General features: G+C 49.1%; 49 protein-coding genes (1 of these 49 running past the window's edge). 28 read left to right on the forward strand and 21 right to left on the reverse strand.

The genetic code is table 11. From position 1 onward, the window contains the following. The first annotated feature begins 402 nt into the window (after window positions 1-402). From C5O22_RS04355 to C5O22_RS04385, 7 genes are all read left to right on the forward strand, one after another. The gene (locus C5O22_RS04355; RefSeq protein ID WP_165910401.1) at window positions 403-1407 is read left to right on the forward strand and encodes a sugar ABC transporter substrate-binding protein; all 1005 of its coding nucleotides are present in this window, start codon (window positions 403-405) and stop codon (window positions 1405-1407) included. A 4-nt stretch (window positions 1408-1411) separates the two neighbouring features. After that, window positions 1412-2878, forward strand: a complete 1467-nt coding sequence (locus C5O22_RS04360) for a sensor histidine kinase (RefSeq protein ID WP_132779980.1) — start codon at window positions 1412-1414, stop codon at window positions 2876-2878. Beyond that, window positions 2875-4449 (forward strand): response regulator, encoded by a 1575-nt coding sequence (locus C5O22_RS04365; RefSeq protein ID WP_132779981.1) that lies wholly within the window; start codon window positions 2875-2877, stop codon window positions 4447-4449. The genes C5O22_RS04360 and C5O22_RS04365 overlap by 4 nt, the downstream gene beginning before the upstream one ends. Then, the gene (locus C5O22_RS04370; protein WP_132779982.1) at window positions 4439-5494 is read left to right on the forward strand and encodes a substrate-binding domain-containing protein; all 1056 of its coding nucleotides are present in this window, start codon (window positions 4439-4441) and stop codon (window positions 5492-5494) included. The genes C5O22_RS04365 and C5O22_RS04370 overlap by 11 nt, the downstream gene beginning before the upstream one ends. Window positions 5495-5817: 323 nt before the next feature. Next, the gene (locus C5O22_RS04375; protein WP_132779983.1) at window positions 5818-6927 is read left to right on the forward strand and encodes a sugar ABC transporter substrate-binding protein; all 1110 of its coding nucleotides are present in this window, start codon (window positions 5818-5820) and stop codon (window positions 6925-6927) included. Between the two features lie 201 nt (window positions 6928-7128). Next, complete coding sequence (locus C5O22_RS04380) at window positions 7129-8655, forward strand: sugar ABC transporter ATP-binding protein (protein WP_132779984.1); 1527 nt, start codon at window positions 7129-7131, stop codon at window positions 8653-8655. A 10-nt stretch (window positions 8656-8665) separates the two neighbouring features. Then, entirely contained in the window at window positions 8666-9850 is a 1185-nt protein-coding gene (locus C5O22_RS04385; RefSeq protein ID WP_132779985.1) for a sugar ABC transporter permease, read from the forward strand. A 154-nt stretch (window positions 9851-10004) separates the two neighbouring features. Here the strand turns inward: C5O22_RS04385 and C5O22_RS04390 are convergent, their stop codons facing one another. From C5O22_RS04390 to ptsP, 4 genes are all read right to left on the reverse strand, one after another. After that, on the reverse strand, window positions 10005-11294 hold the full coding sequence (locus C5O22_RS04390; protein WP_132779986.1) for a small ribosomal subunit Rsm22 family protein: 1290 nt from the start codon (window positions 11292-11294) through the stop codon (window positions 10005-10007). Next, window positions 11251-11613 carry a MerR family transcriptional regulator gene (locus tag C5O22_RS04395; RefSeq protein ID WP_132779987.1) on the reverse strand — a complete coding sequence of 121 codons (363 nt, stop codon included), beginning with the start codon at window positions 11611-11613 and terminating at the stop codon, window positions 11251-11253. Before C5O22_RS04395 ends, C5O22_RS04390 begins: the two co-directional genes overlap by 44 nt. Window positions 11614-11621: 8 nt before the next feature. Beyond that, complete coding sequence (der, locus tag C5O22_RS04400; protein WP_132779988.1) at window positions 11622-12992, reverse strand: ribosome biogenesis GTPase Der; 1371 nt, start codon at window positions 12990-12992, stop codon at window positions 11622-11624. Window positions 12993-13116: 124 nt separating this feature from the next. Beyond that, window positions 13117-14859: a phosphoenolpyruvate--protein phosphotransferase gene (ptsP, locus tag C5O22_RS04405; RefSeq protein ID WP_132779989.1), complete on the reverse strand. Its 1743-nt coding sequence runs from the start codon at window positions 14857-14859 to the stop codon at window positions 13117-13119. Between the two features lie 44 nt (window positions 14860-14903). On the opposite strand from ptsP, the gene C5O22_RS04410 reads away from it, so the two are divergent. After that, complete coding sequence (locus C5O22_RS04410; protein WP_243692864.1) at window positions 14904-15125, forward strand: hypothetical protein; 222 nt, start codon at window positions 14904-14906, stop codon at window positions 15123-15125. Continuing rightward, entirely contained in the window at window positions 15122-17692 is a 2571-nt protein-coding gene (locus C5O22_RS04415; protein WP_132779990.1) for a B12-binding domain-containing radical SAM protein, read from the forward strand. Before C5O22_RS04410 ends, C5O22_RS04415 begins: the two co-directional genes overlap by 4 nt. Here C5O22_RS04415 and C5O22_RS04420 read toward each other — a convergent pair. Continuing rightward, window positions 17689-19053, reverse strand: coding sequence for an MATE family efflux transporter (locus tag C5O22_RS04420; RefSeq protein ID WP_243692865.1), 1365 nt, complete (start codon window positions 19051-19053; stop codon window positions 17689-17691). The genes C5O22_RS04415 and C5O22_RS04420 overlap by 4 nt on opposite strands. Window positions 19054-19262: 209 nt before the next feature. On the opposite strand from C5O22_RS04420, the gene sufC reads away from it, so the two are divergent. From sufC to htpG, 6 genes are all read left to right on the forward strand, one after another. Then, window positions 19263-20051, forward strand: a complete 789-nt coding sequence (gene sufC / locus C5O22_RS04425) for a Fe-S cluster assembly ATPase SufC (RefSeq protein WP_132779992.1) — start codon at window positions 19263-19265, stop codon at window positions 20049-20051. Next, window positions 20032-21441 (forward strand): Fe-S cluster assembly protein SufB, encoded by a 1410-nt coding sequence (gene sufB, locus C5O22_RS04430; protein ID WP_132779993.1) that lies wholly within the window; start codon window positions 20032-20034, stop codon window positions 21439-21441. The genes sufC and sufB overlap by 20 nt, the downstream gene beginning before the upstream one ends. After that, a complete protein-coding gene (locus C5O22_RS04435; protein ID WP_132779994.1) occupies window positions 21438-22283 on the forward strand; it encodes a SufD family Fe-S cluster assembly protein in 846 nt (281 codons plus the stop codon). The genes sufB and C5O22_RS04435 overlap by 4 nt, the downstream gene beginning before the upstream one ends. Further along, window positions 22280-23713, forward strand: a complete 1434-nt coding sequence (locus tag C5O22_RS04440; protein WP_132779995.1) for an aminotransferase class V-fold PLP-dependent enzyme — start codon at window positions 22280-22282, stop codon at window positions 23711-23713. The genes C5O22_RS04435 and C5O22_RS04440 overlap by 4 nt, the downstream gene beginning before the upstream one ends. A 12-nt stretch (window positions 23714-23725) precedes the next feature. After that, window positions 23726-24154, forward strand: coding sequence for a Fe-S cluster assembly sulfur transfer protein SufU (sufU, locus tag C5O22_RS04445; protein ID WP_132779996.1), 429 nt, complete (start codon window positions 23726-23728; stop codon window positions 24152-24154). 201 nt (window positions 24155-24355) lie between these two features. Beyond that, window positions 24356-26215, forward strand: coding sequence for a molecular chaperone HtpG (gene htpG, locus C5O22_RS04450; protein ID WP_132779997.1), 1860 nt, complete (start codon window positions 24356-24358; stop codon window positions 26213-26215). A 260-nt stretch (window positions 26216-26475) separates the two neighbouring features. Here htpG and C5O22_RS04455 read toward each other — a convergent pair whose 3' ends face one another. Genes C5O22_RS04455 through C5O22_RS04475 form a run of 5 tightly spaced genes read right to left on the reverse strand, consistent with a single transcriptional unit; the run spans window position 26476 to window position 30581 of the window. Then, window positions 26476-27372 (reverse strand): DNA-methyltransferase, encoded by an 897-nt coding sequence (locus C5O22_RS04455; protein WP_132779998.1) that lies wholly within the window; start codon window positions 27370-27372, stop codon window positions 26476-26478. 12 nt (window positions 27373-27384) lie between these two features. Next, a complete protein-coding gene (locus C5O22_RS04460) occupies window positions 27385-28251 on the reverse strand; it encodes a hypothetical protein (protein WP_132779999.1) in 867 nt (288 codons plus the stop codon). 12 nt (window positions 28252-28263) lie between these two features. Next, complete coding sequence (locus C5O22_RS04465) at window positions 28264-28653, reverse strand: DUF2721 domain-containing protein (protein ID WP_132780000.1); 390 nt, start codon at window positions 28651-28653, stop codon at window positions 28264-28266. A gap of 3 nt (window positions 28654-28656) precedes the next feature. Continuing rightward, window positions 28657-29058 (reverse strand): response regulator, encoded by a 402-nt coding sequence (locus C5O22_RS04470; RefSeq protein ID WP_132780001.1) that lies wholly within the window; start codon window positions 29056-29058, stop codon window positions 28657-28659. Beyond that, on the reverse strand, window positions 29055-30581 hold the full coding sequence (locus C5O22_RS04475) for a 2TM domain-containing protein (RefSeq protein WP_132780002.1): 1527 nt from the start codon (window positions 30579-30581) through the stop codon (window positions 29055-29057). The genes C5O22_RS04470 and C5O22_RS04475 overlap by 4 nt, the downstream gene beginning before the upstream one ends. A gap of 240 nt (window positions 30582-30821) precedes the next feature. Between C5O22_RS04475 and radA the strand changes: the two genes are divergently transcribed. Next, complete coding sequence (gene radA, locus C5O22_RS04480) at window positions 30822-32213, forward strand: DNA repair protein RadA (protein WP_132780003.1); 1392 nt, start codon at window positions 30822-30824, stop codon at window positions 32211-32213. Between the two features lie 292 nt (window positions 32214-32505). Then, a complete protein-coding gene (locus C5O22_RS04485; RefSeq protein ID WP_132780004.1) occupies window positions 32506-32793 on the forward strand; it encodes an RNA-binding regulator in 288 nt (95 codons plus the stop codon). 172 nt (window positions 32794-32965) lie between these two features. Here C5O22_RS04485 and C5O22_RS04490 read toward each other — a convergent pair whose 3' ends face one another. Continuing rightward, window positions 32966-33376: a hypothetical protein gene (locus C5O22_RS04490; RefSeq protein WP_132780005.1), complete on the reverse strand. Its 411-nt coding sequence runs from the start codon at window positions 33374-33376 to the stop codon at window positions 32966-32968. A 54-nt stretch (window positions 33377-33430) separates the two neighbouring features. On the opposite strand from C5O22_RS04490, the gene C5O22_RS04495 reads away from it, so the two are divergent. Then, the gene (locus C5O22_RS04495; protein ID WP_132780006.1) at window positions 33431-33877 is read left to right on the forward strand and encodes a PTS sugar transporter subunit IIA; all 447 of its coding nucleotides are present in this window, start codon (window positions 33431-33433) and stop codon (window positions 33875-33877) included. Between the two features lie 254 nt (window positions 33878-34131). Here the strand turns inward: C5O22_RS04495 and C5O22_RS04500 are convergent, their stop codons facing one another. Next, a complete protein-coding gene (locus tag C5O22_RS04500) occupies window positions 34132-35307 on the reverse strand; it encodes a hypothetical protein (RefSeq protein ID WP_132780007.1) in 1176 nt (391 codons plus the stop codon). A gap of 39 nt (window positions 35308-35346) precedes the next feature. Further along, the gene (locus C5O22_RS04505; protein ID WP_132780008.1) at window positions 35347-36234 is read right to left on the reverse strand and encodes a hypothetical protein; all 888 of its coding nucleotides are present in this window, start codon (window positions 36232-36234) and stop codon (window positions 35347-35349) included. 77 nt (window positions 36235-36311) lie between these two features. Here C5O22_RS04505 and C5O22_RS04510 point away from each other — a divergent pair, with 77 nt between their 5' ends. Continuing rightward, window positions 36312-38180, forward strand: a complete 1869-nt coding sequence (locus tag C5O22_RS04510; protein ID WP_243692866.1) for a glycoside hydrolase family 5 protein — start codon at window positions 36312-36314, stop codon at window positions 38178-38180. On the opposite strand, the gene C5O22_RS04515 is transcribed toward C5O22_RS04510, so the two are convergent. From C5O22_RS04515 to C5O22_RS04530, 4 genes are all read right to left on the reverse strand, one after another. Next, a complete protein-coding gene (locus tag C5O22_RS04515) occupies window positions 38177-38950 on the reverse strand; it encodes a transglycosylase SLT domain-containing protein (protein ID WP_132780009.1) in 774 nt (257 codons plus the stop codon). The two genes, C5O22_RS04510 and C5O22_RS04515, sit on opposite strands and share 4 nt — an antisense overlap. Window positions 38951-39164: 214 nt before the next feature. Further along, window positions 39165-40337, reverse strand: coding sequence for a phosphoglycerate dehydrogenase (locus C5O22_RS04520; RefSeq protein WP_132780010.1), 1173 nt, complete (start codon window positions 40335-40337; stop codon window positions 39165-39167). Between the two features lies 1 nt (window position 40338). Further along, window positions 40339-41433: a 3-phosphoserine/phosphohydroxythreonine transaminase gene (gene serC / locus C5O22_RS04525; RefSeq protein WP_132780011.1), complete on the reverse strand. Its 1095-nt coding sequence runs from the start codon at window positions 41431-41433 to the stop codon at window positions 40339-40341. A 36-nt stretch (window positions 41434-41469) separates the two neighbouring features. Continuing rightward, complete coding sequence (locus C5O22_RS04530) at window positions 41470-42117, reverse strand: redox-sensing transcriptional repressor Rex (RefSeq protein ID WP_132780012.1); 648 nt, start codon at window positions 42115-42117, stop codon at window positions 41470-41472. A 96-nt stretch (window positions 42118-42213) separates the two neighbouring features. Between C5O22_RS04530 and hprK the strand changes: the two genes are divergently transcribed. The 9 genes from hprK to C5O22_RS04575 all read left to right on the forward strand — a co-directional run bounded on the left by hprK (window position 42214) and on the right by C5O22_RS04575 (window position 52101). Then, a complete protein-coding gene (hprK, locus tag C5O22_RS04535) occupies window positions 42214-43203 on the forward strand; it encodes an HPr(Ser) kinase/phosphatase (protein WP_132780013.1) in 990 nt (329 codons plus the stop codon). Window positions 43204-43236: 33 nt separating this feature from the next. Further along, window positions 43237-43503, forward strand: coding sequence for an HPr family phosphocarrier protein (locus tag C5O22_RS04540; RefSeq protein WP_132780014.1), 267 nt, complete (start codon window positions 43237-43239; stop codon window positions 43501-43503). Window positions 43504-43521: 18 nt separating this feature from the next. Then, on the forward strand, window positions 43522-45273 hold the full coding sequence (locus C5O22_RS04545; protein WP_132780015.1) for a sensor histidine kinase: 1752 nt from the start codon (window positions 43522-43524) through the stop codon (window positions 45271-45273). Next, a complete protein-coding gene (locus C5O22_RS04550) occupies window positions 45270-46661 on the forward strand; it encodes a sigma-54-dependent transcriptional regulator (protein ID WP_132780016.1) in 1392 nt (463 codons plus the stop codon). The genes C5O22_RS04545 and C5O22_RS04550 overlap by 4 nt, the downstream gene beginning before the upstream one ends. Beyond that, a complete protein-coding gene (gene lexA, locus C5O22_RS04555; RefSeq protein WP_132780017.1) occupies window positions 46658-47266 on the forward strand; it encodes a transcriptional repressor LexA in 609 nt (202 codons plus the stop codon). The genes C5O22_RS04550 and lexA overlap by 4 nt, the downstream gene beginning before the upstream one ends. 17 nt (window positions 47267-47283) lie before the next feature. Then, window positions 47284-48243: a DNA polymerase III subunit delta gene (holA, locus tag C5O22_RS04560; protein WP_132780018.1), complete on the forward strand. Its 960-nt coding sequence runs from the start codon at window positions 47284-47286 to the stop codon at window positions 48241-48243. Between the two features lie 28 nt (window positions 48244-48271). Continuing rightward, window positions 48272-50293: an FAD-dependent oxidoreductase gene (locus tag C5O22_RS04565; RefSeq protein ID WP_132780019.1), complete on the forward strand. Its 2022-nt coding sequence runs from the start codon at window positions 48272-48274 to the stop codon at window positions 50291-50293. An 11-nt stretch (window positions 50294-50304) separates the two neighbouring features. Beyond that, on the forward strand, window positions 50305-51276 hold the full coding sequence (locus C5O22_RS04570) for a polyprenyl synthetase family protein (RefSeq protein ID WP_132780020.1): 972 nt from the start codon (window positions 50305-50307) through the stop codon (window positions 51274-51276). Between the two features lie 237 nt (window positions 51277-51513). Then, window positions 51514-52101 (forward strand): manganese efflux pump MntP, encoded by a 588-nt coding sequence (locus C5O22_RS04575; RefSeq protein WP_132780021.1) that lies wholly within the window; start codon window positions 51514-51516, stop codon window positions 52099-52101. Window positions 52102-52321: 220 nt separating this feature from the next. Here C5O22_RS04575 and C5O22_RS04580 read toward each other — a convergent pair whose 3' ends face one another. The 4 genes from C5O22_RS04580 to C5O22_RS04595 all read right to left on the reverse strand — a co-directional run. Beyond that, window positions 52322-53680, reverse strand: a complete 1359-nt coding sequence (locus tag C5O22_RS04580; RefSeq protein WP_132780022.1) for a class I SAM-dependent rRNA methyltransferase — start codon at window positions 53678-53680, stop codon at window positions 52322-52324. Window positions 53681-53691: 11 nt separating this feature from the next. Next, complete coding sequence (gene ppk1, locus C5O22_RS04585) at window positions 53692-55863, reverse strand: polyphosphate kinase 1 (protein ID WP_132780023.1); 2172 nt, start codon at window positions 55861-55863, stop codon at window positions 53692-53694. An 86-nt stretch (window positions 55864-55949) separates the two neighbouring features. Continuing rightward, window positions 55950-57491: a Ppx/GppA phosphatase family protein gene (locus tag C5O22_RS04590; RefSeq protein ID WP_132780024.1), complete on the reverse strand. Its 1542-nt coding sequence runs from the start codon at window positions 57489-57491 to the stop codon at window positions 55950-55952. Between the two features lie 119 nt (window positions 57492-57610). After that, window positions 57611-57671, reverse strand: the final stretch of a protein-coding gene (locus C5O22_RS04595; RefSeq protein WP_132780153.1) for an MGH1-like glycoside hydrolase domain-containing protein. The gene runs 1361 nt beyond the window's last position; 61 of the gene's 1422 nt are visible here — the last part of the coding sequence; its start codon lies beyond the right edge, outside the window — the gene reads right to left on this strand; the stop codon is at window positions 57611-57613.

Consider the following 57671-nt stretch of genomic DNA (forward strand, 5'->3'; position numbering starts at 1 on the left):
CGAGTTTTTAGAGGTGCCTTTAAATAAGTCAGCATGACAATCTAGTCACTGCTTGTTAATGATTTACCAAACAACTATGGTATGTAAACAGACACAGTAACCTTCGCCGCCTTAGCCTTAGGTCATCTCATATCATAGCTAATTTAGGTGACTGCCATTCTGGCAGAGCACACCCAATCAGCACTCTTTGCCACACCTACATTCGAAATTGTAATTTCAGTCTATCCGGCTGTCAACCTTGGATTTAAAAATTTGTGTTCTGTAAACAGACATGGTACCCCGGGGCCTATCTCTATCCGTTGGATGATGGGTTGCCCTGGGGAGGCCACGTATTTTTACATACCATGCCAAGGGAAAAAGCACCGATGACAACTACCAGAGGGGATGATACAATACCTTGATATGCGCCATGATCGACTGAGCCTTCTCGTGGTACTCCTTTTTGGAGTGCTCCTTATAGGGGCAAGCCTTTTGAATATCTATTTTATCAGTACCAGCCGGGAAGAACTTACCAAAACGATTTTGTTAAACCCTTCTTCGGTAAAAAAGTACGATCACCTTATCATTGGGATCCTTCCCCAACCGAGCGATCCGTTTATCGCAAACCTGTATAAGGGGATCCAGAGCACCGCAGAAAAATATCACCAGGCGCTCCAGTTTTTCACCTACGACATGGGTTCCACCGTATCTACCGTGCCCCTAAGCCCTGAGGCCTATCGCTATTTTGAGATTGCCCTCAGGGTAAAGCCCGAGGGGATCATAATGTTTTTCCCCGCCGGAATGAACATTGGAGATTTTATTAACCAGGCCAGAGCAAAGGATATTCCCTTTGTTGGCGTGGCCATGGATGTGCCCCCTCTCCCAGAAGCCCGATTCATAACCAGCGATTCGGCCTCCCATGGAAAAGCCGCCACAATCCAGGCGCTCCAGACTCTGGGAACTCACGCCCGCCTCGGTATTATCCTCCCCTCCCGTTCCAGCGAGATTATCCAGGAGGACCCCTTCTTGCGGGGCGCCCTGGAGGCCATTCAAGAAACGGGCTATGGCCGTATCATCGCCACCGAACGAGAAGAAGAAAACATTCTGGCAGGAGAAGGAGCGGCCTCCCGCCTTTTGCAGGATCACCCGGAAATTAACGCGATCCTCTGTACCAGCGCTCGCAGCACCATCGGGGCCGCCCAGGTCCTTATCGATCGGGGGCTGGTGGGCAAAATCCTTATCATCGGCGCCGATGAAAACGAAGAAATAACCCGGCTCCTGGAAAAAGGAGTTGTGGCGGTAACCCTGGTTCGAGATGCCTTCCGGATGGGCACCCTTGCCATAGAAACCCTTACCTCTATAAAAAAGGGCACGTATCAAGGGGAAATCCTCCGGGTTACCACTAACATAAAGCGGCACGGGAACTAGCGCTATGAAGCACCATTTTCGCAACCGAATCGTTTCCAACTCTATAGTGATTATTTTTGTGCTTGGACTGGTAACCCTTTATACCACGTTTTCCACCATGGAATTGGTAAAGAGCGTGCAAATCCTTTTTAGCAAAAATGTGCTCCTTAAAACGATAGATGAGGACCTTAAAAAAACCCAACAACATCTCACTGAGTACTTACAGGCCAAGAATTCCGAGTCTCTGAAGGAATACATTAAAACCAGTTCCCGTCTTTTAGAATTCCAGAACCAATTAAACCGGGACATCCGGGAGGATCGCCTCCTCTTACTGGAACGGGACCTCCTTTTACTTATAGAAAACTATCTCACCTACAGTGAACAGGCGGTTCAAGCAAAACGGGGCCGGGACGTTACCACCTACGTAGCCGCCTACGAAGAGGCAAAGCGAAGCGAAAACAGCATCACCTTTATTCTTGAAAAATTGAATGGCCTGTATCTTGAACGGGCCCTGCAATCATTTTCGAAATACGAACAAAACATGGGGCTCATTGTTTCCCTCAACCTCCTGCTCATTTTCATTTCCTTTATTTTGAGCACCACCTTTACGCTCCGATATTCGCATATCATCACCGAACCGCTGGAAAAACTTTCCGGCGCGGTGGAAGCCATCAGCCGGGGAGCATACGATATAGAAATAGATACCTATACGGGGGATGATGAGATTGGCACCCTCAATCAGGCCTTTCGCAATATGCAACGAAGTATTTTAGAGGCCTTTGCAGAATTACGGAACAAGGCAGAATTGGAACGCCAGCTCTTTGAACAACAGATGCAGGTTCTGGACTATCAACATAAATTGAAAGATGCGGAACTGCTGGCCCTTCAATCTCAGATAAACCCCCATTTCTTGTACAATACCCTTTCGGCAGGGTGGCAACTTGCCCTTTCTCAAGAGGATGAAATTACCGCGGAGTTCCTGGAAAAACTGGCCGACTTTATTCGATATGCTTTAAAGCCCACAAACCGTATGGTTCTGGTTTCAGAAGAAGTAGATTGCGCCCAAAAATACATCTGGCTTTTAAAACTTCGATTTAAAGACCGCTACCTTTTTGACATACAGGTTGATGAAGCAGCCCTGGCCCGAGAAAGCCCCGCCATGATTTTACAACCCCTTATTGAAAATGCCATTGCTCACGGGCTCCATGATGTAGAACAGGGAGGGACCGTTTTCATTCGGGTATGGACAGAACAACACCTGTTACAATACGAAGTACGTGATACGGGGAAAGGAATGGACCAGACAACCATCGAAAAAGCCCTGGCGGCCGCACAAGCGGAGGGAGTGCTTTCCTATGACCATATTGGGCTGCATAATGTCATTCGGCGGCTCCATCTATACACCGGAGGTAAAGAGAACATCACCATAGAAAGCGCCCCCGAAAAGGGCACCCGTATCGTAATCTCTATTCCCCAGGAGACACTGCCATGAGACGGGTTCTTATTGTAGATGACGAAAGTCCTATTATTAGTGCGCTGGAACTTCTCATAAAACGCTACTTTTCTCAGGAATACCTGGTGGTAGGGGATGCCCACAATGGACGGGAGGCCATAGAGAAGGCCCGGGAACTGAATCCCGATATTATTCTTATCGATGTTCAGATGCCCGGCATCAATGGTCTTGAGGCGATTCGCAGTATTTCCCAAAGCGGTGGAACCAAAGCCTTTGTGCTGATTACCGCCTATGAACGTTTTGATATTGCCCGAGAGGCCCTCCGGCTCGGCGTATGCGATTACGTACTGAAACCTATTTCCCGGGAACGCCTTGAAATAGCCCTTCGGTCAGCAAGCTTATTCCTTGAGCGGCTCAGTTTAATAGAAGAAAAGGAGCTTGCCTTTCTGGAACGGGAACAACAGTTTGCCGAGTATGTGCGAGAAGCCTTCTTTAATCATCTTCTGGAAGGACATTTGAGTCCTCAGGACCTTAAGGCCTTTCTTTCTGTATTCCACCTATCGTGTACTCATGGGGCAGTGGGAATTCTGTACTTTCTTCCTGCTATTTCTCATAGCACAGGAGAACTGTACATCCAGGCTTCCCATACTATTCAGTATAAAACAACCGCTATCCTGGGCCCCCTGGTCCATCAGCGATACGCTCCTTTTTTCATTCCCCTTCCGAATAGCAACGAAACACCCCTACAGTCATTGGTAGAACCTATCAAAAAAGAATTGGCAGGTCCCCTTGCCACCGGGGAAATTCAGATGCTTATCGGCTCTCCGGGTCCTCTTGCCGAGGTGGATCGCCTGTGGCAAAGGGTGTGGAACGAATTTTTACAAAGTCCTCAAGGACCCTCTTCCTCCGATGAGTATACGGGCGAAAGCAAACCAGATGAATTGTGGCCCTGGGTATTGGACCACGAATACTATGAAGCTATCAGCCACCACTACTGGACGGTTGCCCAAAAACAGTTTGAGGAAATTATCATCAATCTTCAAAAATATCACACTATGAGTCCCCTGGGATTGTATCGATTGGTAAGTCTCTTAACCTATGGGATTACCGAGGCTATTCAAGAAGGGACCATTCCGCGGGAACGGGGGCACGCCCTCCTTTCTTTAGAAGGTCTTTTTTCTCTCTATCAGAAGGGGCTCTTTCAGGAACTAGGCACCTGGTGTCATACCCAATTCCAAAAACTTCTTCAAGAAGTTCATGTACGTCGGGAATATTCACCGACGGTTCGGAAAATCCTTCAATACTTAGAAGAGCACTATCAGGAACCGATCAGCCTTGAATCGGTAGCTGACCTCATGGATCTTTCACCCGTCACCGTATCCCGCATGCTCTCCGAAGAAGTAGGTCAGGGCTTTGCCCGAACCTTAATAGAAATTCGCCTTAAACGGGCGAAGGAACTCTTGCAAGAAGGGGACCTTTCAATAAAAGAAATCAGTCAGGCCTGTGGATATCAGGACCCCAATTATTTTGCTCGACTCTTTAAGAATTACACCGGTATGACTCCCCGAGAGTACGGGGAAACAAAAAGGGAGGAAGCACATGGGACCTAAAAAGGTGCGGGGATTTTTGTTTTTTTGTTGTATAGTCACTTGCGGGGTCGGTCTTTTAACAACGTGCCAGCGCTCCGACGCTTCTAGAGAGAACCGAAAGCCCCGGATTGGTCTTGCCCTGGATTCCCTCGTGGTAGAACGATGGCGCCGCGACATGGATAGTTTTGTCCGGGCAGCCCAGGATTTAAACGCCGAAGTACTCCTGCGGGTAGCAAACCAGGACGCAAGCACCCAAATCCAACAGGTAAAAGAGCTCGCCCAATCGGGCATCGACGTACTGGTACTCATTCCGAACGATGCGGAAAAACTGTCGGAGGTAGTAAAGCAGGTAAAACGAAAAAGAATTCCGGTCATTAGCTATGATCGACTCGTGCACAATGCCAACGTAGATCTCTACATCTCTTTTGATAACGAACGGGTTGGCTCCCTTATGGCAGAAAGCGCCGTGGCGGTAGCGCCACGGGGGAACTACGTTATTATCAATGGAGCTGTCACGGATAACAATTCGTACATGATTAACCGGGGCTTTCATAGCGTCCTTGACCCTCGCATTGCTACAGGAGAAATCCGTCTTGTGGCAGAGATCTGGCCCAACGATTGGATTAGCGATGAGGTAAAACCCCGCTTTGAACAGCTTTTAGCCGAATTAAAAGATACTCCCCTCGATGTGGTCCTCTGTGGGAATGACATGCTCGCCGAAACAGTTATTTCTCTTTTATCCGAGAACCGCCGCATCCCCTATACAAAGGTTTTTGGGCAGGATGCGGAACTATCGGCCTGTCAGCGGATCGCCGAGGGAAGTCAATATGGAACCATCTACAAGCCTATTGAACCCCTGGCCCTGCGGGCCGCGGCCTTTGCGGTGATGCTTGCTAAAAAAGAGCCCATTACCACGGAACTAAAAATCTCTGATGGTACCTATCAGGTCCCCTATTTTAGACTGGAACCTATCATGGTTACCCGAGAACGCCTGGCGGAAACGGTGATCAAAGACGGTTTCCATCGCTACGAAGAGGTTTTTCGTAACGTGCTAAAGGTGAAGTAGACAGGATAGACCTCCATAACACCTTTCCTTGATAAAAAGGGAACCAGGGGAAGCTTCTCAATAAAAAAGCCCATGAGGGCGAATTCAAAAGACGTTTATACTGCCCTTCATGGCCACCCATCTGGATTTTTTTAACCATCCTTTTGTATCGATTTGTGCTATTTTATAGAAAAAGAACAATGATTAAATCTTTCCTTTTTTAAGCTACATCTTTCCTGATTACAAAATAAAAAACCTATTGGAAAATCCTATTCTGGTAAGGGTTCCGTACTCTTGCCCCATGGTTTTTTGCCATGGGAAAAAGTTCTTATTAGGAGGAAGCAATGAAACTCGTCCGTGGATTGTTCATTGCACTACTTTCTGTAGCGGTTATCGGCGGTGTATTTGCCAGTGGACAGGGCGAAGCCGGTAAAACCCAGGTAGGGATTGTTCTTCCCACCAAGGATGAGCCCCGCTGGATCCAGGATCAGACCCGCTTTATGGACGCCCTTAAGGCCGCTGGATTTAGTGCAAAGGTTCTCTTTAGCCAGGGAGATTCGGCAAAAGAAAAGGCCAACGTGGAAGCCCTTATCAGCGAAGGGATTAAAGTACTCATCATTTGCCCCCATGACGGAACCGCTGCTGCTGCCGCCGCCGAAGCGGCTGCTAAGGCTGGGGTAAAGGTTATCTCCTACGACCGACTTATCCGCGATACCACCGCGGTGGATTACTACGTCACCTTTGATAGTTTCCAGGTTGGCGCCGCCTGGGGTAAGTACCTGAATCAGCAGGTTCCTGCCGGTTCCAAGGGGAACAACCTCTATATTTATACTGGTGCGGCCTCTGATAACAACGCCTTCATCTTCTTTGAAGGAGCCTGGAGCGAACTGCAGCCCAAGATCGCCGATGGAACCTACATCGTCCGCAATTCCGATAAAGCGGTAGCTCTGAAGGACAAGGCAAAGCTCACCCGGGACGAAATGGCCCAGATCATTGGACAGACCACAACCAACTGGAACTTTAACGATGCGAAAAGCAAGGCCGAAGCTAACCTTACCGCCGTCGGTCCTGAAGCGAAGGGAACCGTATATATCTGCGCGCCCAACGACGGAACCGCCCGGGCCATAGCCGATGCCTTTGCAGCTGATAAGGCCGTTACCAAGTACTACATCACCGGTCAGGATGCGGAAATCGCTTCTATCCAGTACATCATCGATGGGAAGCAATCCATGACGGTGCTTAAGGATGTTCGCACCCTTGTAAAAGATGCTATTAACGCGGCAGTAGCTTACATGAAGGGCCAGACTCCTCCCGTTACTGCGTACTACAACAACGGCAAGAAGGATGTCCCTGCAAAGCCGACCGCAATCATTACGGTAACCAAGGAAAACGTAAAGAAAGAAATTGTGGATTCCGGGTACTGGCCGGCTGACAAGTTCACAGGGCTTAAATAATTCTATAAGCGGTAGGCACCGGTCTTAAAAAAGGCGAGCGGAGGAGAACAATACTCCCCGCTCAGCCTTTTCATAGGGCTCCCAAAATATGGGAGCCGCTGAGACTGGCAGAACACAATCTTTCATCGAAAAAAGTGAGGGAAGGGACCTGGTAAGGCCCCTTCTTGTGTTTTACATTTTATATAAAGCAGGTAGAAGCCCATGAGCGGATACATACTGGAAATGAAAAATATCGTGAAAACCTTCCCTGGGGTCCGGGCGTTAAGTGATGTCACGTTCTCGGTCAAACAAGGAGAAATTCATTGTTTGGTCGGAGAAAATGGGGCAGGAAAATCGACGCTGATGAAAATTCTAAGTGGCGTATATCCCCACTCAGAATTTCAGGGCCAGATCTTTTTTGAAGGAAGGGAAGTAAAATTCAATCACATTCACGATAGTGAAGAAGCGGGAATCGGTATCATTTATCAGGAGCTCGCCCTGGTGCCCGAAATGATGGTGTACGAGAACGTCATGCTGGGCCATGAAAAAACCCGGGGGCTGACCATCGATATGTACGAAATGATCCGCGAAACAGAGGAACTCCTGAAACGGGTACATCTTAAAGTATCCCCTACGACTAAAATAAAGGACCTCGGCATTGGCAAACAACAACTTGTGGAAATTGCAAAAGCCCTGAGCCGCAACGTGAAACTCCTGATCCTTGACGAACCCACCGCAGCTCTTAACGAAGATGACTGCGAAAACCTCCTGAACATAATCCGGGAACTCAAGAGTCAGGGGGTGACCTGTATCATGATTTCCCACAAATTAAAAGAAGTACTCAGCATAGCCGATACCATTACGGTTTTACGGGATGGACGAACCATCTGCACCCTGGACCGACACAAGGATACCGTAAACGAACAGGTGCTTATTAAACACATGGTCGGTCGTTCCATTGAAAACATCTATCCACCCCGAGAACGATCCTACACCGACGAAAAGGTTCTGGAGGTTCGGCACTGGAACGCCTTTGATCCCAAATTAGGACGTCCCGTTTTAAGGGATGTAAATTTTTATGTTCGAAAGGGAGAAGTGGTGGGTCTGGCAGGCCTGGTGGGATCTGGACGGACCGAATTAGCCCGAAGTCTCTTTGGAAATCCTGATGGCTACATTATTGAAGGAGAACTCATTTTTAAAGGGAAAAAAGAACGGTTTACCCACCCTCAACAGGCTATAAAAGCAGGCCTTGCATACGCAAGCGAAGACCGTAAGAAGAATGGGCTCGTCCTTATTCAACCGATTCGCTCTAACATCACCATGGCAAACTTGGACGGAGTTGCATCTCGCCAGGGGGTGGTTATTGACGAAAAAGAAATCCAGGTGGCCAACGAGTACGTAAAAAACCTCACGATTAAAACTCCCAGTATTCAACAGCTTGTCTTGAATCTTTCGGGAGGGAATCAGCAAAAAGTCTCCGTGGCAAAATGGCTCTTTGTAAATCCCAGTTTACTTATTCTTGATGAACCTACGCGAGGGATCGATGTGGGAGCCAAGTACGAAATCTACACCATCATCAATAAATTAGTTAGCCAGGGTATGAGCATTTTGATGATATCCAGCGAGTTACCCGAGGTACTCGGCATGAGCGATCGGGTTTACGTCGTAGCAAATGGGCACATAACAGGGGAACTTTCTCGGGAAGAGGCTACCCAGGAAAAAGTCATGGAACTGGCAACCCAGTACTAGGAGGAACAGGATGGCATATAAAGAATTACGACTCATGATTAAAAACAATATCCGAAACTATTCAATGTACATTGCATTCGTAGTCATTGCGGTAATATTTAATATTTTAAGTCGAGGGAACTTTCTTTCTTCCAGGAATATTGCAAATTTACTCAATCAGACAGGATACATCGCGGTTCTTGCTGTAGGGATGACGTTGATTATCGTAATCCGTCATATCGATCTTTCGGTAGGATTCCTTGCGGGATTTCTGGGAGCCGTAGCAGCGGTCCTCCTTACCCAGGCCCATTTCCCTGTATGGCTTACCATTATTCTCGTGCTCATTCTGGGAGCTGGCGCAGGACTCCTTACGGGGACACCAGTGGCTATCCTTGGTATTCCTGCTTTCGTGTCCTCCCTCGCAGGTTGGCTTATCTACCGGGGTGCCCTCATGCTCACCACCGCCGCAACGGGAACTATCATTATCCCCAATGAATCCTTTAATGCACTGGGAACTGGCTACATTCCAGAGCTATTTCCTTCGGAAACGTTCTTGCCAGGGATTCATAAAACGACCCTTCTTATCGGATTTATTGTCGCTATCTTTGCGGTATATTCGATGATAGCCAACCGACGACGAAAAAAGGCATACAATTTCGAAGTTATTCCCCCTTCCGCATTTGTCTTCCAGATTATTTTTGTATTGGCCATTCTGGCTTATATCACCTGGATTCTCAGCGGTTACAACGGTCTTTCCTGGACCTTTGTCATAATGATGCTGGTGGTCTTTGTCTATGACTTCATGACCCGCAAAACCATATTAGGGCGTCATATCTTTGCGGTTGGAGGCAATCCAGAGGCGGCAGAGCTGTCAGGGATTAATGTAAAACGGATTACCCTTTTTGTGTTTGCCTCCATGGGATTTCTAGCAGCCCTCTCGGGGATTCTTTTTACGGCCCGGCTCAAATCGGCTACCCCCCAGGCGGGAACCCTCTTTGAAATGGACGCCATTTCAGCCTGTTACATCGGAGGGGTTTCTGCAGCCGGAGGGGTTGGTTCTATTACGGGGTCCCTGGTAGGAGCCCTGGTGTACATGTCCCTCATGAATGGAATGAACCTCCTGGGTACCGACATTTCCCTTCAATATATTATCCGAGGTATTGTCCTCGTAGGAGCCGTCATATTCGATGTGGTATCCCGCAAGCGGAGATCCTAGGTACGAGATTTTATTTAAGAAGGGCATACTAGAAGGGGTTACCCATATTAGGAATACCAGCAATTGGTGAGAAAAAATGAAAGCACAAGGGCCCCGGGAGGGGCCCTTGTCATAAAAACGAGCACAAAAATAAGAGCAGCCCTTACAAAGTGCCTCACGGGCCTTTTGCAGCATCCAGGGACACTACCGGTGCCCCTGTTTTTTGATCCCTCTCTTTTTTCATCATGGCCGGGGAAGCATCCAGGCGGTTCCCCGAAGTATAGGCGGCCATCGATGCCGGAGTGCCTCTGACTAACACGAGGCCACAGGAAGCACAACCGTAGCGCCCCAAAAGACCGGGCCCCAGAGAAAAGGCATCGGAGATCACCCGGATGGGTAAAGAAGAGGAGGAAAAAGAGCGGAGGGGGAAACCTTTCTTCCCGCCTCCCTGCAAATCCCGAGAAGAGTGGGGGCTCTCTTTCAACGTATTAGGGACGTTGCTTGCTTCGTTAAGGGCTATCTGACTGGCGAGGTCCACAGGCCCTGCGAAGATAAAGCTCATGGTGGCCCGTTCCTTTGGGATATGGGCCTTCCTGGACAGATCCTTGAGAGCGGTAGGAACTTCCGCGGTATCAAAGGCAAAGTGACACCACTTCTGGCGAGGGGGCCCGGGCATAGGGCAATCTTCCCTATGGAGACATGGTGCAAGGATAGACCGCCCCCTCTGAATAAAGTTTTCCCGCAACAAACTACAGAAATGGCCTGACCGGGGAATGCCCGGCTCCACCACAAGGATACTCCCATTTCTGGCACAAAGCCCATGGAGCCGCCGACTTTCTCTCTGCGCCAATACCGGGGCATCCTCGGCTTTTTTCCAGAACAATTCGTTGTACACATTTATCGCACAGACTAACGCCGGGGTAGGCCCCTTCAGTGGCACATCCAATCCACCTTTTATCGTATGAATGTGCCAGGGAAGGACCGCCACATCAGAGGTGCCATCCTGGGGCCCTAAGGTGGCGTGGACCAATGCGGTAAAAACTTTTTTCCCCGCCTCCATAATAGAGGGGGTATGATCAATACACTTGATATGAAGGGACATGGTTCGCAGTTCCGGCCGGGCAATCCATAATGCCAGGGTAAACGTAAGGGGCCCCGCCCCATAATCGATGATGGTATCTTCTTCCTGGAAAGAAAGAGGAAGGGCAGACAGTAATTTAACCAAGCGGAACACATTCCAGGGCAAAAAATATCGGAGATAGGCCGATTGGAGGTGGGGCCTTCCTAAATACCCGCCCTCTCGCTCCGAACGATCCCGGGTTAGCAAGGCAGAAAGTTCTGCCACATGGCGGGGAAGTTCTTCTTTGAACCTGGCCGGCAAAGGAAGAGCCTTCTCAATAACACGAAGCAGAAGATCCAAATCATGGTTCTGTTGTGCTGTCAGTGGGGGAAAGAGGTTCATCATCGTCCTTTGTCCACTTATGGACCATCATAAAAATTTGTAACAGTTCTGAACGGATCTCATCCACCTGGGCCAAAAGGTCCTGGGTTGGGCCAGAAAGTTCTCGCAATAATTCTTCTCGGGCCCCTTCGATAGTATATCGCTTTTGGTACAAAAGGTGCTTAAGCCGTAAAAGGATCCGCACATCCCGGGAAGAATAGATCCGCCGGCCGTTGATATCCTTTCGGGGTTGAATCAGGGGAATTTCCCGTTCCCAGTAACGAAGCACATGGGCCTTTACCTGAAGAATTTTTTCCACATCCCCAATAGAATAGGAGGCCATGACACCCCTTATCCCCGATCTCGCTGGGTCCATTCTTTTCTGCTGGGCCGCAGTTCTATCTGAATGGGAATCATGGAATATCCTAAATCCTTGCGGATTTTATTCTGCAGATAGGTTTGATAGGCAGCGCTAACCACCTGGGGGCGGGAAACAAAAAATACAAATTTCACCGGATTTGCAGAGGTCTGCACCGCATAGCGAATCTTAAAGTGGGTTTTGGGACCCACCGGGGGCGGATATTCCTCGAGCCAGCGCTGAAGGGCCTGATTAAGGGCCCCCGTTTCCACTGTTTTGTGGAGCTGGCCATACATCCGCAGGGCCGTCTCCAGGAGTTTATCGATCCCTGTCCCTTCCTTCGCACTGATAGGCACAATAGGGGCATAGCTCATCTGGCCAAAGAAAAAGTGGATCCTATCCACCGTAGCCTCAAAGGCGTTTTTTACCTTCGGCATGGTATCCCACTTATTAAGCACAAAAATGATTCCCCGCCCCCGCTCATGGGCTAAAGCGGCGATCTTTTTATCCTGGTCAGTCAGTCCTTCCTGGGCATCAATCAGTAAGAAAACAATATCCGCCTCATCCAGAGCTTTAATCGCCCGTTTAACCGAATAGTATTCTATATCTTCCTTTATTCGATTCTTTTTTCTAATCCCCGCCGTATCTAACACCACAAAATGATGATTCTTATAGGAAAATTCTCCTTCCACCACATCCCGGGTAGTACCCGGAATATCGCTAACAATAGAAGCTTCAGTCCCCGTAAGCCGATTAGAAAGGGTGGATTTCCCCGTGTTAGGCTTCCCTACAATGGCTATTTTGATTTGCCGCAAGCCGGCTGCGTCTTCCACGGTGACCCGCGAAAAATCCAGATGCTTTACGATAGCCTCTTCCAGCTCTCGGATGTGGTCCCCATGTTCCGCTGATACGAGGTAGAGTTCCTTAAAACCATAGGAAAGAAGGTTCCACGCCTCGCTGGCCCGGCGCCCCCCTTCGGTTTTATTTACCGCCACAATCATCTTGTTCCAATAGGGCCGTAGATGCTCAATGAATTCTTCGTCTTCGGTAGTAATTTCCCCGGCTTCCATCACAAGAACAATGAGATCCGCCCGCTGTACCATTTCCAGGGTTTTCTGAACCACCAGGTCTTCCAGCACCTCCCGTTCCAATTTGAACCCACCCGTATCCACAAGTCGGAGGGGACAACCAGCAATAAAGGTTTGCACTTCCACAGGATCCCGGGTAACCCCCGGCGTTGGGTCCGTGATAGCCCGCCGTTGCTTTAAAAGACGATTAAAAAGGGTCGATTTTCCCACATTGGGACGCCCCACTAATACCACGGTGGGGACATTGGTATAGCGCACGGTTACATCGAACTCCATAGTTTCCTCAATATCTTCTAGAATGGTTTTGCGTTATATTCGTTTTTTCTTACTCTTTTGGATTACGCTTTTAGACTATAATGTCGGTCAGGGGTTTTCAACCAGCCCAAATCACTACATACCATCAGGAAAGATTGGGAAAATGCTCTTTCATCCAATCGTTTACCAGACGATTCACCTCTACATAGGAAGAACAGGCAAGGGCTTGAGTCGCCAAGGTTTCGCAGTCCCTTTTAGTCGTTCCCCGGATTATCTGTTTTACCAGGGGAATCGACGAGCCGGACATACTAAATTCATCTAACCCAAGACCCAACAGGAGCGCCGTAGCCCGCACATTCCCCGCTAATTCGCCACACATGGCCGCGGGGATCCCCGCCTGATGGGCCGCATCGATGGTCTGTTTAATAAACCGAAGCACCGCAGGATGAAAGGGCTGGGCAAGATAGGCCACCCGTTCATTCCCCCGATCTGCCGCAAGGGAATACTGTACCAGGTCATTCGTCCCAATCGAAAAAAAGGCCGCCCGCCGGGCCAGGATATCGGCGGTCATAGCCGCAGAGGGAATTTCTATCATGGCGCCAATTTGAATGTCCTCTGAGTAGGGGGCCCCCTTCTTCTGGCATTCCCTTTTTGCCTCTTCCACCACCTCAAGGGCGGTTTCAAATTCCTCTATACCCGAAATCATGGGAAACATGATCCTGAGGTTCCCATGGACACTACAACGTAATAGGGCCCGCAGTTGATTCTTAAAAAGTTCCCGATGGGCAAGACAGAAACGAATAGCCCGCCAGCCCAGGAGGGGATTCTTTTCTTCTGTTGATTGCAGGTCCGGAATTATCTTGTCTCCGCCCACATCAAGGGTCCGGATGGTGACAGGCTTCCCCTCCATTGTCTCCACTACTTTGATATAGGCGTGGTACTGTTCTTCTTCATCCGCCGATTGTCCCGGGGTAAGGAACAAGAACTCCGAACGATAGAGTCCAATTCCCTCTGCCCCATAGCGGTGCACCAACTCGGCCTCTTCCGGCACTTCGATATTCACCTTAAGGCTTACCCGATGACCATCCTTCGTCTCAGCTGGCAAATCCCGCAATTGCTGTAATTCTTCAGAGATTTTCTTTAGCTGGAGGGTAACCTTTTTGTACCGCTCCAGCATGTGCACACCAGGACTTACCAGCACCTTCCCCGCGGTCCCATCGACGATAAGGAGTTCCCCATCGTTTATTTCTCTTGTCGCTGTAGAAAGGCCAAGCACCGCGGGGATTTCAAAGGCCCGGGCAAGAATCGCCGTATGAGACGTATTGCCGCCCATGTCCATCACAATGCCTTTTACCCACCGCTTGTTCATGGTAAGGGCATCGGAGGGGAGAAGGTTATGGGTCACCAATATCACCTCTTCCTGGATATCCGAAAGACTGAGCTTTTTTATGGAAAGAAGTTGATGCAACAATCGACGGGAAACATCATAAATGTCTACCGCCCGTTCTTTAAGATAGGGATCGGTGGAGGCGGATAATTTCTGTGTAAGCTCCCGGGAAATTTCCCAGAGCACCCATTCTATGTTGAACTGACTTGCGTGCAATCGATGCTGAATTTGTTCCTGCAAATCTTCATCTGCCAGCATCAAAAGATGGGCTTCAAAGATTTTTGCCTGATCTTCTCCCATCTCTCGCTGGGCCCGATCACGAAGTTCCCGAACTTCCACCTCCGCGGCGATCACCGCTTCTCGAAACCGATTCCACTCGGCGTCCAGTTCGTCCTTCGAAAGAAAATACCGGGGGATCTGAGAAAATACATCATCTACATATAAAAAGGCCTTCCCTATGGCCACACCCTGCGAAGCGGGGATTCCCGTAAGTTCTTTCATTATATTGAAGCATACCGCAAAGGATAGTAAACTGTCAAACGACTATGATTGATCCGATGCAGGAAGGGGCTAGTGGATCCCCCCAGAGAGGAGAACGGGCCCCCAATTGTCTTAAATGTGTACATTTCCGCGTCTCCTGGGATCCCGCATTTCCTCGCAGTTGTACGGTGTTCGGTATTAAAAGCCGCAATCTTCCTTCTATGGAAGTGTTCCTTGCCACCGGCCATCATTGTCCCTCTTTTGAACTCAAGGCAGGGCTCAAGTGATACTGCTTATTCAGCCACCCTTTGTGCAATTAAACACCCCCTATCCTTCTCTGTACTACCTGCGCTCTTTTCTACAAAACGAAGGGGAGGAAGTGATTGTTGAGGATCACTCTATAGAACTTTTCCTTGAGATTTTTAGCTCCCGGGGGCTTACCAGGATTTTTCAAGATGCCCGTTCCTTATTAGAACAGCCCGATTTTTCTCATGCCCCACTCCTCAAAGATACCCCCATCCTTGAGACCGCCCGATCGTTCCTGTCTCAGAAAGAACGATGGATTAATGTGATCGATGATCTTATCGCGTTTTTGCAGGGGAACCGGAGCGAATTCGCCCATCGGCTTACCCTTGCCAATGGGACCCTCCCCTGGGGACCACGAACAGCCGCCTTTATTGCAGACCGGGAAGGGACGGTGTTACCCGACGAAGCGAAGCACGTGGCAAGTCAGATGCTGGCAGATCTGGCAGATTTCATTCAGGTAGTCCTGGACCCTTCTTTTTCTCTTGTTAAGTATGGGGATCAACTTACGGCCAGCATCCGTTCCTTTCAGGAAGTAGAGAAAGGGCTTTCAGGATATATAATTCGCTCTTTTTACGAGCCTTTTTTACAACGACGATGGACCGCCCTTGCAAGACCCGAATTGTTGGGTCTTACGATTCCCTTCCCGGGCTGTCTTGTGGGAGCCCTCTCCTGCGCCCGCTCAGCAAAGGCCTATTTTGGGAAGGACCTTCCCGTCGTGGCCGGCGGAGGTTATGTAAACACCGAACTTCGCCACATCCAGGCGGCCCGCTTCTTTGAGTATATCGATTTTCTCTGCTTTGACCGGGGATACGGGGCACTCACCCAGGTACTCTCCCGGGTTCGGCAAAAAAAGAGACATGAACAAGTTCCCCCTCTTCTCTATAAAACCATGTATTGTGATACAGAAAAAAAGATTCTTTCTGGTTTAAAGGAGTCCTCTTTTGTGGCGGTCCCAGGAAGAACGGGTGGTACGGACGGCCCACAGGGCCCCAGCGGCACCGAGGGCTCGCAAAACCACCCTTCCTCTGGTGAAGTTTCCCATCTCGAAAAAACAAAGACCGCCCTTTGTTTCCCCGATTATGGGGGAATAGATTTTTCCCGGTACATCACTCCGGTAGATGATACTAACCCGATGCACCGTCTCTGGACAGAGGGCAAGTGGCTTAAGGCCTATCTGGCCCACGGCTGCTACTGGCATGCCTGTGGCTTCTGCGATGTACAGCTCGATTATATTCGAAGCTACCAGCCGGTGAACATCGAAGCGTTTTTCCAGCATTTCCTGAAACAGGCCCATAAAACCGGCATTCGGGGCATTCACCTGGTAGACGAAGCGGCCCCGGTCTCTGCGTTAATCCGCCTGGCAGAGCTGAACCTGGCCGCAGGGAGCCCCCTCTTTTTTTGGGGGAATATCCGTTTCGAAAGGGATTTTACCCGGGATGTGGCGGCCCTTCTTGCCGCAGGAGGTCTCGTAGGGGTCTCCGGAGGGATAGAAGTGGCCACCGAGCGGGGCTTTAAGCGGATGGGGAAGGGCATCACCCTCAAAGAGGTGGTTGCGTCCTGTGCAGCTTTTAAAGAATCGGGCATTTTAACCCATGCCTATCTAATCTACGGGTACTGGGACCAGGAAGATCAGGACATCATCGATTCGGCAGAATTGCTCCGGCAACTCTTTGCGGAGGGGCTCTTAGACTCGGCCTTCTGGCATAAATTCGTGCTTACCCGCCATTCCCGTTTTTATCGGGAAAAATGCCAGGGCAGACATCCTGATTTAGTACTCCGGGAAGGGCCAACTCCATCCGACTATTTTGCGGATAACGATATTCCCTTCGAAGGGGAAGAACGATTCAACAGGTACACCATCCCCCTGGATACCATGCTCCATGACTGGATGAAGGGGAAAACAGATATACCGGTGACCCGGTATTTTTCGTTTAAGGTTCCCCGCCCACAGGTGGAACCAGAGCGGGTACCCGGCTTACTACAGGAATATCTTACAAAAGAAGAAGCAAAAAATCGCTGGTCTCCTGCGGGCACCCATGCTTCTCAAGCAAAGGGTTCCTTCCAGGACCTTGAAGTTGTTGCGGCCCTACAAAAACAGAGCCCGCCGGGGGCACCCCAATTTTCTCAGGCCAGGGCTGGGGAAGCCCAGCCCAACTCCTCCGTCGCTGCCAGTTCCGGCCCTGCGCAGGAGGCCAGAGAATGGGGCCTTTTTCTGGGAAGCGAGCCCCTTCTTTTCGCCGACCCATCGGGCGGCCCGCAGGAACTTCGGTGGTGGTACCGCTATCAAGCATACCACCTCCGTCTTTCTCCCCGGGACGGACGGAAAAATCCTGGAAGCCAAAAAGACACCCCCCTGGCAACACTTCACAGCCTTCTTTCCCGCGCCCACACCCCCCGGACCATATCCAGGAAAGAACTACTTCAGCACCTGACTTCCCTCGCCGAACCTTCGGAGCTATCCCGCATATATCGAACCTTAAGGGAAGGGGGCCTTATCTTCTACCCGGCTCCCAAGGAAGCGCCCGAGAACATTCCAGAAGACCGCTAGGTAAGCCGTTTTTCCATCCACCGCTTACTCTTCCAGCGTCCCAGCATTACCAGGCCCCGGAGGGTTTCATCGGTTCCGATAGCAAGCCATACCGCCACAAGGCCTAATCCTGCTTTGTACCCAAAAAGATAGGCCCCTAACACCATGATGCACCACATAGAGAATATGCCGTACCCCACGGGGAAACGGACGTCCCCTGCTCCTTTAAGCGCAGAGATAGTAATAAGGTTGATAGAACGGCCAAATTCAATGTAGTACGAATACAGTAACAGCGTACTTGTGGTGGCTAAAATCGCCGGGTCGTGGGTGAAAATGGTGATTATCGGCTTTTTTACAAACTGGAGAAGGGTAATAATCCCCATCGCAATAACCGTACCTATCAGTTGATAGCGATACAGACGGTTATAGGCCTCTTCAAACTTCTTAGCACCTACCAGGTATCCTACCTTTATTTGAACCCCCGCGCCAATTGACATAGGAAGGATAAACACAAACCGGACGATAGTCTGGGCATATACCACCGACGAAACAGCGGCCGTACCAAAGGTGGTTATCAGGGCCATAATCACAATCTGGGCCACATTATAGGAAAGAGATTCCCCCGCCGAAGGGAGCCCTATTTGAATAATCGTCTTGAATATAGAAGAGGGAATATTTCTCCAGTGGGAAAGACGGAACCGTACTTCTGGATACTGTCTAATTCTCCAGGCAAGAATACCACAGGCTGCTATCTGGGAGATAACCGATGAAGCGGCAACGCCGGTTACCCCTAAAATGGGCAAGCCAAAGGGCCCATACAGGGAGATGGCATTCCCAATCACATTGATACCATTTGCAATAAAGGTGACCACCATGGTATCCCGGGTATAGCCATAGGCCCGAAGGACCGTTCCCTGCAACATGTTAAAGGCCACAAAAAAAGACCCAAAACCGCCAAATATTTTTAAGTACGTAATGGCATAGGACCGTACTGCAGGCTCCGCTTTGTACAGAGAAAGGAGAGGTCCCGCTCCCACCAAAATAAGAATCAACAATCCCCCGGCCAGGGCGCCCACTAACAGAATACTTCCCTGAATCACCTGGCTTGCTTCGGTGTGACGTTTAGCCCCCAGGTACTGGGCCAGAACAATACTGGTCCCAATACATACAATGTTAAACAGAAGCTGAATAAAAAAGATGTACTGATTGACAATTCCTACCCCCGCCACCGCTTCCTGGGAGTAGCCGCTGAGCATAAAAATATCGATGGAAGAAATAAAAATCCTAAATAGATTTTCTAGAACAATGGGCACCGTTAACGCAAACAGAGAAAGGGAAGCCCTTTCCTGGGCACCGGCTCGACGAATAAAGCTTAATTTCATTTGTTGTATTTTATCAAAAAAGCCCATCTCAAAGCTATATCTTTTCTGGCAAGGTCCCTTTTTTATTTTCCTGTCTCCTCTATTTTTCTCCTCTATTTTCTCGCCGGGCCCCGTCCCCAACATACCAATATATGACCGATTTTTATTTCCCCACCTTGTCGAAATCACCAAATATGACTATTATTGTCATATATAACGAGAGAGGACACATGAATACACTGGTTATAGAAAACCTGCATGCAAGTATCGAAGGCAAGGAGATACTCAAGGGGGTCTCCCTTAGCCTGGGAGCAGGAGAAGTGGTGGCCCTTATGGGTCCTAACGGGAACGGCAAAAGCACCCTGGGTAACGTGCTCATGGGGGACCCTCGCTACGAAATTTCAGAGGGCACCATCGTTTTTGATGGGAAAGACCTTCTTTCTCTACCAGCCTATGAACGGGCTCGCCTAGGACTTTTCATGGCCTTTCAGTACCCCGTAGAGCTACCGGGGATTCGGGTATCCCAGTTCCTTTTCCGCATCGCCGAACTGCGACGGAATCCCCCATCAGGGTATGCCGCCTTTTACCGGGAACTTAAGGAATACCTGGAAATTCTCCATATGGATCCTGCCTTTCTAGACCGTTCGGTAAACGAAGGATTCTCAGGAGGTGAAAAAAAACGGCTCGAAATTCTCCAATTGTTAGTGATTCAACCCCGCTGCGCTATTTTTGATGAGGTTGATTCGGGACTTGATGTGGATGCCCTGCGCCTCGTAGCCCAGGGAATAAACCGCATGCGGGGCTCCCATTTTTCGGCCCTGATCATTACCCACTACCGTCGTTTGTTGGATCTCATTCCGATAGACCGGGTGTACATCATGGAACAGGGACGTATTACCCGGAGCGGAGACTTTAGTCTGGTGGAAGCCCTGGAACGGGAAGGCTTTGGGGCTTTCAAAGAGCAAGATCCCGCGGCTCCTCGGGCACAGGAAGGAATCTATGCAGCACGAAGTACTTAAAGAAATTGGCCAGGGGTATACAGAACGCTTTGGGTTTTCCATGCCCGAACGGTCCGTATTCACTACCGGCAAGGGCCTTACGGAAGAAACGGTGCGGGCCATCAGCGCTTCTAAAAACGAACCAGCCTGGATGCTTACCTTTCGGCTAAAAGCCCTGGAATACTTCCAGAGTAAACCCCTTCCCGCCTGGGGGCCAGACCTGTCGGCCATCAATTTTGATGAGATTACCTATTACACAAAACCTACCGAAACGCCGGGGACCTCCTGGGAAGAGCTCCCACCGGAAATAAAAGAAACCTATGACCGGCTTGGGCTCCCGGAGGCAGAACAAAAGTGGCTTGCCGGTGTGGGAGCCCAGTACGATTCGGAAATGGTGTACCACAACATCCGGGAAGATCTAAAAAAACGGGGGGTTATCTTTACCGATGTGGAGACCGCAGTAAAGGAACATCCAGAACTGGTCCAGCGATATTTTGCCACCGTGGTGCCCCCCAACGATAACAAGTTTGCCGCCCTTAACAGCGCCGTTTGGTCCGGGGGTTCCTTTGTGTATGTTCCACCGGGGGTTCAGCTGGAAATCCCTTTGCAGGCCTACTTTAGGGTAAACACCCAATCCTTCGGCCAATTTGAGCGAACCCTGATTATCGCCGATGAAGGTTCCTTTGTTCATTATATTGAAGGGTGCACCGCACCGGTATTCTCAAAGGATAGCCTCCACGCGGCGGTGGTAGAAATCATCGCCCTGAAGGGAGCCCGGATTCGCTATTCTACCGTGCAAAACTGGTCCACCAACATGTACAACCTGGTTACCAAGCGGGCCGTAGTGTACGACGGTGGTCTTATGGAATGGGTTGATGGCAACATTGGCTCCAAGGTGACCATGAAATATCCCGCCATTTTTCTGAAAGGGCCGGGAGCCCGGGGCGAAGTTCTTTCTATCGCCTTTGCCGGAACAGGACAGCACCAGGACACGGGGGCTAAAATAATTCACCTGGCCGATGATACGTCCAGTGTGGTTACCTCCAAATCCATATCCCGGGGAGGGGGAATTTCCAGCTATCGGGGGCTTGTGATGGCAAAGCCGGGACTCAAAAACATTAAAACCAAGGTGGAATGCGACGCCCTTATTCTGGACGGCAATTCCGTATCAAATACCTATCCTCGCATCGATATCCGAAGTAGCGGGGCAACCATAGAACATGAAGCCCGGGTTTCCCGGATCAGTGAAGACCAACTGTTCTACCTTATGAGTCGGGGAATCGATGAGAAAGAAGCGGCCGCCATGATCGTTAACGGCTTTGTGGCGCCCCTCGTAAAGGAACTTCCCATGGAATACGCCGTCGAACTAAACCGCCTTATCGAACTGGAAATGGAGGGCTCCGTCGGATGAACACATCAACAATACCACAGCAAAGGACCGTCTCTCTGGAAAATCCTGCCCCGGCGGATGTGATTCACGTTCAGGCGTACCAGGAACAGGAAATCCTGTTACCCCCGCAGGGAGGGGAGGTTCCGACCCATCGGGAGATCCATCTCCACAAAGGGGCCCGTCTCAGGGTGCTTTCCCTCGGGATACCCCCGCAGAATATTGTATCGGTGCAGGAGACCCCTGCCTCGGGAGCCCATCCCCATATATTTCACCATTTTGTATTAGAAGAGGATTCCCAGCTTTTTTTAACCGAGGTGGTTTTTCACAGCCTCTTCAGTCAGCATCAGACTGTCATAGAACTTCAAGGTCCAGGGAGCAAAGTCGATGTGGTAGGCATATACGGAGGATGGGGAATAGCAGAGCAACATCATTCTTACATTGTGCACCATCACGTTCCCCACACAACCAGCACCAGCCACTTTCGGTCCGTTGTGACAGGGACCGCCCATCTTGTATTTCAAGATCGAATTCACATTGCCCCAGGGGCCCCTAAATCGGATGGTATTCTCTCTATCCGTAATCTTATTTTGAACGATGGGGCCCACGCAGAGGCTTACCCAGAACTTGAAATAGAAAACAACGATGTGTCCTGCAGTCATGGGGCCACCACTGGCGGCATTGATCCCCACCAGGCCTACTATCTCCAGAGCCGGGGTATTTCGCCAGAAGAAAGCCGGGCCTTTTTAGTACTGGCCCACATGGCCCCCGCTTTTCCACGTCTCCCTGAGCTCTACCAGGAACAGATTCGGCGCCTTGTTCTGGAACACCTTGCCTACCCGAAAGAAGGAGGGACCCCCCAATGAAACAGCCCTTCGTTGCCCCTAAAGGAACGCCCCTATCTTCCGACTTCCAAGGGGGCCCCGCACCGATCCTCTCTTCTCCGTCGATAGCTCTTCCTCAAAAAGATGGTATTTCCTTTGCGGCATCATCCGTTCCCCAAACAGAAAATACAATTCCCTCCTCTGTGTCCCCTTCTCCCCCCTCAGAGGATAGTTCCCTCACCGCCCTATCTCAGGAAGCCCATCGGCTTCGGCAGGAGTTTCCCCTCTTACGGGCCAATCCTCAGTTAGCGTACCTGGATAATGCGGCCACCACCCAGAAACCTCAGGTTGTCCTGGAGGCGGAAACGGCCTTTTACTCCGAAGCCTGTGCGAATGTCCATCGGGCCATTTACAGCCTCGGAGAAGCCGCAACCGAGCAGTATGAGGCAGCCCGGCGTCGCGTGGCGGCTTTTATCGGTGTCCGACCGGAAGAAGTGATCTTTACCCGGGGCACCACCGAAGGGTTTAACCTCCTGGCCCACAGTCTTGGGGAACTCCTTGCCCCCGGCGATGAAATCATCCTCTCAGAAATGGAACATCACGCCAATATAGTGCCCTGGCAGCTTCTAGCTCAACGACGGGGAGTGGTGCTCCGTTTCATCCCCCTGACCGATGAGGGGCTCTTAGATCTTGCAGCCTACGAGAAGCTCCTTTCCCCCAGAACCCGCCTGGTATCGGTGACCCTGGTGTCCAACGTCCTTGGCACCATAAATCCGGTATCCCGCATAGGAGAATTGGCCCATGAGGCAGGGGCCCTCCTGGCGGTAGATGCAGCCCAGGCGGCGCCTATCATGAAACTGGATGTGCCAACCCTGGGGGCGGATTTTCTTGCCTTTTCGGGCCACAAAATGTACGGTCCCTTCGGCATCGGGGTCCTCTATGGGCGACAGGAACTTTTAGAGAAGCTCCCTCCCTTTTTAGGAGGCGGCGACATGATTCGGGAAGTCCGGCTCGATGGGTTCACACCCGCAGAGCCCCCGTACAAGTTTGAAGCGGGGACTCCCCCCATCAGTCAGGCCGTTGCCCTGGCGACAGCAATAGAGTGGCTTGACCGGCACGGCCCTGATCGGTTCGGCCATTACGAGGCCCTCCTCGGCAAACGGCTCTACGAAGGGTTACGAACTATTCCGGGGGTTCGCATCCTGGGCCCCGACTATTCTACCCTCCACCGGTCCTCCTTTAAACGGGCAGGAATTGTAAGCTTTACCCTGGAAGGCATCCACGCCCACGATCTTTCGGCCTATCTGGATACAAAGGGGTTTGCCCTGCGGGCGGGGCATCACTGCGCCCATCCCCTGGCCCGGCGGTTTGGGGTTGTCTCAAGCCTCCGGGCAAGTTTTGGAGCCTATAACACCATCGAAGAAGTAGATGCCCTTCTTGAAGCCCTCGAGGCAGCCCGGGAAGAATTGTAAGGGAGCATTGCTATGAACGATCCTCAACTCTACGAAACTATAATCCGCAGCCATTACAAGCATCCCACAAAAAGAAAGCCCCTGGAAGGCGTGCCCTACGTGGAAAACCCTTCCTGTGGCGATAAGGTCCGCATTGCCCTTTCGGTAACTCCCGAAGGACTCATCCAGGAAGCCTTTTTTGATGGAACGGGCTGTTCCATTTCCATGAGTTCGGCGGATATCCTTGCCCAACTCCTGGAAGGGAAATCCCTTCAAGAGGCCCACTCCCTTATCACTACCTTTCTGGGAGTTCTCCGGGGAGAGGCGCCTCTTGAAAGCCTGGAAGACATGGGAGATGCGGTAGCCTTTTCCGGGGTGGCGCGATTACCCGTGCGAGTTAAATGTGCGGCCCTGGCCTGGCGGGCCGCTCTGGAACAGGTGGAACAGTTAGAAAAGCAATAGAGAATATGAACAGGGGCCACGGAACGGTTCTGCGCGGTTGTGCCTTCCAGAAAAGGGGTGCCCTTTAGTGTAACCTGAGAAAAACAGCCCCTTTCTATTCTGGAGTTTTCCCTTGCCACCCTTCTCATTTCTTAGTATTTTTTTACTGATAAACAGCCATAGTCATTTTTTACCTCATGGTACAAAGGAGCAGCTACGCCCATGTCACAACATCAATTTCAAACCGAAGTAAGTCAATTACTCCACCTTATTATTCACTCCCTCTATTCTAATCGGGAAATATTCCTGCGGGAACTCGTCTCTAACGCTTCCGATGCCCTGGACAAGCTTAAGTATCTTACCGTCGCCAACGATGCGTATAAGGGTATTGTCTTTGATCCCCGCATAGATATTTCCTTTAGCAAACAGGAAAAGACCCTTACAGTCTCTGATAACGGTATTGGGATGAATGAAACCGACCTGATTGAATCCCTGGGGACCATCGCTCGGTCGGGGACCCGGGCTTTTCTGGAACAGCTTTCTGCGGAGGCCCGCAAGGATTCAAACCTTATCGGCCAGTTTGGGGTGGGTTTCTATTCGGCCTTCATGGTGGCCGATCGCATCGAAGTAATCACCCGGAAAGCCGGGGAAGAGGCCGCCTGGAAGTGGTCCAGCGATGGAAAAGAAACCTACACCATCGAACCAGCCCAGCGGGATTCCCAGGGGACCACGGTCATCCTCCATCTCAATGAAGAAGGCCTGGAGTTTGCCAACCGATGGACCATCGAAGAGATTATCAAAAAATATTCTAACCATGTGGCCTTCCCCATCTATCTTACCTACGAAGAAAAAGAATACGACAAGGATGGTAAAGAAAAGGGGAGCAAAGCCAAAACAGAACGGATTAATGCGGCCACAGCCATTTGGCGCCAATCAAAAAACGAACTTAAAGAAGAGGATTACCATGAATTCTACAAACAAATAGCCCACGATTCGGATGATCCTCTCTTCTATGTGCATACTAAAGCCGAAGGAACCCTGGAATACATCACCCTCTTCTATGTACCCAAAAAGGCCCCCTTCGACATGTACCATGCGGACTACAAGCCGGGGGTTAAATTGTATGTAAAACGGGTCTTTATCACCGACGACGACAAGGAACTTTTGCCCACCTGGCTCCGCTTTATTCGAGGGATTATCGATTCAGAGGACCTGCCCCTCAATGTCAGCCGGGAGATACTCCAGCAAAACCGGATCCTTCAAAACATCCGCAATGCTTCCGTTAAGAAACTGCTGGCCGAATTTAAGGCTCTGGCGGACAATAACAAAGAAAAGTGGGAAACCTTTATTTCCCAGTACAACCGGCCCCTCAAAGAAGGGCTGTACCAGGACTACAGTAACCGGGAGGCCCTCCTCGAACTGGTTCGCTTTAAGAGCAGTGCCGTGGAAGGGTGGACCAGTCTGGCCGACTATGTTTCCCGCATGAAGAGCGACCAGAAGGCTATCTATTACATCACGGGGGGAGATGAGAAAACCCTTAAGGCCTCGCCGCTCCTCGAAGCCTATCGGGCCAAGGGCATCGAAGTTCTTATCATGGATGATGAAATTGACGACATCGTCATCCCCGCCGTTGGTCGATACAAGGACTACGACCTTAAAGCGGTAAACCGGGCCGGTGCAGACGAAGAACTGGGCACCGAAAAAGACAAGGACCAGGAGAAGGCCTTAAAACCGGTACTCGAAAAGATTAAGAAAGCCCTCGGATCCCAGGTAAAAGACGTAAAACTTTCCCGCCGGCTTCAGGAATCCCCTTCCTGTATTGTGGCAGATGAGCACGATCCGAGCATTCAGTTTGCCCAGCTTCTTAAGGCCATGGGACAGACAGAAATACCCGATATTCAACCTATTCTGGAAGTTAATGGGAACCATCCGCTGGTACAGAGCCTTAAAGACCGGGACGATGAGGAATACATCGCCGATGTTGCCACGGTTCTGCTCGATCAGGCCCTTCTCGTGGAAGGGGTTAAGCTTAAGGATCCCGCCGACTTTGTAAAACGGCTGAACCGGCTGCTGGTAAAATAGGTTTTTTTTGCGACAAGGGCTAAACATCTCTGTTTGGCCCTTCGACATAAAAAGTTTTTTCTTCCCACCGTGAAGCACATAAAAACAACACGTGGTTGTTGCCTTTTTTTATTCTAAAAAAACAGTAGACAGTGCCGGGTATGGTTCTTATGCAAAGGAATCTTTCCCTCTTCAGTGTTTATAAAAGGGAAAAGAGCATGAGTGGTTACCCTCTAACCAGCTTTCTCTCATTCTCTAATAAAAGCCCTACTAAACTCAAACTAAGATAAAAGAAGAGGTTGATCCCTTATCACTTTAATTCGTTCTTGGGCGAGGGTAACATATTCTTCAACAATTTCGTATCCTACAAAATCTCTGCTGCTTTTTAATGCTGCTACAGCGGTAGTCCCCGACCCCATAAAAGGATCAAGTATAATATCACCCTTAAAAGAGTACAGTTGAATAAGCCGATACGGCAACTCTTCAGGGAATGGGGCTGGATGCCCAATTCTTTTTGCACTTTCAGCATTTATAGTCCAAACCGATTTTGTCCATTCCATGAATTGTTCCCGGGTGATTGTATCTTCTTTTTCTCCTTTTTCCCTACTATAATCCCCCTTAGAAAAAACAAGGATATATTCATGAATATCTCGAAGGGTAGGGTTGGCTGCACTTTGCCAACTTCCCCAAGCGGTTGAAGGACTCGCACTAGATGCTTTATTCCAGATAATCTCGCCTCGCATTAAAAAGCCTATATCTATCATAATACGAGAAACATAATCTGAAAGAGGAATATATGGTTTTCTTCCTAAATTAGCAATGTTAATACAGGCTCTACCACCATACACTAATACTCTATAGGTTTCCCGAAAAACTCGCTCCAGAAAAGAAAGATACTCTGTAAGGGTAAGATCCTGATCATATTCTTTATTAGCATTATAAGGCGGAGAAGTAATCATAAGGTGCACCGAATTGTCGGGGATCTCTTGCATATTTTCGGAAGACCCTAGGATGATAGTATTACGATATTCTTCTGGGAAGGAATTTTCTTCACCTATTTCTTCATTTTTTAGCTTCAGTTCTTTATACATCCTACTATTGTAAAATTTTGAACTATCGTGATTTATTCTACCACTAACACCAAAAGCACTGGTTTCCGTACCGATCTTTCTTTTCATATTATTCCCTCATTATTCCCTCAGAAGCGCTAAGAATTTCTCTGCCCGTTCAATATCTGTACTTTCTTTACTGGCAATTGCGATAATACGTCCCAGTTCCTTCTTAGTTTTCATAGATGAAAAATAAAAAAAAGGAGTACTTAATAAGGAAAAACATGCTTTTTCTAATTCTTCATAATTCTCAAAAGTTAAAAATCCTTTTTTAGGCGTCCGTTTAAGGAAACTTTTACTTTCAGAAGGATACGGATTAAGCGACCAGAATCCTTGAATAACTCCTGATTCCTTTAAAAAATCCACTTTTTCTATATAACTTTCCGTAATAGGGCTATTGCCGATCACTAGTAAAGGTATACCAGAGGCTTTATCTCCAGAAACCCGGATATTGATAGCCTTTCCTATAGCTTTAAGCATAGAATCGGATCTTAACAGAGAAGGATTACCCTGATGTGTAGTATAATCACCATAATAGGAAATAGTCCTAGTTTGCACATCGTATCTATAATTAGACACAATACTCATTTTAATCTCAAAAATTAACTTTACGTTTTTCGCTTCCTGTTCAGCAACAGGAGTAGTACAAAAGGCTACATCAGCCGGAGATTGCCTTGTAAGAGCTATATCTTCACATATAACTCCTTGAACTGCATGGAGTCCCAATTTATGGGCAATTGGGGCCAAAATTTTCTGGCACCATTTTTCCGTGTAATGACCTATCAATGAGTTTCTGCTCTGAAGAACCTGTCCCTTTGCAGAAAAACCTTTTGGAATATATGCATAATATGTATCTTCTAGCTTGTAAAAAAGCTGCTCGGGCGAAGCAAAGCTTTTCAATGTATCCAGAAAAAAATTTTTCTCCCTTTCTCTATCCCAGAGATCCATACCTTGCCCATCCTATCCCTTTATCCGCTCTATTTCAAGCTTAAGGGCTCCAATGGATAAAAAGAGTTCCTGCAGAGAAAAAAGGAGAGAGACAAAGAGGCTCACCAGGCTGGCCCCAAAGAACCATTTGGCCAGGGTCTCGTCATGAACAAAGATGATAAACATACTGATGACACAAAGAAGGAAACTTAAAACCGCAAAGATCTGGGTATACTTTATTATCTTAAGGCGCCGGTAAAAATTGTGAATTTGCGCAAGGGTATTTGGGTCTTTCTTTTCTTCATAGAGGGCCACATGCTGACGAATAAGGGTTGCAAGGCTTAAAAAGCGATTAGTAAAAGCGAGCATAAAAAGTGAAATCGCCGAAAATAGCAACGCCGGCGTACTCAGATTAAATTCCATGGTTTAGCTTGCTTTTTGTAGTATATCATCGATGGCTGCAATAAGATCCTGACTACGCCAGGGTTTTTTTAGACAGGTCGATATTTTTGCCTGCTGGATAGCCCGCTCAATGGCCCCATCATCGGCCTGACCGGTTACCATGATAAGACCAATCTGGGGATATTTGTCGTGCACCCGGATAAGGAATTCGTCTCCCTTCATCCCCGGCATGAGCCAGTCCGAAATAACCACCACCACTTCGATTCCCTGTCCCACAAGATCATCAATTATTTCCAGAGCTTCCTCCGCATCGAGGGCTGTTTCGTACACAAAACGCCCCCCATAGTGCCGTTTCAGCTCCTGTTTCATGGCAAAAACGATAATGGCCTCATCATCCACACATAAAATAGCTTCTTTTGTGGTCATTTTCCCATTACCTCATCTTTTTGTTCTAAAAATCTCTTGGTACTACTTTCAAACTGATTCAACTCTTCATATCCTGCTTTAAGGTCCTGGATATACCGACGAAGTTCCTCCGCCGTATGGTCCACCTGTTCGATAGACCCTTTCTGGCTGGCCCCAGCAAGACTTATTAAACGAGCCACATCGAGACGCATTTGCTGGAGCGCCGTGAAGGAAGAACGGATCTTTATTTCCATGAGCTCCTTTTCATCCTGCAATTCCCGCAAGGAACGCTCCTGTTTTTCGATATTCGCAAGGGCCCGTTGGTACTCTTCTCGTAACATGGCCGACGTCTCGGTCGATTCCAGCTTTTTCTTCAAGAGCACCTTATCCTGCTGTAAAGTTCCAACAGGTATCATCTCTATAATTGTAGCAATTTCTCGCCGTTTATCAACTAATGATGCTATTTCTTCCACATATAAATCTAACAAGGGTAAAAATTCTTCGGTCCCGGGAAGAGGCTGGGGAGGGCCTTTCCGAGAATGAGCGGTGCCTTGTATCATTTCCCGGATTGCGTCCCGTAATGAGCGGGCATCCAGAACTATTTGCTCATAGGGATCAGACACCTTCTCCTCGGAACGACGGACGGGCATATCAACGCCTCTCCTCGAGGTCATCCCGCCCTTTTGGAGAGCATTCTTCAAGGTCCGTTCAAGCTCCGTAATCTCCCCCCTTTTTGAGAAGAAACCAGTGAGCCCTCCTATAACCATGCCCCCAATAGGGATAAGGCTCCACATGAAACCAGGGGTGGTTATCATGTTGATCATGTACAGGAAAAGACTTGTAGGAACAAGAGCGGCCACCTCTTCGGAGTGTTCATCCTTTTTTTTCTGAAGCTTTTTAAACAATTCAAGAGCTTCTTCTCTCAGGGGCGGCAATTTTTCCAGCTCCTTTAGCTTCTCCTTTTTTCTAAAAGCTTTTACAAGGTCCGTTAAAAGCCCGATCCCCCAGCCTCCAAAGGGGAAGAGGGCCCAGGGGAAACCGGGAGTAACGAGCATATTAAGGGCCATTAGCCCCGCATTAACCACCACAAAAGAAACCAAATGTCCCCAGAATTCCCCCGGAGAACGATGGGCTTCTCGCTGGATTTTCTCGTAATAGAGAGAGTAGGCTTCGAAAGATTCCGACTCATCCAGCGGAGAATATGAAGGTTCGCTATTTTCTGCTTCATCCTCGATCTGATGTCGTACCCGTTGTCTCACCTTTTTTTTAAGAATCTTTTCTACCTTCCGAGCATCCTTTAACTCCATTCCATTGCCATTCGATTTTCTATATTCCTCTTTTACTATTACCAGCGCTTCCGTAAAGGCATCCTTCACTTCCCGGATAGCCTCGCCTACTTCTCTGGCCGCCATGGTAAATTCCTCCGAGAATTGGCTCCGCCGGGGCACACGGTTCTTTTCTCTTTCCTGGTGAAGGGGATTTTCTTTCCTTTCTTCTTTTTCGTTATCCTTTTCCATAGTATTCTGGTGGTTTCTCCATCCCATTCTCTTAAAATATAACGGCGGGTAAATTCTGTTTAAAGCTTAAAGAAGCTTGCTTCTAAGCTTCTTCCAGGACTTTTCAATCAACTTACATAAACCGCTTCTATACGGTATTATACCATGAAAGGGATTGCTCATCCTATTCCTTACTTAAGAGCATATAGCAATCCCACTAAAAGCACAACCATAAGAAGAGGGAAAATCCGTTTTGTATCTGTCATTACCATGGAAAGGACCGGTCCTATGAAAGCAAAGAAATCCCGGACAGTTATCTTTCGTTGCAGCGTTTGTGGACACGAAGAGCCGAAATGGCTTGGGCGCTGCCCCGAATGCGGCGCCTGGAACACCCTCGAAGAAAGAATGGTCCATGATACGAGAGAACCGCTTGCATCCCATGCTTCCCATCCACCGCTCTCTTCTCTTCCCCTTTCGGTAATAGACCCCCATGAGGGAAATCGAATTTCCACAGGAATTGCAGAACTTGACCGTGTCCTCGGTGGGGGTATGATGAAACGTTCCACCATCCTGGTAGGAGGAGAACCGGGCATCGGGAAATCCACCCTGCTACTCCAGGCGGCAGCCACCAGCCAATGCACTGGTCGGGTTCTCTATATTTCAGGAGAAGAATCGGCGGGCCAAATTCGGATGCGGGCCGACCGATTAGGAGTTACCAGCGATAAGATTGAGCTATTATGCACCGGTCACATGGAAGAGATTTTCCCTGTTCTGGATGCGGTAAAACCCATCTTGATTATCATCGATTCCATTCAGACCCTGTATACCACCGAACTCGGCCAGGTACCAGGCACCATCAACCAGATAAAATATTGTACCTATGAACTTATCGATTGGGTAAAGAATCATGATGCGATTCTGTTTTTGGTGGCCCACGTAACCAAAGATGGCCTTATCTCTGGACCCAAAAGTATAGAGCACATGGTAGACACGGTTTTATATTTTGAACAAAACGATACGGAATATCGCTTTGTGCGGGCCGCCAAAAATCGGTTCGGGTCTATCGACGAAATTGGAATTTTTTCCATGACCGAAGGGGGTATGCTGGCAGTGGAAGATCCTTCCCGGCTTTTTCTTGTCCCCCGAGATGGGCCCCTCCCCGCGGGGGTTGCAAAGGCGGCCGTAGTAGAAGGCAGCCGGGTGCTCCTCGTAGAGATTCAAGCCCTCATGGTAGAATCTAAGGGGGCCATAAGTCGCGTCTTCTCTGACCGAATCGATACTAATCGGGTTTCCCGATTGGCCGCCACCATCGAAAAACATCTTAATCTCCGACTCTCCGACCAGGATATATACATAAATGTGGCCGGAGGCATACGGCTCACCGATGTGGGAGCCGATCTCCCGATCGCTGCGGCCCTTTACTCTGCCAGGACAGGGATTCCTATTCCTGATTCCAGCATTATGGCAGGAGAACTGACGCTGGCCGGGGAAATACGGCCAGTTCGCCGAGCCCTGGTACGATACAAAACGGCAACCAGTCTGGGATTCCAGTCGTATTTTGGTCCCAAAATCGAGGGGAAAGAGACCTCCCCAGAGGTTTTTACTTCAGAAATGGGGGCGTACCATACCATACAGGATCTAAAATCCCTGATCCCTGAACTTTTTGCGCAAATAAAATAAAAAAAAGAATTAAAAATTCATTATTTTGAATTTTCAGGCTTGACGTCTCCTCAAAGATAGGATACGCTTTGAATTGATAAGTGGGAATTAGTTGTATAGTAGACGGTTATTTAGAAGATTGTGTGATTCCGCATTTCTGGCTCATCGATCCTTGCTTCCGGTTCTATCAATTCCCTCTCATGTAATTGTATCCAGGACCCTTTCGTAGAGAGGGCATGGAAACGCGAAGGTTTGTATCTTCGCGGAGTATATAGCGCACCCAGGCGCTTATCTGGGAGAAGGAATTTTCTCGATGGCCAAGAAACTGTATGTGGGTAACTTATCCTACAACACGTCGGAAGAAAGTCTGCGGACCTTGTTCTCTAATTTCGGTAATGTGGCATCCGCCAAGATTGTGTTTGACCGTGAAACCGGCAATTCTAAAGGTTTTGGTTTTGTAGAAATGAGCAGCGACGAAGAGGCGAGCGCTGCTATTGCAGGAATCAATGGGCGAGAGTTCGAAGGACGACAATTGCGGGTAAATGAAGCCATGGACAAACCCCGCCGGGACCGAGACGATCGGGGCTACGGTCGCTGGTAAACCATAAAAAAAGCCGGCCTCGTGCCGGCTTGTCCGTGTTCTCACCCGGCGCCCCGACCATTAGCTCGGGGAACAGGGATGAACAACCGTTCATTCGGGCTTTTTAAAAGCCCTATCCATTCTTCAATATAAAATTTATCCTTACCTTTGCTAAAAATCAAGAAGAAAAAAGTTAAAAATATCCTTTTTCAACAAAGAAGTTATATAATTCGGTAAGGACCCCTATATCTATTTCATCGGCGGCACTATCAAGGGTAAGTCGTATCTCTTCAAAATCTTGAACCGAAAGGGGCATGGTGCTTTCTTCATATTCTCTGCAAAGGAAAGCCGTCAGATAGCCCAACATCAGCCACTGAGGGGGCTCCCGTACACCATAGGTATCTTTCCAATATGAAAACAATTCATCCACCACAACAGATCCGAACGTACTCTTTAAAAGGGCCGCACATTGTTCATACACCCACCGCAGGTTCTTTTCGGTGAAGGACCCTTTCTGCTGTTCCAGACGATGCAATTCGGATAAAAAATGTTCCACCCCTGTCATAGTATCATCATACTGCATTGCTATTTTATGTACAACCATTGCAAAATTACGAAAAACCTTGACTTTTCCGCCAAGGGATTCTAAACTATTACTATGAACCTCAAGACAGTGCTTAACAAGGATCTCATCCGTCTCAACCTCAAAGGAACCACAAAGGAAGAGATAATCAACGAGCTCTTAGACATCCTCGTACAAAATGGGAAAATAAAGGACCGGGAAGCTGCATACACCGCCATCATGGAGCGGGAACAGAAAATGTCCACCGGCATGAAGCACGGCATTGCGATTCCCCATGGGAAGTCACCGACTATTCAGGAATTGGTTGCCTGCATTGGAATTTCAGAAAAGCCCGTTGATTTTGATGCCCTTGACCACGAACCCTGCAGAATTTTTATCATGACCCTTTCTCCGATAGACAAAACGGGGCCCCATCTTCAGTTTCTAGCTGAAATAAGCCTACTTTTTAAGAGTTCAGAAAAACGAGCCCAAATCCTGGCAGCCAAGACTCCGGAAGAAGTAGTCCGTATCTTAACAGAATAAAAACGGTTTCCTCTGACAGCTTCTTGAATGCACCTGAGGGCACCTCTTCATAAAATGAGGAGGTGCATCCTCTATCATTTCCCAGATTCGGGGCGCCTAAAAATTTTCTCCCTTTTTTGAAGGGGAAAAAGATCTCCCCGAGGGAAATCCTACCAGCGGCGGGAGCTTTTATCCCCCGCCATTTCCTTCATTAATCTTTCCACTTTTTTATTACTATTCGATTCAAAAGAGAAATCACCCTTTTTAAAAATGCACTACTTTATATTCCCTAGGGCTTCCTTTGCCAGGTTCTTAACCGCATCTGTCCAATCCACAAACTCCACCTGTTGCAATGCGGGGCGCACAATGGATTTTCCTGTCTTTCCTAAGGCGGGAATCAAGGCCCGAACCATCCGTTCGTCCTCAGCGGTTATCAGGTTACTCCGACGCTTGGTATTCATCTCCATTAAGAAAGCGGCCAAGAGACGAGCCGCATCATCGCTTCCCATACCCGCCAAAACTTCCACAGCCCCTACCCGTTCTTCAAAATCTATACCCTCTTTGTAAGAACGTTCAAGGGAAGCTAATAAAGCGGTATCGCTGGTACCATAGCGCCGCAGCATCGTCAGGGCCATTTTTCGCATATTACCAAGCTGAACCCGCTGTTTTACATCCTGGGTTACGGCCTTCCAGGCTTGCTGCAGAGCAAGGGCTGCGACCCGGGATTTAGAAGCCCCTGGGGCCGCCGATTCGTCCATTTTCTTAAGCGCCAGAGACTGAACTTCATACGAATAGCCCGGGGACTGAATCACCGAAGAGAGGGGCGCCTCGGGATTTTCGGCAATCAGCGGCAAAGAACGTTCTGCCTGGTTACGAACCCGCTGGGTATACCAACCAATAGAAGCAAAGAATACGGGCAAATACCCTTCTAGGCGCTGATATTTTTCCAGAGCTAAAATAGCCCCATAGGCAATCTTCTCCCCTGCCTCAGGGTCTGGCGGGACCTGGGTATTCAGGTCCTGTAAGGTTCGAACAACCTGTTCAAAGTATTCATTTGCCCGGATGCGTCCCAGGGCGATCAAAGCGTCCGCCTTTACCAGGGGATTTGAAAAAGATTGTACCGTTTTCCAGAGATCCGCCGCAGCTCCTCCATACTTGGCATCTCCCAACATCTGAACAATAAGCCGGACAGATTCCTCCGTAGCCTGTCGTTCCGCGGCGGTCCTCAGGTTTGGCACATCAAGAAGAATTCTAGAAAGGGCTGTGGCATAAAGTTGTCCTGCCCCTTGAATCCTCGCTTCGGCCACATTCTTCAGTATTCCGAGCCGTTCCTGAGGTGAGGTCGCCTGTTCGTACATATAGGTGTACACATCCAATTCTTCGGCCGCAAACAAAACTCCCCCCACCAGCATAGCCATGACAAGAGGAATCCAACCTTGGCGTTTCATCATAAATTACCTATCTCCTTACTCCACAGAATCAATACCAACCTACTTCACCACTTTTTGATCCTGTCGATAGACGTACTCGTATTCAAAAACTTGCTGAGAACGGGCTTGCCGATCGTCCACCGTTTTCTTGAGGACCTCCCCGTGAGACCCGTATTCATAACTAACAATTTGCAATATTTGTCCACCCGCCGTGGTCCGTTCTTCTTTTACCAGTCGATTATTCAGGTAAGTAAATCGCTCAATCCGGGTAACCGCGCCTCCGGCGTTGTAATAGGTGATACTCTTCAACGTACCCTCAGGGGTGTATTCATAAAAACTTGCCCCTGTTTTTTTACCCGTTCCATCCCGAAGCTCCGCATTACGCAGGACAGAACCATCATAGATATAGACGGTTTCGGCCACAAGGCTATTGTTTCCATCCAGAATCTTCCAGCGGATTTTGTTTCCCGCCCCATCATACCCATATTCAAAGGCGGAAAGCTGTTTTCCATTTCCATCCAGGAGGATTTCCTGAACCACCTGGCCCTTTGCATCATAACCATAGTTGCGAACCGAAAGAATTTTCCCTTCCCCATCCTTTATGGTTTTGGAGACCAAACGATTGCCATTGTAGGCATATTCCGCCTGTTCTAAGAGACTTCCCGAGGCAGAGAACTTCTTTTGGTTCCGGAGAAACTGCAACTTTTCATCATACTCAGAGACTGAGTATTCATCCACCGCTCCATTAGCAAAACGGGTAATCACCTTCTTTTCTAGAGGCACTGTGACGGTTACCGTTTTGGGGGCCGAAACTTTTTGTTCTTTTTCCACAACTACCGGGACGGACTCCCCAGGACTTTTTTCTTCCTTTGAAACCGATGGGGGTACATTCGCACAAGAAGAAAAGACGAGGCCCATAATCAAAATTAAAAAAAAGAGATTCCTCATGTATGCATCCTCCTGAAAACGGGTTATACTATTATCTAAAATTTCTCCATTTTCTCAATAGTAAAACGGAGTAGATTATGCAAATTTTTATTAAGAAGAGCAACCTCTATGATGAAGAGGGGAGGCAAATACTGTTACGGGGATGTAATCTCGGTGGGAGTTCTAAGGTTCCCACCACTCCCAATGGCGCGACCTGGCGAAAGGATTCTCTTGAAAACCCCAGGGCGGTCTCCTTTGTGGGACGCCCCTTTCCTTTAGAAGAAGCGGACATGCATGTAGACCGGCTTGCTTCATGGGGTTTTAACTGCGTCCGTTTTATCGTTACCTGGGAAGGAATCGAGCACGAAGGCCCCGGTATATACGATGAAGCATACCTGGCGTACCTGCGTAAAATTATCAAAAAACTGGAAAACCGCAACATAGGGGTATACATGGATCCTCACCAGGATGTATGGAGCCGCTGGACCGGTGGCGACGGGGCACCGGCCTGGGTTTTCGATATCCTGGGCATCGACATTGGCCGGCTTTCAATAACCGGAGCTGCCCTTACGCATCAGGAAAAGGGAGATCCCTTTCCTAAAATGGTCTGGCCCACTAATTACAACCGATATGGCGCAGCCACCCTTTTTACCCTCTTTTTTGGGGGGAATGTCTATGCCCCCCACTGTATGGTAGAAGGGACCCCCATTCAGGAATTCCTGCAGCAGAAATACATTGCCGCTATGCGGCACTGCTATCGACGCCTTAAGGATTGTAAGAACATTATCGGCTGGGGTACCATGAACGAGCCCCATCCCGGCTACATTGGGTACCAGAATCTAGAAAACCTCGAAAACAATTCCATCGCCCTGGGCCCCATCCCCTCGGCCTTTCAATCGATGGTGGCGGCCTCAGGGTATACCGTAGAAGTTCCGGTGTACAAAACAGGAATTCTGGGAACCCGCGTAATCGGAAAAGAAACTATCAATCCAGAAAAGGCCTCTCTTTTTAAAGAAGGCTTTTCATGTCCCTGGAAGAAAGAGGGAGTCTGGACAGATGAAGGGGGCGTTCCCCGGCTTTTGAAAAAAGACTATTTCGCTTACATTGAAGGCAGACCCGTTCGCTTCGTCGATGATTTTCTAAAACCTTTTATGAAAAAATTCATAGCATCCCTTTCAGAGGTGCAGGAAAAATGTCTTTTCTTTATCGAAGGGGTCCCCAATGGAGACCATCCCTCCTGGGATAAAAACGATGGAGACCGGTGCATCAATGCCTTCCATTGGTATGATGGGGCAACCCTTTTTTCCAAGAAATTTTTCCCCTGGGTTTCGGTTCGCTCCGATAATCGGCAACTGGTAGTGGGGAAACGACGGGTTCTGGAAAGTTTTATCGATCAACTCTACGAAGACATCCGCTGGACCCAGGAACACATGAATAACATGCCCTGCCTTCTCGGAGAATTTGGCCTTCCCTTTGATTTGTTTAATAAAAAGGCCTATAAAACAGGGGATTATTCGCTCCACGAAATTGCCCTGGATATGTATTACTCGGCGATTGAGGCACTCAGGCTCCACGCCACAATCTGGAACTACACCGCCGATAACAACCATGAACGGGGAGATCAATGGAATGACGAAGATCTTTCCATTGTGGGACCAGAGGGTCCCCGGGCAATGAGAGGATGGCTCCGCCCCTATCCCAGGGCCATTGCAGGGGAACTGCTCTTTTATCACTGGGACTACAAAAAACGCTTCTTTTCTTTCCGCTATGAGGCGAATCCCCACATTACAGCCCCGACGGAAGTATATCTTCCAGCCACCTGCATAGGGTCCAGACCTCACATCCTTGTGGTATATAACCGGAAGCAAAGCCTCCCCTTTACCTGGGATTCAGAAAAGGGGCTTCTTCTTATCACCACCCCAAAAGAAGGGGGGAGCATAGAAGTAACTGTACAAGGGGAAGACTAGCGCAGGCCCCCTTTAAAAGAAGGGAATAGGGCTAATCGAGTTTCAGAAGAAGATGCTTTTTCAGAAGCGGCTTTTACCGTACCATCGGCAATAATCCAACGGGGAGCTATTTCGCGACTAAAAAGGTCTTCTACCCCATCTCGAAACGCCTGAACCCGGGCGATGTAATCGAGGGTTTTTTTCGGCGTGTTATCGGCTCGTACCCGGGTGGTACCGGCGTTATACATGGCAAGGCCGGCAACCTCGCTTCCCCCTAAATCAAGGCACCACCGAAGATGGGCAATTCCATACCGGGCATTGAGATCGGGGTTAAAAAAGTCCTGCTCTTTAAGATTGGGGAAGGCCTTCGAATTCAACTGGAAAAGCCCCCTATCGACGCTTCCCTTGTTGGTGTTTACCGCCCGGGGATTAAAACGACTCTCTTCCCAGGCAAGCGCAAAGGCAAGACTCGGGGGAACTTCAAACTGGTCACAATAGGCCAGGATACTCTCTGCCAGGGCTCGAGAGTGGGTAAGGGCCTCAAAGAAAGAAACAACCGATTCCCGGGAAAGGGGATCCCGATAGAGGGTCAAAATAGTATTTTTGGGGCTATCCTTAAAGGTAAGAACCGCAGCCCGGTATTCGCTGGGGTGAAGGGCCACCCACTCGGGAGAAATATTCTCAAGGGCCGATACAGTAAAAGCATTATGTACATGCAGATACAGGGCAGGAATAAGCAGTAGACTACTGAGACAAAAGGGAATACCTAAAAAGAAAAATCTTCGCATCATGCTGGACGATCAACTCCATTTCCATAAGTATTCATACCTCGCAAAGGATGTAAAACAATGAAGTAAAGCGCATAATATAGAAATATTTTCTATCATTCAAGGGGAGAAAACCGGGGCACCCAAGGATTTACCCGGGGCCCCGCTAATCCAGCATTTTTTGTAGATAGAAAGGGGTCAAAAAGAACTTCTTATTCCTCCTAATCAGAGAAAGACATTATTTTTTTTCTATCACCCTCACACGAATAATACCTTCTACCGCCTGGATTTTTTGTATAAGGTAATCCGGGATAGGGCTCTCGGTATCAATGATATTGTAGGCGTACTTATCCTTATGGTGATTTATGAGATCAGTAATATTGATGTTCCCCTCCGCAAGGATGGTCGTTATCTGTCCTACCATGTTAGGTACGTTTCTATTGGCCACCAATAACCGATAGGGAGAACGTTGTTCCAGTTTACAATGGGGAAAATTCACCGAATTCTTGATATTCCCCGCTTCAAGATAATCCCGCAATTGGAGGACCGCCATTTCCGCGCAGTTTTCCTCTGCCTCCGGGGTAGAGGCCCCAAGGTGGGGAATACAGAGGACCCGTTCTTGCTTAAGCAGTTCCGCATTCGGGAAATCCGTTACATAACAGTTGATCTTCCCCTCCTGTAGCGCCTGAATAAGGTCCGCATCATTCACAAGCCCGCCTCGAGCAAGATTGATAAGTCGAACCCCCTTTTTCATGAGGCGGATTTTTTCCATATCAATCATACCTTTAGTGGCATCCATAAGAGGCACATGGAGGGTGATATAATCTGCCACCCGCAATAGACCTTCGAGGGTCTCAGCCTTTTTTACTTCCCGGGAAAGATTCCAGGCCGCATCTACCGAAATATAGGGATCATACCCTATTACGTCCATCCCCAGGTTTACCGCATCGTTGGCAACCATCACCCCGATCGCCCCAAGACCAATTACGCCGAGGGTTTTACCTTTGATTTCCGGTCCTTCAAACTGGCTTTTCCCTTTTTCCACCAGGTCGGGGACCTCATCGCCCTTTTCGATAAGGGTTTTACACCAGGCAATTCCTTCCACAATTTTTCGGGAAGAAAGGAGTAATCCCGCTATTGCCAATTCTTTTACCGCATTGGCATTGGCACCAGGGGTATTAAACACCACGATACCCCGCTCACTACAAAGATCTACCGGGATATTGTTGACCCCCGCTCCCGCCCGGGCAATCGCCTTTACCGAAGAAGGAATTTCCACCGAATGGAGATCTGCGCTCCGAACAAGGATTGCATCAGGGTTTGGAATCTCGCTTGCGATTTCATACATGTCCCGGGGAAAGAGATCGAGCCCCCGGGGAGAAATTTTGTTGGCCGTTAAAATCCGAAACATTCTAGTGCCCCCTATTTTTCGCTTCAAATTCTTTCATAAAGTCTATCAGGGCCTGTACCCCTTCAATAGGCATGGCGTTGTAGATGCTTGCCCGCATACCCCCTACCAGGCGATGCCCCGCCAAATTCACCAGGCCCGCGGCGGCGGCCTCCTGCACAAAACGGGCTTCCACATCAGGGTCTCCGTGGACAAAGGGGACATTCATGAGGCTCCGATCCCGTTTTTCCACGGGGGAACGGAAAAAGCTCGACGAATCAAGATAGTTATACAAAAGGGCCGCCTTTTCCTGGTTTCGCTTATAGATAACCTCAAGACCACCCTGGGCTTCCATCCAGTCAAGAACAAGACCAATCATGTAGATCCCGTAGCAGGGCGGGGTATTATACATGGAACCTTCTTTTGCATGGATCTCATACCGCAACATGGTGGGTACCCAGTCCGGGACCTTCTGGATAAGATCTTCCCGAACGATCACCACCGTGACCCCCGCGGGCCCCAGGTTTTTCTGAGCCCCCGCATACAACACCCCAAAGCGACTCACATCCAGGGGTTCCGAAAGGATACAGCTTGAAATATCTGCCACCAGGGGAACATTCCCTGTATCGGGCAGGGTGGTCCAGCGGGTTCCTACAATCGTGTTGTTCAAGGTAATATGGTAGTAGGCATCCTCTGGATCCGGAGCAGGAGCGGCAGGAATATAGGTGTAGGCCCGATCCTTCGAGGAAGCGGCAACCCGGACTTCCACATATTTGGAGGCCTCTTCTGCCGCCTTGGAGGCCCAAATACCCGTATCTACGTAGGTAGCTTTCCGTTTTTTCCCATCCACCGGGGGAGCAAGATTCAGGGGAACCATGGCAAACTGGAGAGAAGCGCCACCCTGCAGAAAGAGCACCTTGTAATTGTTGGGAATGCCCATCAATTTTCGGAGCATCGCCTCTGCATGGTCGATGATAGGTTTAAAATCCTTTGAACGGTGACTCATTTCCATCACCGACTGACCGGTCCCCCGGGCATCGGTCATTTCTGCTGCGGCCCTCTGAAGCACCTCCAGGGGTAACATAGACGGCCCCGCCGAGAAGTTGTAGACCCGTTTCATATAGCCTCCTTAATCGCCCCTTGTTCAGCGGGCGTTCTATTCATTTTTCCCGGGAATCCCCGGCTCAGTTCCTTTTTTGCTGCTTAAGCGAGCCGCCAGGGCTCGCAGCCCATCTACCACGTACAGGTTTTCTACCGCCACCGTCGGCGGAACCGTTAACACCACCGGCGCAAAATTAAGAATGCCCCGGATTCCTGCGGCAACCAGTTTTTCTGCGCTCCTCTGGGCTTCCGAGGCAGGAACACAAAGCAGGGCCAGTTCAATCTGAAAACGGGAAATCACCTCCGCCATTTTATAGGTTGGATAGAGGGGAACCGGCGAGCGGAGTATCTCGATGCGGTTCACGCTTGAATCAAAACCTGCCACAAGGTGAAACCCTTCCTGCTCAAACCCTGTAAAATTGAGAAAGGCCGAGCCAAGCCGTCCGAGGCCCACAATACAAATCCGGCGTCCCTCCGTAAGCCCCAGGGTTTCCCGGATTACCTCTTTAAGCCGTCCCACCTCATAGCCGGCGGTTCCCGCAGAAATTCCTTCCAGATAGGAAATATCCTTCCGGACGGTGGCACTGGACCATCCGGTATAGTCTTCTATCTCGGAAGATGTGATAAATTGAACATCAAGCCGCTCCAGAAAGCGGAGCAAATGGAGAAGCCGTTCGATTGCAGGACCAGGAATTTGATTCATCCACATCACCACCTGTGATATTTTTCACAGAAACTATAGCAAAGGTTCTAAAAACTGTCAATTGTTTTTTTCTCGTAATTGGTTTATTATAATTCCATGGCCGTAAAACGATTCACCGTCCTGGATCTCATCGATATGGACCTGAAAGAGCACAACGCCTTGAATCTGCGGTGTATCGGTGGAAGAAAAGGGCTTTCTCGGGTCATCGATATCCCCGATCTGAACCGGCCAGGGCTTGCCCTCTCAGGCTTTTATGACTCCTTCGCCTATCAGCGAATCCAGATTTTCGGCCGAGGCGAGGTGGCCTATCTCCGAAAGCTTGCCTCAGAACACAAGACCGACACCATCCAGAAAATGTTTGAATACCCTATCCCCTGCTGTATTTTTACCCACAGTCTGCTTCCTGACTCGGGTTTCTTTGAAATTGCCGAAAAGGCCCAATGCCCTATTTTGCAAACCGATCTCCCTTCTTCTGAATTTTCGTCCCGCTTGCTTCGGGTGCTTTCTACTATCTTTGCTCCACAAAAAAGCATGCACGGCGTTCTGGTGGAAGTGTACGGCATTGGGGTACTCATATTGGGCGATTCGGGGGTTGGGAAAAGCGAGGCCGCCCTGGAATTAATCGAACGGGGACACCGTCTTGTGGCTGACGATGTGGTAGATATCCGCTGCGTCAACGGAAACATCCTTATGGGTTCGGGGGCTAATAAAATCATTGGCCATCATATGGAAATCCGGGGATTGGGCATCATCAATATTACCCATCTTTTTGGGGTAGGGGCGATCCGGGACAAGAAACAGATTCAACTAGTGGTAGAGCTGGAAGAATGGAACCCCGAAAAAATGTACGACCGACTGGGCACGACTGATCTTACAATAGATATCCTGGGAGTGAAGGTGCCCAAGCTAGAGATCCCCGTGAAACCGGGACGAAACATCCCCATCATTATAGAAACGGCGGCCATGAATGAACGCTTAAAGAAAATGGGGTATTATTCGGCAAAAGAGTTTAACCAGAACATCCTTAAATGGATTGAAAGTGATTCTGCCCGTTCAGTGTATTATGGGCAGGATGACTTTATTTGAAATATTTCGATATAACAATTAAGGAAAAATATCATGATAGAACAGATGGTCACCATCAAAAATCGAGCAGGGATTCACGCCCGACCGGCGGCTCTCCTGGTACAGACGGCAAACAAATATAAATCTAAAATTTACATAGAAAAAGACAACGATAGAGTGAATGGCAAATCTATTATGGGTATCATTACCCTTGGCGCAGGGTATAACACCAGTCTTAAAATCATTGCGGATGGGGAAGACGAACAAGAAGCCCTAGCAGCATTGATCCATTTGTTTGATTCAAAGTTTGAAGAAGAATAAACGGACGAGCCCTATGCGATGAGAAGGCTATCCCTTTCAAGAAACACGGTTTTTTCTCCTCTGGGCGCTTTTTTTATCTATGGATTACTCAGTATCGTCATACTTCTTTTTTGGAGCAGCTTTCTAACAGAAAATTTTACTGAAACAAAAAGCAATGACCTCTATTTCCTTGTTCTTATAGGGATTGAGGGGTGCATCATCGTTTTTTTAGGCATCATGCTTGCCGGATTCATGCGAGACATCCTTGGACAGCAAGCGGGTGCCGTGTTAAGACTGAAAATCTTTGCCTACTTTATGGCCAGTCTTCTTTCACTCATGATACCGGTTACTTTTATCCATACCACCACTATTCGTCAGATTCTGCGGACCTGGCAAGAGGCACAGCTTACCACTGCCCTGGAGGATGCCCAGTGGTTTTCTCTTGACGCCTACCAGTTTCGTCTTTTTTACCTTGAAAAGCTGGCCCAGGACCCTGTTTTGCAAACCGCCCGGACAGGGACCATAGCGCTTTCAGAGATTCACGATGACCTATTGGGACTCCAGGAATTCATCTCGGGACCTAAAGGGGAGTGGAAAAGTTCCTTCTTCAAAGGAGAATCCATCGCGTATCTTAGCATGCCTCCCAGCACAAAGAGTGGTTTCGTTCCCCGACGCCCAGAACAAAAGGAACCCTTCATTCGGTACACCATTAAAAAGGATACACGGACCCTGTGGACTATCACCTTTTCGCTGGGCCCCCATTTTGATGAGCGAATCGAACGGCTTGATCGAGCCCAAGCTACTCTTACTACTATTCAGGCTTTTCAACAAAAATTACCTTCCTTCTTTTTTATCCTTTATGGGCTTTCCACGTTCCCCCTCTTTCTTCTTGCCACCATTGTGGCGGCAAACATAAGCGACCGCATAACCCAGCCCCTGGTTGCCCTTTCTCAGGCTGCCCATCAGGTTGCCGAAGGAGATCTTTCGGTTCGTCTGCTTGCCCATCCTAAAGACGAATTACGCGCTCTTATCGATGCCTTTAATCACATGATCCGGGAACTGGAAAAGGCCCAGCGGAAGGCCCTGGAAAACGAAAAGGTGAACCTCTGGCAGGACCTGGCCCAGCGGCTTGCCCACGAAATAAAAAATCCCCTTACCCCCATTCGGCTTTCAGCCGAACGGGTCCTCCGAAAATGGGAACAGAACCCTCAAGCCATTGGAGAGGTCCTTCAGGACTCTATGAAGGCTATCATTCGAGAAACCGATAACCTTACCTCCCTGTTAACCGAATTCCGGGCATTTTCTCGGTTACCTCCTCCACAACTGGAACGAATTGCCATCCAACCCCTGGTAGAAGAAGTAATGTGTATGTATCGAAATTCCTATCCTCAGATCAATTTTATAGTCCAGGTTCATCATCCTCAGATGGAAGTAAAGGCAGATCGAAAACAAATTCATCAAATTTTTAACAATTTATTTACCAACGCTATTGATGCGATGCAAGAAAAAGGGGAACTTTCTATCAGCCTCGACCTTGTCAAAAAGGAAGATTCTAGTTATTGTAGAATAAGCATTAAAGATACTGGTTGTGGCATAGCGGCAGAACATCAAAGCCACGTGTTTACCCCCTACTTTACCACAAAAACTGCCGGTACCGGTCTGGGTCTTTCGATTGTGGAACGAATAGTATATGAACACGGGGGGGCCATCTGGTTCCATTCTCGGGAGGGAAGTGGGACCACTTTCTATGTAGATTTACCCCTTTTTGAGGAATCGAGTCGCAAACGATGAATAGTATCCTTATTGTAGATGACGAGGCAGGTATTCGCACCACCCTTTCTTCTGTCCTGGAAGACGAAGGCTATCGGGTTACTACCGCCGAAGATGCCATAGAAGCCCTTCGTATCCTGGAAGAAGGGTCAATAGATCTGGTATTCCTTGATGTCCTGCTCCCCCGAATGGGAGGACTTGAGGCTCTTGGGACTATCAAAAAATCCTGGTCGGACATAGAAGTTATCATGATTTCCGGCCACGCCAATGTGGATATGGCGGTTCGGGCGGTAAAACAGGGGGCCTTTGATTTTCTTGAAAAACCCCTCTCGTTAGATAAAATTCTTACGGTAACCAAAAACGCCCTGGCCCTTAAAAAACTAAAGCACGAAAATCTCCAGCTAAAACAGCAACAAAAGATAGTCCTCCAGGACATCGTAGGGAACAGCGGGGCCCTTCAAAAGGTTAAAGAGCTAATCCATCAGGCAGCCAATACGGAGGCCCGGGTGCTTATCACAGGAGAAAATGGTACGGGAAAAGAACTCGTCGCCCGGGCCATTCACGGTCTTTCTAGCCGTCAGGGTGGGCCCTTTGTCACGGTGAACTGCGCGGCTATCCCGGAAACCCTCATAGAAAGCGAATTGTTTGGTCACGAGAAAGGGGCCTTTACCGATGCGATTTCCAGCCGCAAAGGGCGTTTTGAGCAGGCCCATGGGGGCACCCTCTTTTTGGATGAAATAGGGGACATGTCCCTGGCAGCCCAGGCGAAAGTGTTACGGGCTATTCAGGAACAAAAAATTGAACGATTAGGTGGAGAGGGCTCTATTACGGTAGACGTGCGGATCATCGCTGCCACCAACAAGGATCTCGAACAGGCCTGCAAAGAAGGAACCTTCCGGGAGGATCTGTTTTTCCGCCTAAACGTTATTCCCATCCATTTGCCTCCCCTGCGGGATCGGCCGGAGGATATTCCCCTTTTGCTCCATCATTTTTTAAAGGAGCTTCACGCCACGCCACCGCAACTGAGTTCAGAGGCGCTGGAAACGCTCCAAACCTATTCATGGCCAGGCAATATTCGGGAGCTTAAAAATTTTGCGGAACGGCTCGCCATCTTTTCTCAGAAAGGGGTCCTCAGTAAAGAAGAAATTCTCTCGCTGTTACAACCCGCGGGACCTCAAAAAACACCGCAAAAAGAACTTATGGCGGCACCTCAAAACCGAGCTACTCTAGCAGAGGATCTCTTTTCCCTTCCTTACAATGAAGCGAAAGAGGCCTTTGAAAAACACTATTTAGAGTACCATCTTGCCCAAAATCAGTATATAATAGCAAAGACCGCTGAGGCCATTGGGATATATCCCAGTAATCTCCATGCAAAGATCAAAAAGCATGGTATAAGGACCGAGCCATGAAGGACCTGACCCAACGACAACAGGAAGTTCTCTCCTTCATCAGTGGTTTTACTGCAGAACATTCCTATCCCCCTACCATCAGGGAAATAGCGCAACACTTTTCGATTTCCGTAAAAGGAGCCTATGATCATCTTAATGCCTTAAAAAAGAAAGGGTTCCTGCGTCTCGAGGACAAACGATCCCGCACGATCGGAATCATTCAACCTCCCAGAGAGGAAGAGCCCCATACGGTGTGCATTCCCATTCTGGGGACCGTTGCGGCGGGCAAGCCTATCCTGGCGGAAGAAAACTGGGAAGGGACGGTGGAAGTGCCCCGGAGCATGCTCAAAGCTCAGAAGGAATATTTTGCCCTCCAGGTGCGGGGGGACTCGATGATAGAAGCGGGAATCCTTGATGGAGACACGGCAATCATAGAAAAAAGCCCCATAGCCCATAATGGAGAAATTGTGGTTGCCCTGGTAGACGAAGCGGTAACGCTGAAACGTTTTTTCAAAGAGGCCAATCGTATCCGTCTGCAACCCGAAAATCCCCATTTTTCTCCGATATATAGCCAGAATGTTCAGATTCTGGGTCGACTGCATAGCATTATTCGCTATTATCACTAGCACAGTAAGGTACAGGCATGGCTAAGGGAGAAGTATATATTTTTACGGGCCCCGAGATTGGAGAACGCCAGGAGGCGCTTAACGAACTACGGGCCCGTATTACCAAAAACACAGGCATGCCACCGGAGGAGCAATCCTTTTATATCGGCGAAACACCCATTGGGGACATTCTTTCAATTATTCGGAATGGGTCTCTTTTTTCAGAGGTTCGGCTGTTTATTCTTAAGAATTGTGAGAATCTGAAAAAAAAAGACGAAGTCGATCCCCTTGCGAAATACTGCGAACATCCCCACGAGGATACCTACCTTGTTTTGTTATCCGACGAAATAAGCATCGATAGGAATATTGAAAACGCGGTGAGCCGGGATCATCGTCGGGTTTTCTGGGAACTTTTTGAAAATCGTAAACACGAATGGGTCCAGACCTTCTTTCGGCGAGAGGGCTTTTCTATTGAGCCCGCCGCCATTGAAACCATTCTTGAACTGGTAGAAAACAATACGGACGCCCTCAGGCAGGAGTGTTCCCGCCTATGTCTGGTACTTGATAAAAACCAGCCTATCACGGCAGAACAGGTAGAAAGTTACCTGACCCACAATAAAGAAGAATCCCCCTTTACCCTCTTTTCTCACCTTGCCCGGCGTAACCTGGGAAAAAGTTTGGAAACGCTACACACCCTGCTAAACTCAAAGGAAAGTGTGCAGGCCCTGCTCGCAGGGCTTCTGTGGTGTTTTAGAAAATTGGAGAGTTATCTGGTTCTGGAACAACAGGGGCTTTTATCAGAGATGGAATTAAAAAAGATAGGCCTGGGTTCCCGTAAAGCCCAGGAAGATTACCGGCAGGCAAGCAGGACGTTTACCCTGTCTCAGGTGCATCATAGTATTGCATTGTTGGCCAAAACGGACGTGGAAATCCGTATGGCCGGTTCAGCCATGGAAAGCCTCTTGATGGAACTTTTGCTCTATAGCATACTTAAGTAGAATAGTAATAATCTCGCAAGGAGTCGATATGGCAGACAATAAGCACATACTCATTATCGGTGGAGGTTATGGAGGAATCGAAGCGGCCAAACGTCTTGCTAAGACCTTTAAAAAAGATACTCATATCACTATTACCTTGATAGATAAACGGCCCTATCACACATTGATGACCGAACTCCACGAGGTGGCAGGCCACCGGGTGGAAGGAGATTCCGTTCGGGTACCCTATGCCAAGATATTCGGTGGTTCTAAGGTACAGGTGGTACTCGACACCATTGAATCCATCGATTTCGCAAAGCAGGAAGCCCGTTCAAAAAGCGCAGTATATACCTACGATTACCTTGTCCTGGGAACCGGAGCGGAGCCAGACTTCTTTGGCATCCCCGGTACCAAAGAAAATGCCCTGACCCTCTGGTCCTACGAAGATGCCGTTCGCATCCGGCACCATATTGAATCGATGTTTGAGCAGGCCGTTGCAATTCAGGATCCAGCACTGAGAAGAAAGATGCTTACCTTTGTGGTAGCAGGGGCCGGTTTTACGGGCATTGAAATGGCGGGGGAACTCCTGGAATGGCGGGACGCGATGTGCGCCAAATGGCTGGTTTCTCCCGAAGAGGTTCGCATTGTGGTCGTAGAGGCCCTTCCCTCCATCCTTCCGATGCTGGAAGAGGATCTCCGAAAAAAAGTAGAGCGGTATCTTCAGAAAAAGAAGGTAGAGGTCCTTACCCAGACCCCCATCGTAGGGGCCGACGCTGGTCTCGTAAAACTGCAAAATGGTTCTACCATCGAAACGGCAACGTTTATCTGGACCTGTGGGGTTCAGGGAAGCCAATTTGGCGGCACCCTTGCATTAGAAAAGGGAAAACGCAACAGAATTCAGGTTACCCCTGAAATGAATGCGCCCCAATATCCCAACGTGTTCCTGACAGGGGATATGGTGTGGTTCCTCGAGAACGAAAAACCCCTCCCGCAGGTAGTAGAAACGGCCCTTCAAACCGCAGACGTGGTGGCCCATAACATCGCAGCGGCTATCAAGGGGGGCGAAACAAAACAGTTTAAATCCAATTATCATGGTTTTATGGTTTCCGTGGGAAGCAAGTACGGCGTATCCAATGCGGGGGGCATCAAACTCTCGGGGTTCTTTGCCATTGCCATGAAACACCTTGTAAATCTCCATTATCTTTTTGGGGTAGCGGGAATAAACCAATGCTGGGAATACCTCAAACATGAATTTCTTAACATGGACAGTGGTCGTTCCATCCTCCGGGGTTTTGGGGCCTACAAAACCAGGGGTTACTGGATCCTTCCCCTCCGTCTTTGGCTAGGCCTTATGTGGGTGATGGAAGGGGTCAATAAAATAGGAGAAGGCTGGCTTGCCTGGAGTAGTGGAAGCAAATCATGGTGGATGTTCAGTCCCGGCGTTATCCAGGCGGGAGTAACCAAAGCCGCAGAGACCCTTCAGAATGGGGCAGCGGAGGCAGTTTCTGCCGCATCTGAAGCAGCAACCGAAGGGGCGGCCGCCGCCACGCAGGCAGTTGCCGAAGCAGTAAGTGCCGCATCCGATGCGGGAACCTGGGATGCCGCCGGTACCGCGGCGACCCAGGCGGCGGAGCAAACCGCAAAGGCCTTCGGGAAAATCTGGGATTTGAGTAAACCCATATTCGACGTTAATGGTCCCGTCGCAACCTGGTTTAGAACCACCTTAATGGATGGCATTGCGGCCCACATTCCTTTCCAGATTTTTCAGCTCATGGTAGTCCTTACGGAGATTGCCATTGGGTTAGCGCTGATGGGAGGGCTATTTACCTGGCTGGCGGCGGCCGCATCCATTGCAATGTGTATCGTGTTCACCCTTTCAGGCATGTTTGCCTGGGACCAGGTGTGGTTTGTTTTTGCGGCGTTCTTAATGCTGGGTGGAGCAGGAAGGGCCTTTGGTCTTGATTGCTGGGTAGTTCCCTTCTTTAAGAAGTGGTGGAACGGGATTCCCTTTGTACAGCGCCACCATCTGTATCTGGACAATCCGAGCCGCAAAACTACGTCCAAAAAATAAGCACCTCCTCGATGTTGTCTTTTTTTAAGAACTATCCGGCCCTGGCTGCGGATCTGCAGGTGGTCCAGGGCCGCATTCTCGAGGTCTGTAGCTCTTCCAACCCCTTAATCCAGGAGGCGGTAAAGGTCCTCTTTGACAACCAGGGAAAGATGCTCCGCCCCGCCCTGCTCATCATCGGTTCCTGGTATGGGAAAGAGCCGAATCGGGAGAAAATTATCAACCTCTCTGCAGCCCTGGAACTGCTCCACGTGGCAACCCTCGTGCACGATGATGTCATTGATGATGCGCCACTGCGCCGGGGGAATCCCACGGTGCACAGCCGCTTTGGACAGAAAGACGCCGTTCTGGTGGGGGATTTTCTTTTGTCCCGCTGTTTTATCCTTGCATCAGAATACACTTCCCCTGAGAATGCCCGGTACATTGCCCGAGCCATGAGTGTCATTTGTTCTATGGAAATCGAACAGGACACCCATCGTTTTCAGGCAAGCCTTTCTATCCGGTCGTACCTCCGCAAAATCATCGGGAAAACCACTATTCTTTTTGGGTCGGCCCTTTTTGTCGGGGCTAGTGAAAGCAAGGCACCCCGCCGAATTCAGGAAATTTTAAGAAGAATTGGATATAACCTCGGGATGGCCTTTCAAATTATTGATGATATCCTGGATTACACCGGCGATCCGGAGGTGATAAAAAAACCCCGCGGGAGCGACCTTCGTTCAGGGCTCGTAACCCTGCCCCTTATCCTGGCCCTGCACAAAGACAGGACGGGAAAACTTCATCAACTGGTGGCTCCTGGTCAGTTCGAAAAAGCCGATCCCCTTGAAATTATCGAACTCTGTGAAAAACTTGGCGGTATCGAAGAGGCCCGTCATGTAGCTCATTCCTATACACAGCGGGCCCTGTTCCTTATTGATACCCTTCCCCAAAGCAGCCCTACCCCCATGCTGCGGGAACTCACCACCCAGCTCTTATACCGGAAGTATTAATTAAAGAAGGGGCTTTCAAAGGCCCCGGTGGGGCATCGCCGGTATCACCCTGGTATTTGAGGAACGGTGCCGTGAGGGTTCGTCCACCATTTATTCACCCCTGTCCGTTGTATCGAGGTATGCCCAGGGGGTACTATTCTGTTTACAGAAAAGGGTAGGCCCAGCGGGCTAGGTACCTATCACAATCATTGTCTGTTTTTATTGAACAATGTTTTAGAAATATGCTAGGGTACTTCAATGCTACAGGTTTTTCTCATCGCCCTTGGTCTTTCGATGGATGCCTTCGCAGTTTCCGTTTCTGCGGGGATATGCATTGCCCAGCTTCAGTGGCCCTACATTCTCCGAGGGGCCTTTTCGTTCGGTTTTTTCCAATTTCTAATGCCCCTTATAGGATGGACTGCGGGCCTATATTTTCGAAATCAAATTCAAAACTATGACCATTGGGTGGCCTTTGCCCTTCTTGTCTTTATCGGGGGCAAGATGTTGCTAGAAAGCTTCGGAGAAAAAGATCCCTCTTGCCCGGATGACTCAGAAAATCAAATGAGGTCATCCCATGTGGATATCAGGAATATCCGCATTTTATTGTTGCTTTCCCTTGCCACAAGCATCGATGCCCTGGCCGTAGGTCTTTCGTTTAGTTTCCTCGGCTATTCAATTGTGGATGCGGCTCTACTTATCGGCCTCATTACCCTGGGGGTATGTCTTCTGGGCTTTGAATTCGGGAAACGGCTCGGCCATCTTATCGAGAAACGGGCAGAACAATTGGGTGGCATCATCCTGGTAGGTATTGGGATTAAAATTCTTTTAGAACATCTCCTGAAGTAACTCATGAGAAACGTTCTGGAACCCGAGGCCCCCGGCATGCCCTATCTTTGCCAGGTAAAGCAAAGAGCAAGAGGTTGCACATTAACAACCCTACGACGCCCAATGCCCAGGGGAGGGGAAAACCCCTTCCTTTTCACGTAGCTCAATCGGTAAAAAAGACGGCCCCTTTTTTACGTACCCTAAAAAGGGGCCCCGCATCTTCAATTCAGCAACCGGGATTTTACAGAACCTGATAGATACCACACTTCAAATAGAGGGACTCATCATATCCTACTAAAATAGGATGATCAATGCTTTGATAACGGAATTCCACCAATCGAAGACGCCGATCCGCTTCGGCGGCGGCCATTTCTATCATCTCTTTAAATTTATCTTCCGTCATGGCCTGACTGCAGGAACAGGTAAACAGAAATCCCCCCCGTTTAAGCACCAGAAGGGCATGCCGATTAATGTCCCGATAACCCCGAAGTGCGCCGGCGAGGGCGGTCTTTGTTTTTGCGAAGGCCGGGGGATCTAACACGATACAATCAAATTGTCGACGCTCTTGAACAAGATTTCTGAGTACCTCAAAGACATCCCCTTCCAGGGTCTGAATCCGCTCGGAGACCCCATTTATCCGGGCATTGAGATGGAGCATTGCGAGGGCATCCTTTGACACATCTACCGCAAGCACCTCCTGAGCTCCATAGCGGGCCGCGTGGATGCTAAAACCTCCCGTATGACAACAGAGGTCCAGAACAGTTCCCCCTTTGACAAAGGGTTCAAGCCGGGCCCGGTTTTCCCGCTGATCCAGGAAGTGCCCCGTCTTTTGACCGCCCAAAAGGTCTACCACAAAGGGGAACTGGTTTTCAAAAACGCAAATACCCTTTTCCGGCCACGTTCCCTGTAAAAGCCCCGCCCGAGGGGTAAGACCTTCCAGGCTTCGAACCGGCGTATCATCCCGCTCGATAATACCTTTCGCTTTTCCCAAAAGATTTTCCAGGGCTTCTAGCACAAGGGAACGTCGCTGGTCCATCCCGTAGGAAAGAAACTGCACCGCATACCACACGCCGGGGGAACCCAATCGTTCCTGCAGCAGATCGAAAGTAAGCGGGCGCCTTTGGGCATCGGCATTGCCTTCAAAGGCCTCCCCCGGATTTCCTACACCATCGTTTTTTGTGGTTTGTGCCCCATCGTACATCGATAGAACCTGTTCCAAGGGCCACCCCACAAAACGGTCCACAATAAGCCCAGGCAAGCCATCGGCCTCTCCAAAAACAAGACGGACCGACGTAGTATCCAGGTTATACCAGCGACGGCGCCATTCCAGGGCTTTCCGTAAACGGTGGATAAAAAAACCCCGGTCTATGCCTTCCTTTGAAGGGCTATAGAGACGGGCGATAATCTTTGAATGGGGATTTGCCAGGGCCCGCCCCACATAGGTTTTGCGAGAACTTTCCACATCTACCAGTTCCCCCGGCTCAAGAGAGACCAGGTCCCCCTTTGGATCCACAATGGCGGCCACCTCATTATCAAATACCCACGGATGACCCCGCAAAAGACGATATTCTTCTCCCGCCTTTAGAATAATACGTTTCATTCTCTCCTCTTTTATTGCCCGGGGGCCTTCCGTCGAACCACCAATTCCTGCAGGGCCAGGTTTTCTGCGGATACCGCTTCTTTCCTGATTTTTTCGTATATCCAGTATTGGGCTCGAAACGGTTCTTCCGTGGCCCCTGCGAGTGACGAGACAGGAAGCCACCTACCATCCCTTTGTAGCCGATGAGCATGGGTAGTATCTCTAAAATAGGCAAAGAGAAAGCTCTTTATCTCTTCTTTTATATCCACATCCACAATCGGGAAAAGTAATTCTATTCGTCGTTCTAGGTTTCGCGGCATCCAATCTGCACTCGAAAGGTAGACTTCCTCGGCCCCCCCATTCATAAAATATAGGATCCGGGCATGTTCGAGGTAGCGATCGATAACACTCACCACCTCAATAGTAGAAGACAAGCCGGGCACGCCTGGCACAAGCATACAGATACCCCGAACATTCAGCTGAATCTGAACCCCTGCCTGGCTTGCCCGATACAACGCTTCTATGACCTCTGGATCAGAGAGGGAATTCAATTTGGCGACAATTTTACCGGGATATCCTTGACTTGCCCGTCTTGTTTCCCGATCTATCAATTCTAAAAGTCGCTGTTTAAGGTTGATAGGGGCCACAGAAAAGAGTTTCATCGATTGAACGATAGAATATCCCGTAATCATGTTAAAAAACAGGGTCACATCCTGGGCATATTCTTCGTAAGCGGTAAGCAAGCCCACATCGGCATACAGGCGAGCGGTCTTATCATTATAGTTTCCCGTAGAAAGATGCACATACCGAACCATGGAATCCTCTTCCCGGCGCACAATAAGACATACCTTGGCATGCACCTTTAAACGGGCAAGGCCATACACCACGATGGCCCCCGCTTCTTCGAGCCGATTTGCCCAGGTGATATTCTGTTCCTCATCAAACCGGGCTTTAAGTTCCACTACGGCGGTAACATGTTTACCATTCCGCGCTGCCTGCTCTAAGGCCCGAACTATCGGCGAATCCCCACTGGTACGGTACAGGGTAATCTTTATCGCCACCACCCGGGGATCCGTCGCCGCATCTTGCAGGAGCCGCACCACCGGATCAAAAGAATGATACGGATGATACAAGAGAACATCCGATTGGCGAATCCGATCCCACAGGGGCCCTTCTTCAGGTAAAGCCGGTGGCCAGTAATGGGTCCAGGCTTCATATTTCAATCCTTCAAAGCCCTTCACATGAATGAGGGGCATCAGGGCCGGTATATCGATGGGATGGGGGGTAACATAGACATCCTCATCTCCAAGGGCAAGAAGATCCTGGATGATAGCACGTAAGCTTGTACTTGTAGAAGAGCAAACCATCCTCACAGGAGCAGACCGTTCCCGGTTCCGAAGCACCTCCGCCATAGCCTCGATAAAATCCTCATCCCGCTCTTCATCTACCGAGATATCCGCATCCCGGGTAATCCGAAACAGCATTGATTCCCGAATAGCATACCCCGGGAAAAGGAGATATCCCCAGCGGAGAAGCACCTCATCCAGCAAGGTGCATTGGCGGACCCCCTCTTTACTGGGGGGAAGCCAGATAAGGCGCTCAATGCTCGAAGGAATCTGGACTATCACCGGGAGGGGTTCGGATGTTTCATCAGCCATGGCCGAACCATTTTCCGACGGTCCTGGCTTAGATGAGGCGGCCACAGTTTCCTGGGGGACCAGCAGAAAAGCTCCATGCAGTTTAAGATTTCCTATGGTGGGCACCTCTTCTCCCGCCTTCATCCTCAGGGGTGTTAGCGCAGGATACACTTGATTCATAAAGAGGTGTTCCAGATACTGGGCCTGTTCCTCTGAGTACTCTTCGGCTCGAAGCAATTCTAAGCCTGAACGAACAAGGGCGGGCAAAATCTCTTCCTGTAAACAGACATATTGTCGTTCCACAATAGATTGGATTTTTTCCCTCGCCCGGCGCAATTGTTCTTCTATGGAAAGCCCCGAAATATCGGGCCCCGCCCCTGACCGCAGAGCCCGTTTTAGGGTCGCAATACGAATCATAAAAAATTCGTCAAAATTAGAGGAAACGATGATAAGATACTTGAGTCGCTCCAGAAGGGGCACATCTTTTCGTAAGGCTTCATAGAGAACCCGTTCGTTAAAATCAATCCAGGATAAGTCCCGACTAAAAAAAACATTCTTCTCTTCCATAAAATTATTTTCCCTTTATATCCAGAAGTCCCGTATATCCATCCGTTGCATATAAAGAAAGGAGCCGTCCTTGCTCCCCTTCACTTTCAGGCCAACAACACCCGGTACCCATATACATTCATAAAAAGGTCCGCCTTTTCTTCTATCCCTATTCGTTCCATGGTTATGTCCTGTTCGTCAGAAAGCCGAATAAGGATCGTATCATCCCGTATTTCCAGGGTAAAGTCCCGGATTCGCTGGGCATGGCCCCGATCGAGGGCATCCGCAATCCGAAGGATGGCCGCCAATTTAAGCACCAGGATCCGCTCTTCTCGCTGAAGGGCCAGATAGGCAATATGGGTTGAATTAGGGGGAGCCTTACGGTGATACCGCACCACATTAGAAATGATATTAAGTTCATCCTGGTGCAACCCAAAGATCTCCGAATTGGCAATAATGTACTGACTATGTTTATGGTGCCCCGAACTCCGAATAAACATACCGATATCATGGAGCAGGGCCCCTATTTCCAGAAAGAGCCGGGAACGGCGTTCCAGCCCATGGATAGGCCGCAGTTCATCAAAGAGGCGAAGCGCAAGCATCCGCACATGACGGGCATGTTCTTCATCAAAACGGTATTTTCGACCGAGGTTGATCGCCGAGGCAATAATCTGAGAAAAAAATTCTTCCTGCAGATCGCTTTCTATCCCCGAGGCCAGGGTAATCAGCATTCCTTCCCGAATAGAAGCATTGGGAACGATCACCTCGGTGGCACTGGTTTGCTCAAGAAAAAGCTTGTATGTCAACAGCCCCGGAATAATGCCTTCCGCTTCTGCATAGGGGATCCTGAGTTTTTGTACACATTCTTCTACCGAATAATTTTCGATCCGATCCACAAAATCGATGAATACCTGGCGACCAATAATCCAGCAGTTTTTATTTATCTCAAGGCCAAAGCGATTCGCCACAAAACGGGCATCAGAACCGGCCACAATGAAGGTCCGCACATGCCGGAGGTCCATCTCTTTGGTGAGGGATTCACAGGTATTCAACACACATTCTGTCAGATACCGTTTAAGATAATGGGGGGTTCCAAAGGATTGACGAACCTGCTGATCTATAAGAATGGTCCCCAGTCGCAAACTGTGGGCCGCCACCATTTTCCCCCGGCGCAAGAGCATGAGTTCCGTAGAACCCCCACCAACTTCGATGATCACCGAGTTGGATCGATTAAATTGAGGGCGATCGTGCCCCAGGGCCCATTTCACAGCCACGTACATGAGCCGGTTTTCTTCTATGCCTTCTACCACATTTATGGTAAAGCCGGTTTGCAAAAAAACCCGGTCAATAAACATATCCCGGTTCCGGGCTTCCCGCAGGGCACTCGTAGCAATTACATGGACATCTCCATCTTTAATGCCCCACCCGTTTATAAGTTCTTTATAGCTTTTTAGAACCGCAATAGAATTTAAAAGGGTTTCGCGACTGATATTTCCATCGGTAAACACATCCCGTCCCAGGGAAACAGGCTTACTCGCCCGATCCACCACCTGCCACTGTCCATTCTTAAAGAGTTCTGCCACGAGCAAACGAATACCGGTGGATCCAATTTCGATGATAGCCATAAGCCGATACGAAACACTTGCCATACGTTTAGTGTATAAAAAAGGGGGCCCTTCGTAAAAGCCCCCTTTCGGTTAAATTTTGATGAAAAACGGGGTCCCCACCACTCAAAAAGAGCGCCCTTCTTTGCTGATTTCTATGCTTTTTACAGTTTATCTATCAGCATCGAACATTTCCCTGAGGGAATCGGAAGGGTTTTTTTCTTC

The sequence above is a fragment of the Treponema sp. J25 genome (assembly GCF_004343725.1).
Classification (GTDB): Bacteria; Spirochaetota; Spirochaetia; order Treponematales; family Breznakiellaceae; genus J25.

Excerpts from the sequence above, each read along its gene's own strand:
- C5O22_RS04355 (WP_165910401.1), top strand. The coding sequence starts at position 403 with ATGCGCCATGATCGACTGAGCCTTCTCGTGGTACTCCTTTTTGGAGTG.
- C5O22_RS04360 (WP_132779980.1), top strand. The coding sequence starts at position 1,412 with ATGAAGCACCATTTTCGCAACCGAATCGTTTCCAACTCTATAGTGATT.
- C5O22_RS04365 (WP_132779981.1), top strand. The coding sequence starts at position 2,875 with ATGAGACGGGTTCTTATTGTAGATGACGAAAGTCCTATTATTAGTGCG.
- C5O22_RS04370 (WP_132779982.1), top strand. The coding sequence starts at position 4,439 with ATGGGACCTAAAAAGGTGCGGGGATTTTTGTTTTTTTGTTGTATAGTC.
- C5O22_RS04375 (WP_132779983.1), top strand. The coding sequence starts at position 5,818 with ATGAAACTCGTCCGTGGATTGTTCATTGCACTACTTTCTGTAGCGGTT.
- C5O22_RS04380 (WP_132779984.1), top strand. The coding sequence starts at position 7,129 with ATGAGCGGATACATACTGGAAATGAAAAATATCGTGAAAACCTTCCCT.
- C5O22_RS04385 (WP_132779985.1), top strand. The coding sequence starts at position 8,666 with ATGGCATATAAAGAATTACGACTCATGATTAAAAACAATATCCGAAAC.
- C5O22_RS04390 (WP_132779986.1), bottom strand. The coding sequence starts at position 11,294 with ATGATGAACCTCTTTCCCCCACTGACAGCACAACAGAACCATGATTTG.
- C5O22_RS04395 (WP_132779987.1), bottom strand. The coding sequence starts at position 11,613 with ATGGCCTCCTATTCTATTGGGGATGTGGAAAAAATTCTTCAGGTAAAG.
- der (WP_132779988.1), bottom strand. The coding sequence starts at position 12,992 with ATGGAGTTCGATGTAACCGTGCGCTATACCAATGTCCCCACCGTGGTA.
- ptsP (WP_132779989.1), bottom strand. The coding sequence starts at position 14,859 with ATGAAAGAACTTACGGGAATCCCCGCTTCGCAGGGTGTGGCCATAGGG.
- C5O22_RS04410 (WP_243692864.1), top strand. The coding sequence starts at position 14,904 with ATGATTGATCCGATGCAGGAAGGGGCTAGTGGATCCCCCCAGAGAGGA.
- C5O22_RS04420 (WP_243692865.1), bottom strand. The coding sequence starts at position 19,053 with ATGAAATTAAGCTTTATTCGTCGAGCCGGTGCCCAGGAAAGGGCTTCC.
- sufC (WP_132779992.1), top strand. The coding sequence starts at position 19,263 with ATGAATACACTGGTTATAGAAAACCTGCATGCAAGTATCGAAGGCAAG.
- sufB (WP_132779993.1), top strand. The coding sequence starts at position 20,032 with ATGCAGCACGAAGTACTTAAAGAAATTGGCCAGGGGTATACAGAACGC.
- C5O22_RS04435 (WP_132779994.1), top strand. The coding sequence starts at position 21,438 with ATGAACACATCAACAATACCACAGCAAAGGACCGTCTCTCTGGAAAAT.
- C5O22_RS04440 (WP_132779995.1), top strand. The coding sequence starts at position 22,280 with ATGAAACAGCCCTTCGTTGCCCCTAAAGGAACGCCCCTATCTTCCGAC.
- sufU (WP_132779996.1), top strand. The coding sequence starts at position 23,726 with ATGAACGATCCTCAACTCTACGAAACTATAATCCGCAGCCATTACAAG.
- htpG (WP_132779997.1), top strand. The coding sequence starts at position 24,356 with ATGTCACAACATCAATTTCAAACCGAAGTAAGTCAATTACTCCACCTT.
- C5O22_RS04455 (WP_132779998.1), bottom strand. The coding sequence starts at position 27,372 with ATGAAAAGAAAGATCGGTACGGAAACCAGTGCTTTTGGTGTTAGTGGT.
- C5O22_RS04460 (WP_132779999.1), bottom strand. The coding sequence starts at position 28,251 with ATGGATCTCTGGGATAGAGAAAGGGAGAAAAATTTTTTTCTGGATACA.
- C5O22_RS04465 (WP_132780000.1), bottom strand. The coding sequence starts at position 28,653 with ATGGAATTTAATCTGAGTACGCCGGCGTTGCTATTTTCGGCGATTTCA.
- C5O22_RS04470 (WP_132780001.1), bottom strand. The coding sequence starts at position 29,058 with ATGACCACAAAAGAAGCTATTTTATGTGTGGATGATGAGGCCATTATC.
- C5O22_RS04475 (WP_132780002.1), bottom strand. The coding sequence starts at position 30,581 with ATGGGATGGAGAAACCACCAGAATACTATGGAAAAGGATAACGAAAAA.
- radA (WP_132780003.1), top strand. The coding sequence starts at position 30,822 with ATGAAAGCAAAGAAATCCCGGACAGTTATCTTTCGTTGCAGCGTTTGT.
- C5O22_RS04485 (WP_132780004.1), top strand. The coding sequence starts at position 32,506 with ATGGCCAAGAAACTGTATGTGGGTAACTTATCCTACAACACGTCGGAA.
- C5O22_RS04490 (WP_132780005.1), bottom strand. The coding sequence starts at position 33,376 with ATGGTTGTACATAAAATAGCAATGCAGTATGATGATACTATGACAGGG.
- C5O22_RS04495 (WP_132780006.1), top strand. The coding sequence starts at position 33,431 with ATGAACCTCAAGACAGTGCTTAACAAGGATCTCATCCGTCTCAACCTC.
- C5O22_RS04500 (WP_132780007.1), bottom strand. The coding sequence starts at position 35,307 with ATGATGAAACGCCAAGGTTGGATTCCTCTTGTCATGGCTATGCTGGTG.
- C5O22_RS04505 (WP_132780008.1), bottom strand. The coding sequence starts at position 36,234 with ATGAGGAATCTCTTTTTTTTAATTTTGATTATGGGCCTCGTCTTTTCT.
- C5O22_RS04510 (WP_243692866.1), top strand. The coding sequence starts at position 36,312 with ATGCAAATTTTTATTAAGAAGAGCAACCTCTATGATGAAGAGGGGAGG.
- C5O22_RS04515 (WP_132780009.1), bottom strand. The coding sequence starts at position 38,950 with ATGATGCGAAGATTTTTCTTTTTAGGTATTCCCTTTTGTCTCAGTAGT.
- C5O22_RS04520 (WP_132780010.1), bottom strand. The coding sequence starts at position 40,337 with ATGTTTCGGATTTTAACGGCCAACAAAATTTCTCCCCGGGGGCTCGAT.
- serC (WP_132780011.1), bottom strand. The coding sequence starts at position 41,433 with ATGAAACGGGTCTACAACTTCTCGGCGGGGCCGTCTATGTTACCCCTG.
- C5O22_RS04530 (WP_132780012.1), bottom strand. The coding sequence starts at position 42,117 with ATGAATCAAATTCCTGGTCCTGCAATCGAACGGCTTCTCCATTTGCTC.
- hprK (WP_132780013.1), top strand. The coding sequence starts at position 42,214 with ATGGCCGTAAAACGATTCACCGTCCTGGATCTCATCGATATGGACCTG.
- C5O22_RS04540 (WP_132780014.1), top strand. The coding sequence starts at position 43,237 with ATGATAGAACAGATGGTCACCATCAAAAATCGAGCAGGGATTCACGCC.
- C5O22_RS04545 (WP_132780015.1), top strand. The coding sequence starts at position 43,522 with ATGAGAAGGCTATCCCTTTCAAGAAACACGGTTTTTTCTCCTCTGGGC.
- C5O22_RS04550 (WP_132780016.1), top strand. The coding sequence starts at position 45,270 with ATGAATAGTATCCTTATTGTAGATGACGAGGCAGGTATTCGCACCACC.
- lexA (WP_132780017.1), top strand. The coding sequence starts at position 46,658 with ATGAAGGACCTGACCCAACGACAACAGGAAGTTCTCTCCTTCATCAGT.
- holA (WP_132780018.1), top strand. The coding sequence starts at position 47,284 with ATGGCTAAGGGAGAAGTATATATTTTTACGGGCCCCGAGATTGGAGAA.
- C5O22_RS04565 (WP_132780019.1), top strand. The coding sequence starts at position 48,272 with ATGGCAGACAATAAGCACATACTCATTATCGGTGGAGGTTATGGAGGA.
- C5O22_RS04570 (WP_132780020.1), top strand. The coding sequence starts at position 50,305 with ATGTTGTCTTTTTTTAAGAACTATCCGGCCCTGGCTGCGGATCTGCAG.
- C5O22_RS04575 (WP_132780021.1), top strand. The coding sequence starts at position 51,514 with ATGCTACAGGTTTTTCTCATCGCCCTTGGTCTTTCGATGGATGCCTTC.
- C5O22_RS04580 (WP_132780022.1), bottom strand. The coding sequence starts at position 53,680 with ATGAAACGTATTATTCTAAAGGCGGGAGAAGAATATCGTCTTTTGCGG.
- ppk1 (WP_132780023.1), bottom strand. The coding sequence starts at position 55,863 with ATGGAAGAGAAGAATGTTTTTTTTAGTCGGGACTTATCCTGGATTGAT.
- C5O22_RS04590 (WP_132780024.1), bottom strand. The coding sequence starts at position 57,491 with ATGGCAAGTGTTTCGTATCGGCTTATGGCTATCATCGAAATTGGATCC.